This window comes from Pseudomonas sp. BF-R-01 (assembly GCF_019946615.1).
GTDB classification, from domain to species: Bacteria; Pseudomonadota; Gammaproteobacteria; order Pseudomonadales; family Pseudomonadaceae; genus Aquipseudomonas; species Aquipseudomonas migulae.
Window position 1 is genome coordinate 1 of sequence record NZ_JAGYFX010000005.1, and the last position, 57671, is coordinate 57671.

Genomic DNA, 57671 nt, shown 5'->3' on the forward strand with positions numbered 1-57671 from the left:
CCATCTGACAGACCGCGTCGCACGGATCGCCAGCAAGCCGGCTCCTACAGAAGCGGGGTTGTTGGTGGTTGTTCAAATAATCACCAATTGCCTTGCACCTCTTCTGTCCCTTCTCTACAATTGCGCCCCTTGCTGTGACGGCAGGCACGCATGTGTCTATCGCAAGCAAGTCCATAAGTGTCATTCACTCCTTGTCTGACCGCTTTTGAGCGGCAGGCTACAACCCGTAAGGAGCATTCATGCGTCATTACGAAATCATCTTTTTGGTCCACCCGGATCAAAGCGAGCAAGTCGGCGGCATGGTTGAGCGTTACACCAAGCTGATCGAAGAAGACGGCGGCAAAATCCACCGTCTGGAAGATTGGGGCCGTCGTCAACTGGCCTACGCAATCAACAATGTTCACAAGGCTCACTACGTGATGCTGAACGTTGAGTGCACTGGCAAGGCCCTGGCCGAGCTGGAAGACAACTTCCGCTACAACGATGCAGTGATCCGTAACCTGGTCATCCGTCGCGAAGAAGCCGTTACCGGCCAATCCGAGATGCTCAAGGCTGAAGAAAACCGCAGTGAGCGCCGTGAGCGTCGCGACCGTCCTGAGCACTCCGACGCCGAAGGCGTTGATGGTGATGACAGCGACAACAGCGATAACGCTGACGAGTAATCCACGGACCTTTTGAGGAGCCTATTACATGGCACGTTTCTTCCGTCGTCGTAAATTCTGCCGCTTCACCGCTGAAGACGTGAAAGAGATCGATTACAAAGATCTCAACACTCTGAAAGCCTACGTATCCGAGACCGGCAAAATCGTTCCAAGCCGCATCACCGGTACCAAAGCTCGTTATCAGCGTCAGCTGGCCACCGCTATCAAGCGCGCCCGCTTCCTGGCCCTGCTGGCCTACACCGACAGCCACGGCCGCTGAGACCGGGCAGTCGACACGTAGCAAAGGATTGAATGCATGCGTGCCATAGCTGAGTTCATCATGCGCGGCCGTATGCAGGCCACTCTCGTAGTGGCCGGATGCGCAACATTGCCGTTGTTGTATTGGTTGGGTGCTGCCGCCGGATGCCTTGTGCTCCTGCGGCGCGGATTGAAGGACGCCCTTGGCGTACTTGCTCTGGGACTGCTGCCGGCGTTGATCTGGTGGCTTTACTCCGATGACCCACGGGCACTTCTGGTGCTGCTGGGGTCTTCGAGCCTTGCGTTGGTTTTGCGCGCAAGCGAGTCCTGGAACCGCGTGCTGCTGGTCAGCATAGCGATGGGAGTGGTGTTTGCAGTGGTGCTGGGGACAGTTTTTGCTCCCCAAATCGAGATGCTGGCGCAGGCCTTGATAAAGGTCATGCCGTCGCTACTCGGTGATGTCTACCAGAAGTTGTCGGTAGACGAGCAAGCGCATTTTGCGTCCCTGATTGCACCGGTCCTGACTGGCCTGATTGCGGCCTTGTTGCAAATCGTCAGTGTGCTGAGCCTGATTGTCGGGCGCTACTGGCAGGCGTTGTTGTACAACCCGGGTGGTTTTGGTCGCGAATTTCGCGCCATCCGATTCCCGCTGGGGCTGGCGATGTTACTGCTGGCGTTCATGCTTCTGGGGCCGAACATCGGTCCGCAGATGGCCATGTTGACGCCGTTGTGCAGTGTACCGCTGGTGTTCGCCGGGCTGGCCCTGATTCACGGGCTGGTGGCGCAAAAGCGACTGGCCAGATTCTGGCTGGTGGGGTTGTACGTCACGCTGTTGCTGTTCATGCAGCTGATCTATCCGTTGCTGGTGGTCCTGGCCATCGTCGACAGCCTGATTGATTTTCGCGGTCGTTCGACGCCGAAAGACGTCGATAGCGCGAACGGTGAAGGTTAAAAGTTAAGAGGATTTTCACATGCAACTGATCCTTCTGGAAAAAGTCACCAACCTGGGCAACCTGGGTGACAAAGTAAACGTTAAGGCTGGTTACGGTCGTAACTACCTGCTGCCTTACGGCAAAGCTACCGCCGCGACCCCAGCCAACCTGGCTGCGTTCGAAGAGCGTCGCGCTGAGCTGGAAAAAGCCGCAGCAGACCGTAAAACTTCGGCTGAAAGCCGTGCCGCCCAACTGGCTGAGCTGGAAGTGACTATCACTGCCACCGCTGGTGACGAAGGCAAGCTGTTCGGTTCGATCGGTACTCACGACATCGCTGATGCACTGACCGCCTCTGGCGTTGAAGTTGCAAAAAGCGAAGTTCGTCTGCCGAACGGCACCATCCGCAACGTAGGCGAATTCGACGTAGCCGTGCACCTGCACGCCGAAGTTGAAGCCACCGTACGCGTTGTCGTGGTAGCAGCTTAAGCAGCACTTGTCGGCTGGCACCCTCGGGTGCTTGCCGGTAACATCGGGCACGATCCTGTTTACAGGTCGTGCCCTTTGTCTTTCTGCAGTTCCTGATTTTCACAACTATTCAAGTGGCCATGAACGATATCTCCGCTCCCGAGCAATACGATCTGCAAACCGCTTCCCTGAAGGTGCCGCCGCATTCCATCGAGGCCGAACAGGCCGTGCTCGGTGGTTTGATGCTGGACAACAACGCCTGGGAGCGCGTGCTCGATCAAGTCTCCGACGGCGATTTCTATCGACATGACCACCGCCTGATTTTCCGCGCGATCGCCAAACTCGCCGACCAGAACTCCCCGATCGACGTCGTGACCCTTGCCGAGCAATTGGACAAGGAAGGTCAGACCTCGCAGGTCGGCGGCCTCGGTTACCTCGGTGAACTGGCGAAAAACACGCCGTCCGTCGCCAACATCAAGGCGTATGCGCAGATCGTTCGCGCGCGAGCGACGTTGCGGCAGTTGATCGGCATCGCCACCGAGATTGCCGACAGCGCCTTCAACCCGGAAGGTCGCACGGCTGAAGAGATTCTCGACGAAGCCGAGCGGCAGATCTTCCAGATCGCCGAGGCCCGGCCTAAAACCGGCGGCCCGGTGAGCGTCAATGACCTGTTGACCAAGGCCATCGACCGCATCGACACCTTGTTCAACACCGATAACGCCATCACTGGCTTGTCCACCGGTTACACCGACCTCGACGAGAAGACCAGCGGCCTGCAGCCGGCCGACTTGATCATCGTCGCCGGCCGTCCGTCGATGGGTAAAACCACCTTTGCGATGAACCTGGTGGAAAACGCCGTGTTGCGCAGCGACAAGTGCGTGCTGGTTTACTCGCTCGAGATGCCAGGCGAATCGCTGATCATGCGTATGTTGTCGTCCCTCGGCCGTATCGACCAGACCAAGGTCCGTGCCGGTCGCCTGGACGACGACGATTGGCCGCGCCTGACATCGGCGGTCAACCTGCTCAACGACCGCAAGCTGTTCATCGACGATACGGCGGGCATCAGCCCGTCGGAAATGCGCGCGCGGACCCGGCGTCTGGTGCGTGAGCACGGCGATGTCGCCCTGATCATGATCGACTACCTGCAATTGATGCAGATTCCGGGCTCCGGTGGTGACAACCGGACTAACGAGATTTCCGAGATCTCGCGTTCCTTGAAGGCCCTGGCCAAGGAATTCAATTGCCCGGTGGTGGCGCTGTCCCAGCTCAACCGCTCCCTGGAGCAACGACCGAACAAACGGCCGATCAACTCCGACCTCCGGGAATCCGGAGCGATCGAGCAGGATGCCGACGTCATCATGTTCGTTTACCGGGATGAGGTTTATCACCCGGAAACCGAACACAAAGGCATCGCCGAAATCATTATCGGTAAACAGCGGAACGGCCCGATCGGCACGTCGCGACTGGCGTTCATCGGTAAGTACACCCGCTTCGAAAACCTGGCGCCGGGTAGCTACAACTTCGACGACGAGTAAATTATGTAGCGCCTGTCAGGGCCTCATTCGCGGGCAAGCCTCGCTCCTACAGGGGATCACATTCCTCTGTAGGAGCGAGGCTTGCCCGCGAATGAGGTCGCCACCAATTTCCGACCATAACCGTCGGAATTGGTCATTTTTTGTGCTATATTCCGCGCCCGCGATTTTTCATCTCAACACCGGTCATCGTCATGCAAACAGCCAAGCCGTTATTTGACTATCCCAAGTACTGGGCCGAATGCTTCGGTCCAGCGCCATTCCTGCCAATGAGCAGGGAGGAGATGGATCAGCTTGGCTGGGATTCATGCGACATCATCATCGTCACCGGTGATGCCTACGTTGACCATCCGTCGTTCGGCATGGCGATCATCGGCCGGCTGCTGGAGTCCCAGGGCTTCCGCGTCGGGATCATTGCCCAGCCGAACTGGCAGTCCAAAGACGACTTCATGAAGCTCGGCGAGCCGAACCTGTTCTTCGGTGTCGCGGCCGGCAACATGGACTCGATGATCAACCGCTATACCGCCGACAAGAAGATCCGCTCCGACGACGCCTACACCCCCGGTGGCCTGGCGGGCAAACGTCCGGATCGCGCGAGCCTGGTTTACAGCCAGCGCTGCAAGGAAGCCTACAAGAACGTGCCGATCGTACTTGGTGGCATCGAAGCCTCCCTGCGCCGCATCGCCCACTACGACTACTGGCAGGACCGGGTGCGCAACTCGATCCTGATCGACGCCTGTGCCGACATCCTGCTCTACGGCAACGCCGAGCGTGCGATTGTCGAAGTCGCCCAGCGCCTGTCCTACGGTCACAAGATCGAAGACATCACCGATGTGCGCGGCACCGCGTTCATCCGTCGCGATACGCCGAAAGACTGGTACGAAGTCGACTCCACGCGCATCGACCGTCCGGGCAAGATCGACAAGATCATCAACCCGTACGTGAACACCCAGGACACCCAGGCCTGCGCCATCGAGCAGGAAAAGGGGCCGGTTGAAGACCCGAGCGAAGCCAAAGTCGTGCAGATTCTGGCCAGCCCGAAAATGACCCGCGACAAGACGGTGATCCGTCTGCCGTCGGTCGAGAAGGTCCGTGGCGATGCAGTGCTTTACGCTCACGCCAACCGCGTGCTTCACCTCGAAACCAACCCGGGCAACGCCCGCGCGCTGGTACAGAAGCACGGCGAAGTCGACGTCTGGTTCAACCCGCCGCCGATTCCGATGACCACCGAAGAAATGGACTACGTGTTCGGCATGCCTTACGCACGTATTCCACACCCAGCGTACGGCAAGGAAAAAATCCCTGCCTACGACATGATCCGCTTCTCGGTGAACATCATGCGTGGCTGCTTCGGCGGCTGCACCTTCTGCTCGATCACCGAGCACGAAGGCCGGATCATCCAGAACCGTTCCGAAGAGTCGATCATTCGCGAAATCGAAGAGATCCGCGACAAGGTGCCAGGTTTCACCGGCGTCATTTCCGACCTCGGCGGCCCGACCGCGAACATGTACCGCATCGCGTGCAAGAGCCCGGAAATCGAATCCGCGTGCCGCAAGCCATCGTGCGTGTTCCCTGGCATCTGCCCGAACCTGAACACCGACCACTCGTCGTTGATCCAGCTGTATCGCAGCGCCCGTGCGTTGCCGGGTGTGAAGAAGATTTTGATCGCTTCCGGTCTGCGCTATGACCTTGCGGTCGAGTCGCCGGAATACGTCAAGGAGCTGGTGACCCACCACGTCGGTGGTTACCTGAAGATCGCCCCGGAACACACCGAGGAAGGTCCGCTCAATCAGATGATGAAACCGGGCATCGGCAGCTATGACAAGTTCAAGCGCATGTTCGAGAAGTACTCCAAGGAAGCCGGGAAAGAGCAGTACCTGATTCCGTACTTCATCGCCGCTCACCCGGGCACCACCGACGAAGACATGATGAACCTGGCCCTGTGGCTCAAGGGCAACGGCTTCCGTGCCGACCAGGTGCAGGCGTTCTACCCGTCGCCGATGGCCACCGCCACCGCGATGTACCACTCGGGCAAGAACCCGCTGCGCAAGGTCACTTACAAGAGCGACGCCGTGACCATCGTCAAGAGCGAAGAGCAGCGTCGCCTGCACAAGGCGTTCTTGCGTTATCACGACCCGAAAGGCTGGCCGATGCTGCGTGAAGCGCTGACCCGCATGGGCCGCGCCGACCTGATCGGGCCGGGCAAGAACCAGTTGATCCCGCTGCATCAGCCAGCGACCGACAGCTACCAGAGTGCCCGTCGCAAGAACTCGACGCCGGCCGGCAGTCACAAGGTCGCGGGTGAGAAGACCACCAAGATCCTGACCCAGCACACCGGTCTGCCACCACGTGCCAGCGATGGCGGTAACCCGTGGGACAAGCGTGAACAGGCCAAGGCAGCGGCATTTGCCCGCAACCAGCAGGCGGCCAAGGAGCGCAAGGATGCCGCCAAAGGCAAAGGGCCGAAGCCTGCGCGCAAGCCGGTTGTGCCGCGCTAAGCCTCACTTGAGCTGAACAGAACGCCAACCTTCGGGTTGGCGTTTTTGTGTGCGGCAACCAAGCGGGCGTTTTCAGAGTCAGATAATGGGTTGTAGCTATTGGCCTCATCGCGAGCAGGCTCGCTCCCACAGGTTCTTCTTTGGATGCAGAATTTGTGAACGACAGAGATCATTGTGGGAGCGAGCCTGCTCGCGATGAGGCCACTACAGCCGCAGCCAATTCCAGCTGACAGCCCACTGGTCGCCACATTTGCGTGCAACGCCCCCAAACCAATTTCCTGCATCGCCCGATTTTGGTGCTGTACTGCCTCAAGCAACCGGAGAAAGCGCCAGCGCCACTGGATGGCATAAGTCTTGCGCGCTTTCGATAACGCTTAAGGCTCGCAGGAGGCACGCCGTGTCGATTCATGTCGCATTGCACCACGTCACGCATTACCGCTACGACCGCGCTGTCGAGCTCGGTCCGCAGATTGTTCGCCTGCGCCCGGCCGCCCACAGCCGTACGCGGATACTGTCGTATGCGCTGAAAGTCTCGCCCGAGCAGCACTTCATTAACTGGCAGCAAGACCCCCAAGGTAATTACCTGGCACGTCTTGTGTTCCCGGAGAAAACCGAGGAACTGCGGATCGAGGTCGATCTGCTGGCGGAAATGGCGGTGTTCAATCCGTTCGACTTCTTCCTCGAACCCTACGCGGAAAAAATCCCGTTTGCCTACGCCGCGGACGAGCGCAAGGAACTGGCGCCGTACCTGGAAACCCTGCCGCTGACGCCGAAATTCAAGGCCTATCTGGACGGTATCGACCGCACGCCGCTGCCCAGCGTGGATTTCCTCGTCGCGCTCAATCAGCGCCTGAGCGAGGACATCGGCTACCTGATCCGCATGGAGCCAGGCGTGCAGACGCCCGAACACACCCTCGAACATGCCTCCGGTTCCTGTCGAGACTCGGCGTGGCTGCTGGTGCAGCTGCTGCGCAACCTGGGCCTGGCGGCGCGTTTTGTCTCCGGTTATCTGATTCAACTGACCGCCGACGTCAAAAGCCTCGACGGTCCGTCGGGCACCGAAGTGGATTTCACCGATTTGCACGCCTGGTGCGAGGTCTATTTACCCGGTGCCGGCTGGATCGGCCTGGACGCGACCTCAGGCCTGTTTGCCGGTGAAGGACACATTCCGTTGGCGTGTAGTCCCGATCCGGGCTCTGCGGCACCGATCAGTGGCCTGGTGGAACCGTGCGAGTGCGAATTCACCCACGAAATGTCCGTTGAGCGGATTTGGGAGGCGCCGCGCGTCACCAAGCCCTACACCGAAGATCAATGGCTGGCGATCCAGGCGCTGGGCCGGCAGATTGATGCCGACCTGCTGGAAGGCGACGTACGCCTGACCATGGGCGGCGAGCCGACCTTCGTCTCCATCGACGATCCGGACGGCGCCGAGTGGAACACCGCCGCGCTGGGGCCAGACAAGCGGCGTTTGTCCGCCGAGCTGTTCCAGCGAATGCGCAAACATTACGCACCCAAAGGTCTGGTGCATTTCGGTCAAGGCAAGTGGTACCCCGGCGAGCAACTGCCGCGCTGGTCGCTGAACTGCTACTGGCGCCGCGATGGCGTGCCGATCTGGCACAACAGCGCGCTGATTGCCGATGAGCAGGAAGACTACGGTGCCGATGGCGAACTGGCCGGGCGTTTTCTGGCGAGTGTCGCCGAACGCCTGAAAATTCCGACACGCTTTGTGTTCCCAGCCTACGAAGACAATTTCTATTACCTCTGGCGCGAAGGCACTTTGCCGCTGAATGTCAGCGCCGAAGATTCGCGTCTGGAAGAACCCTTGGAGCGTGCGCGACTGCGCAAAGTCTTCAGTCAGGGACTGGATAAAGTGATCGGCCAGGTGTTGCCATTGGCGCGCACCGCCAAGGGCGATCAGTGGCAAAGCGGTCGCTGGTACCTGCGCGACGAGCACTGCCGGTTGGTGCCGGGCGATTCGCCACTGGGTTATCGCTTGCCGCTGGGCTCGCAGCCGTGGGTGAAAGCCGCCGAGTATCCGTTCATCTACCCCAACGATCCCAATCAGGAATTCCCGACGCTCCCGGATACTCAGCAGTTGAGCCGCCCCGTCGCCGCGGCCGAAGCGGTCGAGCGTGATCTGGAAATCGACGAATCCGCCGATTGGCTGACGCGCACCGCGTTCTGCGCCGAGGCGCGGGAGGGGCGGTTGTACTTGTTCATGCCGCCGCTGGAGCGGGTCGAGGATTATCTGGAGCTGGTTACTGCAATCGAGGCCACGGCTGAGGAGCTGCATTGTCCGGTGCTGCTGGAAGGCTATGAACCGCCAAGCGATCCGCGTCTGAGCAACTTCCGCATTACCCCGGACCCAGGCGTGATCGAGGTCAACGTGCAGCCGTCCGCCACCTGGGATGAACTGGTCGAGCGCACCGAGTTTCTCTACGAAGAAGCGCGCCAGACGCGGCTGACCACTGAAAAATTCATGATCGACGGCCGACACACCGGCACTGGCGGCGGTAACCATTTCGTACTGGGCGGCGCGACACCGGCCGACTCACCGTTCCTGCGCCGTCCCGATTTGCTGCGCAGCCTGATCAGTTACTGGCATAACCACCCGTCGTTGTCCTACCTGTTTTCCGGATTGTTCATCGGCCCGACGTCCCAGGCGCCGCGCGTCGATGAAGCGCGAAACGATGCGTTGTACGAGCTGGAAATCGCCTTCGCCCAGATGCCTTCACCCGGCGAGGAATGCGCACCGTGGCTGGTCGACCGACTGCTGCGCAACCTGTTGATAGACGTGACGGGTAACACTCATCGCGCCGAATTCTGCATCGACAAGCTTTATTCGCCCGATGGCGCAACGGGGCGCCTTGGCTTGCTGGAGTTGCGCGCTTTTGAAATGCCGCCTCACGCTCGCATGAGCCTGGCTCAGCAGTTGTTGCTGCGCGCACTGGTCGCGCGATTCTGGCGCGAGCCTTATGCGCCGCCGAAACTGGCGCGCTGGGGCACGGAATTGCACGACCGGTTCCTGTTGCCACACTTTATCGAGCAGGATTTCGCTGATGTGATCGTCGACCTCAATGCCGCGGGTTATCCGGTGCGGGCCGAGTGGTTTGCCGCGCATCTGGAGTTTCGCTTTCCCAAGGTCGGCGATTACGCCGTCAGCGGCATCGAACTGGAAGTGCGTCAGGCGCTGGAGCCTTGGCATGTACTGGGCGAGGAGGGCGCGGTCGGCGGCACGGTGCGCTACGTGGATTCATCCCTGGAGCGCTTGCAGGTGAAACTCACCGGCCTGGCACCGCAGCGCTATTTGCTGACCTGCAACGGCGTTCCGGTGCCTTTGCAGCCGACCGGTCGGGTTGGCGAGTTCGTTGCAGGCGTGCGCTTTCGTGCCTGGCAACCGGCCAACTGTCTGCAACCGACGATCCCGGTCCATGCGCCGCTGGTATTCGACCTGCTCGACACCTGGATGCAGCGTTCGCTGGGGGGGTGTCAGTACCACGTCGCCCATCCGGGCGGGCGCAACTATGACAGCTTGCCGGTGAACGCCAATGAAGCCGAGAGTCGGAGGATGGCGCGTTTCTTCCGCATCGGACACAGCCCGGGGAAACTTCCTATACCAATTCTGGAAATAAACGACGAGCTGCCGATGACTCTCGATTTGCGACGTTTCTAAACCGTACGCGACGCTCGGATTTTTCGTATATCCGGGCGTCATGAGCGTGCGTTAGTCTGACCGTTCCTTGCTGTCTGCCGAGCTTTCCATGCCTGACCTGCTTGACCGCTACCCGCTGACGGCGGGCACTTATCACGAACTGCTCGACGACAGTGGCGCCGTACGTCCGCACTGGCGTCGGTTGTTCGACCAGTTGCAACGCAGCACGCCCGCGCAGCTGGTGCAGCGTCAGGCACTGCTGACCCGTCAGATCCAGGAAAACGGCGTGACCTACAACGTCTATGCCGATCCCAAGGGCGCGGATCGACCGTGGGAGCTGGACTTGCTGCCGCACGTGATCGCTGCGGACGAATGGGAGCACTTGTCGGCCGGCATCGCCCAGCGGGCTCGACTGTTGAATGCTGTGCTGGCGGACTTGTACGGCCCGCAACGGTTGATCGCTGAAGGCTTGTTGCCGGCTGAGCTGGTATTCGGTCACAACAACTTCCTCTGGCCCTGTCAGGGCATCTCGCCGCCCGACGGGGCCTTTCTGCATCTGTATGCCGTGGATCTGGCGCGCACGCCCGACGGTCGCTGGTGGGTGACCGCGGATCGGACCCAGGCACCGTCCGGCGCCGGTTACGCCCTGGAAAACCGCACGATCGTGTCCCGGGCCTTCCCCGAGTTGTACCGTGATTTGAAGGTGCAGCATCTGGCCGGGTTCTTCCGCACGCTTCAGGAAACCCTGGCCCGTCAGGCGCCAAGCGACGATGAAGTGCCGTTGGTGGTGCTGCTGACGCCGGGGCGTTTCAACGAAAGCTATTTCGAACACCTGTATCTGGCGCGGCAACTCGGTTATCCGTTGGTGGAGGGCGGCGACCTCACGGTGCGCGATGCCACGGTTTACCTGAAAACCTTGAGCGGCCTGCGTCGGGTCCACGCGATCATGCGCCGGCTCGACGACGACTTCTGTGATCCGCTGGAGCTGCGCACCGACTCGGCGCTCGGTGTGCCGGGCCTGCTTGAAGCCGTGCGACAAGGACGGGTGCTGGTGGCCAACGCGTTGGGCAGCGGCGTGCTGGAATCGCCGGGATTACTGGGCTTCCTGCCGAAGATCAATCAATTCCTGTTCGGCGAAGAGTTGATCCTGCCCTCTATCGCCACGTGGTGGTGCGGCGAAGCGCCGGTGCTGGCCCAGGCGCTGGAAAAACTGCCGGAATTGCTGATCAAACCAGCGTTCCCCTCACAAAGCTTCGCGCCGGTGTTTGGCCGCGATTTGAGTGAAAAACAGCGTCAGGCGCTTTCCGAGCGCATGCAGGCACGACCTTATGCCTATGTGGCGCAAGAACTTGCGCAATTGTCCCAGGCGCCGATCTGGCAGGCCGAGGGCGGTCAGTTGCAACCTCGGGCCATCGGCATGCGCGTGTACGCAGTGGCGAGTCGCGACGGGTATAGGGTTCTGCCTGGCGGTTTGACCCGGGTGGCCGCCGAGGCCGACGCTGAAGTGGTGTCGATGCAACGCGGCGGCGCGAGCAAGGACACCTGGGTGCTGGGGGACCGGCCACCCAGCGGCGAACAATGGAAAGCCCAGCGCAACATTGGCGTGCACGACCTGGTGCGACGCGATCCGTATTTGCCGTCGCGGGTGGTGGAAAACCTGTTCTGGTTCGGCCGTTACTGCGAGCGCTGCGATGACAGTGCGCGGTTGCTGCGGATCATGCTGGCGCGCTACGTCGATGGCGATGACCCGCAAGCGCTGGAGGCCGCGGTCGATCTGGGTGAGCGGTTGATGTTGCTGCCCGAAGAAGGCGAGCTGCCTGAACGGTTGTTGGCGGCGTTGCTTGGTGACGACTGGCCGTTCAGCCTGCGTTCCAACCTGCAGCGCTTGCAGTGGGCGGCGTCGCAAGTGCGCGGCAAGCTCTCGCGGGAAAACTGGCAGGCGCTGGTGGAGTTGCAGCGCGAGGCCGTCGAGCTGGAAACCGAAGAACCGGATTTCGGCGAGTTGCTGGATTTCCTCAACCGTCTGGTGATGTCGCTGGCGGCGCTGTCGGGTTTTGCGCTGGACGACATGACCCGGGATGAAGGCTGGCGCTTCCTGATGATCGGTCGACGGATCGAGCGCCTGCAATTTCTCAGCGGCAGCCTCGCGGCGTTTCTGCGCGGTAGCGGCGCCTTTGATCAGGCCGGGCTGGAGTGGCTGCTGGAACTGGGTAACAGCAGCATCACCTACCGCTCGCGGTATCTGGCGGTGGCGCAATTGATTCCGGTGCTGGACCTGTTGCTGCTCGACGAACAAAACCCGCACGCGGTGCTGTTCCAGTTGAAGCTGGTGACCCGCACCCTCAAACGTTTGAACGATGATTTTGCTGTGCCGCGCGAAGCCGGTCTGCCGTTTCTGGTGGAGCGTCTGGCGCGCTTTGATCTTGGGTGTCTGGAGAATTCGCTGTTCGGTGAAGCCAGCGTACGCGCCGCCATCAATGGCCTGGCCGACCTGCTGCAAGAGATCGCCGATGCGAGCGGGCAGGTGTCGGATCGTTTGGCATTGCGCCATTTCGCCCACGTCGATGATGTCAGCCAACGCACGGTGTCCGTCTGATGAGCGCTCATTACCAGATTTTCCATGACACCCATTATCACTACGACAGCCCGGTGTCCCTCGCTCAGCAGTTGGCGCATCTGTGGCCGCGCTCGTGCGCCTGGCAGCGTTGTACTGCGCAACAATTGCAGATCAGCCCCGACCCGACGGCGCGCCGCGATGAACTGGATGTATTCGGCAATCCACTGACCCGGCTGGCGTTCGAGCGGCCTCACGATGAGTTACTGGTCAACGCCAGTCTTACCGTCGAAGTGCTGGCCCGGCCAACGCTGGATTTCAATCAATCGCCGGCCTGGGAAGAAACCCGCAACGCACTGACCTACAGCAGCCAGCCGCTTTCGTCCGACGTGCTCGAAGCGTGTCGTTACCGGTTCGAATCGCCCTATGTGCATTTGAAGCGCAACTTCGTCGAGTTCTCGGAAAGTTGTTTTCCGGCGGGCCGGCCGCTGTTGCTCGGCGTCCAGGCGTTGATGGAAAAAATCTTCAGCGAATTCACCTTCGACGCCGAGGCCACTCAAGTGGCAACGCCTCTGGTGGAAGTGCTGGAGCGCCGTCGCGGGGTGTGCCAGGACTTCGCTCACCTGATGCTCGCGTGCGTGCGGTCCCGTGGGTTGGCGGCGCGTTACATCAGCGGCTACCTGCTGACTCAGCCTCCACCGGGCCAGCCACGGCTGATCGGTGCCGATGCATCACACGCCTGGGTTTCAGTGTTTTGCCCGGTGTTGGGTTGGGTAGATTTCGATCCGACCAACAATGTGCAACCGGCACTCGAACACATCACCCTGGCCTGGGGCCGGGATTTCTCCGATGTATCGCCGTTGCGTGGGGTGATTCTGGGGGGCGGAAATCACGATCCGGAAGTCCGGGTCACCGTGATGCCACTGGAGTAACAAAGATCCACCCTGTAGGAGCGAGCTTGCTCGCGATGGACGTCAACGATGACGCGTCCTGTCTGGAAAAACGCGCTGTCTTCGATATCTTCGCGAGCAAGCTCGCTCCTACACGGGACACAGATCCGGTGGGCCTGATCAGATCATCGGGCCCTGAGGGTCTCAGGCGTCGGGCGCCTGATCTTTCGGTGCTTCAACATCACTTTCTGCGGTCACTTCACCGTCTGCTTCCGGGTTCAGTGCGGCGGCGTCTTCTTCAGCTGAAGCTTTCTTGCGCTGAAGCTTTTCCTCTTTCTTCTGCTCCTTGGCCAAGTCTCTCTGACGTTTGGCGAAGGAATAATTAGGTTTAGCCATGGGCGATCCTCTGGGGTCGAAGGTGAGGTTGAGCGGCGCATATTCTGCCCTGTATCGGTGCCTAGCCGTTAGCTGGGTTTTTGCTCGGCCCATTTTGGCAGTACCGAGGGCTGCCAGGCGTCCAGTGCATCGAGCAGGGTGTGCGGCGATTCGCTCACTTGCAGCATGTCACGGTGTGCTTCGCGAACGAAGCCTTCGCCGACGATATGATCAAGAAAACCGGTCAACTTGCTGTAGAAACCGTTCACTTCCAGCAGTCCCAGCGGTTTGCCGTGGTAGCCGAGCTGGCCCCAGGTCCAGACTTCGAACAGTTCTTCCAGAGTGCCCAGGCCACCGGGCAGCGCGATAAAGGCGTCGCTGAGCTCGGCCATCCGCGCCTTGCGCGCATGCATGCCGTCGACCACTTCCAGGCGCGTGAGGCCGCTGTGACCGATTTCCTTGTCTTTGAGGCTTTGCGGGATGATCCCGATCACTTCACCGCCGGCCGCCAGTGCGGCGTCGGCGACGATCCCCATCAGCCCGACGGCACCGCCGCCATAGACCAGGGTCAGCTTGCGCTCGGCCAACGCTCGCCCGAGGGCGACAGCCGCTTCACGATAAGCCGGGTTGGTGCCGGTGCTGGCACCGCAAAATACACAAACGGACGCTAAAGACATGCCTTACTCCATGGTCAGGATGGCCACAGAGTAAAGGCAGAGGCGCTATGCTCCAAGGTCTAAACTTCACGCCGGGACGTTTCACAGGTGCCACTGGCGCCACAGGCGTAAGCGGCGAGCAAACTGCACAACAGGCTATTGATGGACATGACAGACGCTCCGTATAAGTGATGACGACCTGATGATAGGGCCGCCCTAGACGTCTGGCTGGTAGATTGTTTCGATAGGTGTCATAGCCCGAAAGTTGTATACAATTTTTGATTCAGGTCATAGGAACTTGCGAAGTTTTCAGGCAGTCTTCTGTCCATTCGCACTTTTGTTAACCCTGCCTTGGAGATTCACCATGTTTGCCAAACTTGTTGCGGTATCCCTGCTGACACTGGCCAGCAGTCAATTGATGGCTGCCGAGTGCAAGACGACCATCGATTCCACCGACCAAATGGCCTTCAACACCAAGGCCATCGAAATCGACAAAAGCTGCAAGACCTTCACCGTTGAACTGACCCACTCCGGCAACCTGCCGAAAAACGTCATGGGCCACAACTGGGTGCTGAGCAAAGAAGCGGACATGCAGCCGATCGCTACCGATGGCCTGTCTGCCGGCATCGACAAGAACTACCTGAAAGAGGGTGATGCGCGCATTATCGCTCACACCAAAATCATCGGCTCCAAGGAAACCGACTCGGTGACCTTCGATGTGTCCAAGCTTGATGCTGCCGAGAAATACGGCTTCTTCTGCTCGTTCCCGGGCCACATTTCGATGATGAAAGGCACGGTTACGCTGAAATAAGCGAATCGCGCGCATAAAAAAAGCGTCCACTTGGGACGCTTTTTTTGTACCTGACGTTTGCCCGCGAAGGCGTCGGATCAGGCACCACCTAAATCAAGGGGCGAAAGGCATCACCCGCTTGTGATGGGTCTTCCTGTACGTATCGCAAATGATCTTGAACGCTTCCTCACGCACCGGCTGCCCATGCAGGAACGCGTCGATCTCGGCATACGTCACGCCATGGGACGCTTCGTCCGGTTTACCTGGCGACAGGTCTTCAAGGTCCGCCGTCGGGACTTTTTCCACCAGCGATTCCGGCGCACCGAAACTGCGGGCAATCGCCCGGACCTGATTTTTCACCAGGCCGCTCAACGGGGCCAGGTCGCAGGCGCCGTCACCGAATTTGGTGAAGAACCCCATCACCGCTTCCGCCGCATGATCGGTGCCGATCACCAGGCCATGGGCCGCGCCGGCGATGGTGTACTGGGCGACCATGCGCATCCGCGCCTTGGTGTTGCCGAGGACGAAATCCACCGAGACCGCGTGCTTGCCTTCGAACGCTGCCACTTCATTGGCCAGGGATTTGACCGCCGGGCCGATGTTCACGGTGTGGCGCTCGTCCGGCTTGATGAAATCCACCGACGCCTGGGCGTCGTGTTCATCGAACTGGGTTTCGTACGGCAGGCGCACGGCGATGAACTTGTAGTTGTCATCACCGGTGCGGGTGCGCAGTTCACACATGGCGCGCTGGGCCAGCAGGCCGGCGGTCAGGGAATCGACGCCGCCGCTGATCCCGAGCACCAATGTCTTGAGCCCGGAATTGACCAGGCAATCCTGGATGAAACTGATGCGCCGCGCGATTTCAGCCTCGAGGGCGGCCTCGTCGGCGAATGGCGGTTGAACCTTGAGCTGCTCAGCAATCTCACGCTGTACGGCTTGCATGAATTCACTCCTTGCTTGGTGTGCTGGAAAGGGCGGCAGGAACTTTGAAAACGTGTCGCAAATAGGCAACGAAATTCGGGTCTTTACAGTGAGTCTTGCCAGGCTCGTCGGAGATCTTTGCCACCGGCTGGCCGTTGCAGGCCGCCATTTTAAGCACGATGCTCATCGGTTCGACACCCGGAATATCGCACGTCAGGTTGGTACCGATGCCGAAGCTGACATTGATCCGACCGCGCAATGCGCGAAATATTTCCAGCGCCTTGGGCAGCGTCAGGCTGTCGGAGAACGTCAGCGTCTTGCTCATCGGGTCGATACCCAGCTTTTGATAGTGGGCGATCGCCTTTTCCGCCCAGATCACCGGATCTCCGGAGTCATGTCGCAGACCGTCAAAGAGCTTGGCGAAGAACAGGTCGAAGTCGTTGAGGAAGGCATCCATGGTGATGCAGTCAGTCAAGGCGATCCCCAGCAGGCCGCGGTACTCGCGGACCCAGCAATCGAGGGCGGCGATCTGGCTGTCGATCAGCCGCGGGCCCAGTTGCTGGTGGGCCATGATCCACTCGTGGGCCATGGTGCCCAGCGGTTTCATGTCCAGCTCTCGCGATAGGTGCACGTTGCTGGTGCCGACGAAGCGCCCGGGGAAATCGTGCTTGAGCACGTTCACCACTTCTTCCTGCACACGGTAAGAGAAGCGACGGCGAGTACCGAAATCGGCTACCTGCAATTCGGACAATTCGTCGCTGCCGGCATTCGCGGTCAGCCAGTCGAACTTGCGATAGAGCTGTTCACGCGCCTGTACCAGCACGATCTCCCGGTAGCGATAGCGGTTGCGCACTTCGCTGACGATGGACAGCAGCGGCACTTCGAACAGGATCACATGCAGCCACGGTCCGCGCAGGCGGATGAAGAGTTCGCCGTTTTCGATGCCGGTGTGGACGTAGCGCAGGTTGAAGCGGAACAACCCGAGAAAACGCAGGAAATCCGGCTTCATGAAGCTGATGCGCTCCATGAAACTCAACTGGTCGGCGCTCAGGCTCAGCTCGGCCAGGCGCTCGATCTGAAAGCGGATTTCCGCCAGGTACGGGCGCAAATCCTCACTGTTACGGCAACGAAACTCCCATTCGACTTCCACGTTCGGGTAGTTGTGCAGCACCGCCTGCATCATCGTCAGTTTGTAGAAGTCGGTGTCGAGCAGGTTCTGCACGATGCGATCGGCAAACACACTCTCGCTCATAACGGGATTCTCCAGGCTGGCCGCGGCCCGTGGCGGCGACGTTGCAGCTGTTTCAATGATGGGGGCTAGTGGCGCATATCAGCGCGGGGTATTGCCAGTGTTTTTTTGTGAGGGTTGTGCCGCTGCCGATGGCCTCTTCGCCGGCAAGCCCGGCTCCTACAGGACCTTTGTCTGGCCCGAAACCTGTAGGAGCACGGCTTGCCAGCGAAGGCGTCCTCAAGGCATTACAGGGCTGTCGATCTGTTCCAGCATCCACTTCACAAAATCCCGCACCTTCGGCACTTCCGCCGAATGCTCCGGGTACGCCAGGTAATAGGCGTCGGAACTGGGCATCGCATGCTGCCAGGGAATGACCAGTTTGCCGTCGGCCAATTCCTCTTCCACCAGAAACCGCGGCAACAACGCCACGCCGCAGCCGACCTGTGCGGCACGGATGCACATATAAAAGGTTTCGAAGCGCGGGCCGTGGTAGCTGTGTTCGGTGTGGTAACCCTGGCTGTCGAACCAGTCGTGCCAGGCCTGCGGCCGGGAGGCGTTTTGCAGCAGGACCAGGTCGGTAAGTTGCGTCGGATCGGTGAACGGCGTGGCCGGCAGGCTGCTCGGTGCACATACCGGAACAAGCTCTTCGCCGAACAGCTTCAGGCATTCGGTGCGGGGCCGTGAGCCCTGGCCGAAATAGAACGCCAGATCGCTGCGACCTTGCAGCAGGTCATCGGCTTCCTGCTCGCTGCACAGGTCCAGATGAATCGACGGATGGCGCAGTCGCCAACCCTTCAAACGGGGGACCAGCCAGCGGGCGCCGAACGTCGGCGGGGTCGAGACGCGCAGGACTTCGGTCTCTCCGCCGTAGGAGCGCAGGTAATGGGTCGACATCTCGACTTGCGTGAGGATTTTTCGTACCTCAACCAGATACAAATCACCGGCCGGGGTCATTTGCAGGCGTCGGCGTACTCGACGAAACAACAGGTGCTGCAACAATTCTTCGAGTTGCGCGACCTGTTTGCTGACGGCGCTCTGGGTCAGGTTCAGCTCTTCGGCGGCCCGCGTGAAGCTCAAATGCCGGGTCACGGCCTCGAAACACTGCAGTGCAGTGATCGACGGCAGGTAGCGTTTATTCAGCATGGGTTGTCCTTTTTTCTTGTTTCTTGCTGACCAGCAATTCGCAGCATGAATAAACGGAATGATATCTCTCTTAAAGGTCGTTTGTTGGGTAACCTCCGGCGAGCTAAAACTACAGGTCTGATCAGCCGTGATATTCCGGCTGCACGTTTTCTGTTTTAGCTCGAGGAGTGACCCATGGTTGCCGCATTGCTTGATCGTCTTGGTGTGAACCCGGCCCTGTACCAGAACGGCAAAGTGCCGGTGCATTCGCCGATCGATGGCAGCAAGATCGCCTCTGTGAACTGGGAAGGCGCCGCTGAAGTCGAGCAGCACATCAGTCGCGCAGATCATGCGTTCGAATTGTGGCGCAAGGTCCCGGCCCCGCGCCGTGGCGAGCTGGTGCGTCAACTGGGCGACATCCTGCGCGAATACAAGGCCGACCTCGGCGAGCTGGTGTCCTGGGAAGCGGGCAAGATCACTCAGGAAGGCCTGGGTGAAGTTCAGGAGATGATCGACATCTGCGACTTCGCCGTCGGTCTGTCCCGTCAACTGTACGGCTTGACCATCGCTTCCGAGCGTCCTGGCCACCACATGCGCGAAACCTGGCACCCGCTGGGCGTCGTGGGCGTGATCAGTGCGTTCAACTTCCCGGTCGCGGTCTGGGCCTGGAACACCACGCTGGCGCTGGTCTGCGGCAACCCGGTGATCTGGAAACCGTCGGAGAAAACCCCGTTGACCGCACTGGCCTGCCAGGCGCTGTTCGACCGCGTACTGAAAAACTTCAGCGACGCACCTGCGCACCTGAGCCAGGTGATCATTGGCGGTCGCGATGCCGGCGAAGCACTGGTCGATGACCCGCGTGTCGCGCTGATCAGCGCCACCGGCAGCACCCGCATGGGCCGCGAAGTGGCACCGAAAATCGCCGCACGTTTCGCGCGCAGCATTCTCGAACTGGGCGGCAACAACGCCATGATCCTCGGCCCAAGCGCAGACCTGGACATGGCCGTTCGCGCCATCCTGTTCAGCGCCGTCGGCACTGCCGGTCAGCGCTGCACCACCTTGCGTCGCCTGATCGCTCACGAATCGGTGAAAGAAGAAATCGTCACCCGCCTGAAAGCCGCGTACTCGAAAGTGCGTATCGGCAACCCGCTGGAAGGCAACCTGATCGGTCCGCTGATCGACAAACACAGCTTCGACAACATGCAGGATGCGCTGGAGCAGGCCCTGAGCGAGGGCGGCCGGGTCTTCGGCGGCAAACGTCAGCTGGAAGACAAGTATCCGAATGCTTACTACGTCTCGCCGGCCATTGTTGAAATGCCGGAGCAGAGCGACGTGGTCTGCCACGAAACCTTCGCGCCGATTCTTTATGTGATCGGCTACAAAGACTTCGACGAAGCCCTGCGTTTGAACAACGCCGTGCCACAAGGCCTGTCCTCGTGCATCTTCACCACTGACGTGCGTGAAGCCGAGCAATTCATGTCCGCAGTGGGCAGCGACTGCGGCATCGCCAACGTCAACATCGGCCCGAGCGGCGCGGAAATCGGCGGCGCATTTGGTGGCGAGAAAGAAACCGGCGGTGGTCGTGAGTCGGGCTCCGATGCCTGGCGCGGCTACATGCGCCGCCAGACCAACACCGTGAACTACTCGCTGGAGTTGCCGTTGGCGCAGGGGATTACGTTCGACTGATGGGCCCCTTCGCGGGCAAGCCTCGCTCCTACACAGGATCACTCAACACCTGTAGGAGCGAGGCTTGCCCGCGAAGCTTTTGCTTTGTTGTTTGTTAGGTTTCTGTTGGAGTCTGGCAATGCCGTTACGCGAAGAGTGTCTGTGGGAAAAACTGACGCCGCAAAGGCCCGACAATGCTGCGCTCAAGGGCGAAGTAACGGTCGATGTCTGCGTCATCGGTGCCGGGTTCACCGGTCTGTCGGCGGCGGTGCATCTGCTGGAACAAGGCAAGACGGTGTGTGTGCTGGAAGCTCATCGTGCCGGTCATGGCGGTTCTGGACGCAACGTCGGGCTGGTCAACGCCGGCATGTGGATTCCACCGGACGAGATCGAAGCCGGGTTCGGCGAAGCGGTGGGCAGTCAGCTCAATCGCATGCTGGGTGCCGCGCCGTCCCTGGTATTCAGCCTGGTCGACAAATACAACATCGATTGCCAGTTACGCCGCGAAGGCACGTTGCACATGGCGCACAACGCCCGTGGCGAAGCGGATTTGCGCAGTCGTGAAGAACAATGGAAACGTCGCGGCGCCCCGGTGGAACTGCTGACCGGTCAAGCCTGCGAACAAGCAACCGGCACCAAAAAAATCGCCGCCGCGTTGCTCGACAAGCGTGCCGGCACGATCAACCCGATGGCTTACACCACGGGGCTGGCCAAAGCAGCTATCGGCCTTGGTGGTCGGCTGTTCGATCATTCTCCCGTGACCAGGCTCGAACGTCAGGGCCAGCGCTGGTCGGTGCAAACGGCGCAGGGTTCGGTGCTTGCCGAGCAAGTCGTGATTGCATCCAACGCTTACACCGAAGGTGACTGGACGGAATTGCGGCGCAATTTCTTCCCCGGTTATTACTATCAAGTGGCCTCGGTGCCGCTGACTGACGACGCCGCGCAGCAAATCCTCCCGGGTGGTCAGGGTTCATGGGACACCCGGCAGGTGCTCAGCAGTATTCGTCGCGACAAAGACGGTCGCCTGTTGCTCGGCAGTCTGGGTAATGGCAATCAGAAGCCGACCTGGTTCCTCAAGGCCTGGGCCGACCGGGTTCAGCAGCACTATTTTCCGTACCTCAAACAGGTGGAATGGGAGTGCACCTGGACCGGTTGCATCGCATTTACTCCCGATCATTTGATGCGCCTGTTCGAACCGGCGCCCGGTTTAGTGGCAGTCACCGGTTACAACGGTCGGGGCGTGACTACGGGGACGGTGGTCGGCAAAGCCTTTGCCGATTATTTGTGTAACGGAAATCCTCAGGCGCTGCCGATTCCCTTCGCACCCATGCAGCCACTGGCGGGGGTGGGGCTGCGTAGCTGTCTATATGAGGCGGGGTTTTCGCTGTATCACGCGGGCCAGTGCCTGCGGATCGTGATTTGATTGTTGAAATTTGTTGCTGGAAGCGGCGCTTTTCGGCGCAGCGGCTAGCCTGTAAAAGGTGCGGGTTGTAGCAGTACCGCACCAGCAGTGTGCACTTCGGTGACGCACGTTGTTACAGGCTGGTTGCACGTCGTTTGGCGCCGCGGTTGCAATGATGGCGCGTGTGGGTTGCGCCTTAAAAAATAAATGGTTTCACCTTCCGCGGTTTAGACGGTTGCACGCCCAATGAAAATGGGCTCGAAACAGTCGAAATAACAATAAAGCAGCGACTTTTTTCAGAATAAAAAACCGATGGCACGGCCCTTGCTCTGAGCATTCAGTGAAGTCGCAGTGCCAACTAAAAAAAAACCTTGGAGCACCACCTCATGTCCCAGACGTTTTACAAGAAAGGCTTTCTGGCCCTCGCAGTGGCAGCTGCGCTGGGTGTTTCTGCGTTTGCACAGGCTGACGTAAAAATCGGTGTTGCGGGTCCTATGACAGGCGCCAACGCAGCATTTGGCGAGCAGTACATGAAGGGTGCACAGGCAGCAGCCGACGCAATCAACGCGTCGGGCGGCGTCAACGGGGAAAAAATCGTACTGGTCAAGGGCGATGACGCCTGCGAACCGAAACAGGCTGTGACGGTCGCCAAGGACCTGACCAACCAGAAAGTGGCAGGCGTGGTTGGTCACTTCTGCTCCTCGTCGACCATCCCGGCCTCCGAGATCTACGACGAAGCAGGCATCATCGCAATCACTCCGGGCTCCACCAACCCACAGGTGACCGAGCGTGGTCTGAGCGCCATGTTCCGTATGTGCGGTCGTGACGACCAGCAGGGCATCGTTGCCGGCGACTACATCGTCGACGTGCTCAAGGGCAAGAAAGTCGTGGTTCTGCACGACAAAGACACCTACGGCCAAGGTCTGGCCGACGCCACCAAGGCTCAACTGGCCAAGCGCGGCGTAACGCCGGTTCTGTACGAAGGCCTGACCCGCGGCGAGAAAGACTTCAGCGCCGTGGTAACCAAGATCCGTGCCGCCGGTGCCGATGTCGTCTATTTTGGCGGCCTGCACCCGGAAGCTGGTCCACTGGTTCGCCAACTGCGTGAACAAGGCCTCAAGGACGTCAAATTCATGTCCGATGACGGCATCGTTACTGACGAACTCGTGACCACCGCCGGTGGCCCGCAGAACGTTGATGGCGTGTACATGACCTTCGGTGCCGACCCACGCCTGCTGCCAGACAGCAAAACCGTGGTAGACACCTTCCGCAAAGCCGGCACCGAGCCAGAAGGCTACACCCTGTACGCCTACGCTTCGGTTCAGACCCTGGCGGCTGCTTTCAACGGCGCCAAGTCCAACAGCGGCGAAAAAGCGGCTGAGTGGCTGAAGAAAAACCCGGTTAAAACCGTGATGGGCGAGAAGACCTGGGACGCCAAGGGCGACCTGAAAGTCTCCGACTACGTGGTTTATCAGTGGGACAAGGATGGCAAATACCACCAACTGGAAAAACAGAAGTGATATGAGCTGTTGATCTGCCCGGCGCCTTGAGCGCCGGGCAATCGAAGAACATGTCCGTGCAGTACCTGTCTTTTCTCGTAGAGCTGCACACAACCGTGTTGCGCGGGTGGCTGAACCCCGGTCCGTCGCACCTCGCTTCTGTGCAGTCTCTCAAATGCGTGAGATTGCGTTATGGATGGTATTTTCCTGCAGCAACTGGTCAACGGCCTGACCCTCGGGTCGGTCTATGGCCTGATCGCCATCGGCTACACAATGGTCTATGGCATCATCGGCATGATCAACTTCGCCCACGGCGAGGTTTACATGATTTCCGCTTACCTCGCGGCAATCAGTCTGGCTCTGCTGGCATACTTCGGTATTGAATCCTTCCCTCTGCTGATGCTTGGCACACTGGTCTTCACCATCATCGTCACAGCGGTCTATGGCTGGGTCATCGAGCGTGTCGCCTACAAACCCCTGCGTAACTCCACCCGACTGGCACCGCTGATCAGCGCCATCGGTATTTCGCTGATCCTGCAAAACTATGCACAGATCGCACAGGGCGCCCGTCAACAAGGCGTACCGACCCTGCTGACCGGTGCATGGCGAGTGGAAGTCGGAAGCGGCTTCGTTCAGCTCACCTACACCAAGATCTTCATCCTGGTTGCCGCATTCGCCGGCATGGCCCTGCTGACCTACGTCATCAAGTACACCAAGCTCGGCCGCATGTGCCGCGCCACCCAGCAAGACCGCAAGATGGCCTCCATCCTTGGGATCAACACCGACCGCGTCATTTCCTACGTGTTCATCATCGGTGCGGCAATGGCGGCCCTGGCCGGCGTGCTGATCACCATGAACTACGGCACGTTCGACTTCTACGCAGGCTTCGTCATCGGCATCAAGGCGTTCACCGCAGCGGTACTCGGCGGGATCGGCTCGCTGCCTGGCGCGATGCTCGGCGGGATCATCCTCGGGATTTCCGAGTCGCTGTTCTCAGGTCTGGTCAACTCGGACTACAAAGACGTTTTCAGCTTCTCGCTGCTCGTTCTCGTTCTGGTCTTTCGGCCCCAAGGCCTGCTCGGCCGTCCTCTTGTGTCGAAGGTGTAAGCGATGTCTTCAACCACTAAAAAAACCATTGATCTCAAAAGAAGCCTGGTTGACGCGATTCTTGCCGGTCTTGTTGCCCTCATCGTGTTCGGCCCGATTGTCGGCATAGTCCTCGACGGCTATGGCTTCAATCTGGAAACGACCCGAGTGGCGTGGATTGTCGCCATTGTCATGGCCGGCCGCTTTGCCTTGAGCCTGTTCCTGCAAACGCCGAAAGGCCTGAGAATTCTCGAAGGCTTTGAAACCACCGGTTCGGGGGTTCATGTACTGGCACCCGATTACAAATCCCGGCTGCGCTGGATCATCCCGCTGATGATCGTCATCGCCGTGGTGTTCCCGTTTTTCTCCAACTCCTACCTGCTGGGCGTGGTCATCCTCGGGTTGATCTACGTGCTGCTCGGGCTTGGTCTGAACATCGTGGTTGGCCTGGCCGGTCTGCTCGACCTCGGTTATGTGGCGTTCTACGCCATCGGCGCCTATGGGTTGGCACTCGGTTATCAATACCTGGGGCTGGGTTTCTGGACGGTGCTGCCACTGGCGGCGATCACGGCGGGGCTGGCCGGTTGCATCCTCGGTTTTCCGGTGTTGCGCCTGCACGGTGACTACCTGGCGATCGTGACCCTGGGCTTCGGTGAAATCATTCGCTTGATCCTCAATAACTGGCTGACCCTGACTGGTGGCCCGAACGGTATGCCGGCGCCCCTGCCAACCTTCTTCGGCCTCGAGTTCGGCAAAAGGGCGAAGGACGGTGGCGTTCCGTTCCACGAGTTTTTCGGCATCGCCTATAACCCTGACGTGAAGTACTACTTCATCTACGCGGTATTGTTCCTGGTCGTGCTGGCCGTGCTGTACATCAAGCACCGTTTGACTCGCATGCCGGTCGGTCGCGCCTGGGAAGCCTTGCGTGAAGATGAAATCGCCTGCCGTTCCATGGGTTTGAACCACGTGCTGGTCAAGCTTTCGGCGTTCACCATCGGTGCGTCGACAGCCGGCCTCGCTGGCGTGTTCTTCGCCACCTACCAGGGCTTCGTCAACCCGACCTCGTTCACCTTCTTTGAATCGGCCCTGATCCTCGCCATCGTGGTACTCGGCGGCATGGGTTCGACCATCGGCGTGGTTATCGCAGCCTTCGTGCTGACGGTGGCCCCGGAACTGCTGCGTGGCTTCGCGGAATACCGCGTGCTGCTGTTCGGCATCCTGATGGTGTTGATGATGATCTGGCGACCGCGCGGCCTGATTCGGATCAGCCGTACCGGTGTGACCCCGCGTAAAGGAGTAGCGCCATGAGCGAAGTCGTACTCTCGGTCGAGAAGCTGATGATGCACTTCGGCGGCATCAAGGCGTTGAACGATGTCAGCCTGAAGGTTAAGCGCAACTCGATCTTCGCCCTGATCGGCCCCAACGGCGCCGGCAAGACCACCGTGTTCAACTGCCTGACCGGGTTCTACAAGGCCTCGGGCGGCAAGATCGAACTCAACGTGCGCGGCGAGCGCACCGATGTCATCAAAATGCTCGGTGAACCGTTCAAGGCGACTGATTTTGTATCGCCGAAAAGCTTCATCAGCCGGCTCCATTACAAGATGTTCGGCGGCACTCACCTGGTGAACCGTGCCGGCCTGGCGCGGACCTTCCAGAACATTCGCCTGTTCAAGGAAATGTCGGTGCTGGAAAACCTGCTGGTGGCCCAACACATGTGGGTCAACCGCAGCATGCTCGCGGGCATCCTCAACACCAAGGGCTATCGCAAGGCTGAAAGCGATGCGCTGGACCACGCCTTCTACTGGCTGGAAGTGGTTGACCTGGTGGATTGCGCCAACCGTCTGGCCGGTGAGTTGTCCTACGGCCAGCAGCGTCGTCTGGAGATTGCGCGGGCCATGTGCACCCGGCCGCAGATCATCTGCCTCGACGAACCGGCCGCCGGCCTCAACCCTCAGGAAACCGAAGCGCTGAGCGCGATGATCCGGCTGCTGCGCGACGAGCACGATCTGACCGTGGTGCTGATCGAACACGACATGGGCATGGTTATGAGCATTTCCGACCACATCGTGGTGCTGGACCACGGCGTCGTCATCGCAGAGGGCGGCCCCGAGGCGATTCGCAACGATCCGAAAGTGATTGCAGCCTATCTGGGCGCCGATGAAGAGGAGGTGGTGCTATGAGCAAACCGATCCTCGAACTCAAAGACCTGGACGTGTTTTACGGCCCGATCCAGGCCCTGAAAAAAGTCTCGATGCACATCAACGAAGGGGAGACCGTCAGCCTCATCGGTTCCAACGGTGCGGGCAAGTCGACCCTGCTGATGTCGATCTTCGGCCAGCCGCGCGCGGCAGACGGGCAGATCATCTATCAGGGCGTGGACATCACCCATAAGTCGTCGCACTACATTGCGTCCAACGGCATTGCGCAATCACCGGAAGGCCGGCGCGTGTTCCCCGACATGACCGTCGAGGAAAACCTGCAGATGGGCACCATCCCGATTGGTGACAAGTACGCCAAGGAAGACATGCAACGCATGTTCGAGCTGTTTCCGCGTCTCGAAGAGCGGCGGACCCAGCGGGCCATGACCATGTCCGGCGGCGAGCAGCAAATGCTCGCCATCGCCCGTGCGTTGATGAGCCGGCCGAAACTGCTGTTGCTCGATGAGCCGAGCCTTGGGCTCGCACCGATTGTGGTGAAACAGATCTTTGCCACCCTGCGGGAACTGGCCAAGACCGGCATGACTATCTTTCTGGTCGAGCAGAACGCCAACCACGCCCTGCGGTTGTCGGATCGGGCATACGTGATGGTCAACGGCGAGATCCGCCTCAGTGGCACCGGCAAGGAGCTGCTGGTGAACGAAGAGGTGCGTAACGCTTATCTCGGCGGGCATTGAGTCCTGTTGAAATACCTAAAGCCCCGACGAGCAATCGTCGGGGCTTTTTTCATCCTGAATTCACCACAATCCCTTGTAGGAGCGAGCTTGCTCGCGAAGGTTTTCCGGGTGACACGTTTATCCAGAATGTTCGCGTTATCGTTGACGTCCATCGCGAGCAAGCTCGCTCCTACAGGTGTTTTCCAGAATTGTGGAAAACAAATTTGCCAAGCTCTCAAAGCGCGACATAAAGCCGCTGCAAATAGTTGTTTTGTCACGGTTTTGACTTGTCCCCGTTTGCTGTGGAACTGGCTGTGAATAACGTGGGAGTAGCTGGCTGAGAGCCTTTTAAATCGTGGCCTGTAGCGATGTGGTTGTTTTTTGATCAGGCGTTTTTGCCGGGCTTGAGGTCAGCGTTGTCAACCTTTTTATTGATTGCGAAAGAGGCCTGAAACACACGATGGCAGCCTGTGGATAAGTCTGTGGTTAAACTCTGGAAAGACTCGGCTAAGGGCCGTAGTTACTGGCTTGGCGCCATCGTTGGCAAACCCGGTCAATCGTGCAAAACGCCTTGGGCTACACAGCCCGCACTTCAGGGTCAAGCGAAAAACTTTCTGATCTGTCCGCAAAGCCTTGTGCACAGCGGCTTCCAGCTTTTTCACTTGCCCCCGGAAACTGTGGACCGGCCTGTGGATAACGTGCGCGTACATAGCTACAGGCCACGGTGTATATGGCGTTGCTCGCGTTGGTTGTTTTTCGTACAGATTTTCTGATAGTTGCCGCTGTCGGCAAGGCCGGGCATGCTGCCAGCTGATTTTCTAATCCAATGGCGGCCCGTCGGCCGAAGCAAGGAGAACACGATGTCCAACACCCTGTTTATTACCGGCGCGACTTCCGGTTTTGGCGAAGCCTGTGCCCGTCGTTTTGCCGAGGCTGGCTGGAAACTGGTGCTGACAGGTCGTCGTGAAGAGCGCCTCAATGCCTTGTGCGCCGAGTTGTCGAAGCAGACCGAGGTCCATGCCCTGGTGCTCGACGTGCGTGATCGCAAGGCCATGGAGGAGGCGATCGCCAACCTGCCACCGTCCTTCGCCAAGCTGCGCGGGTTGATCAACAACGCTGGCCTGGCGCTCGGCGTGGACCCGGCGCCGAAGTGCGATCTTGATGATTGGGACACCATGGTCGACACCAACATCAAGGGCCTGATGTACAGCACTCGCCTGCTGTTGCCGCGTCTGATCGCCCATGGTCGTGGCGCCGGCATCATCAACCTCGGTTCCATTGCCGGCAACTACCCGTATCCGGGCAGCCACGTGTATGGCGCGAGCAAGGCGTTCGTCAAACAGTTCTCCCTGAACCTGCGCTGCGACCTGCAAGGCACGGGCGTTCGCGTCAGCAACATCGAGCCGGGCCTGTGTGAGAGTGAGTTCTCGCTGGTGCGCTTTGCCGGTGACCAGGAGCGTTACAACGCGACCTACGCCGGTGCCGAGGCGATCCAGCCGCAAGACATCGCCGAGACCATTTTCTGGGTGCTCAATGCGCCAGCGCACATCAACATCAACAGCCTCGAGTTGATGCCGGTGAGCCAGACGTGGGCCGGGTTTGCGATTGAGCGTAACAAGGGGTAAGACTGCGTAACGTCCATTCGCGGGCAAGCCTCGCTCCTACAGGTCTATGCAAAACCTGTAGGAGCGAGGCTTGCCCGCGAATACGATCTATTTTTCAACGAAGATAGTCGACCAACCCGCGATAGCAGGTCGCCAAGTGATAAGGCGTGGTAGACGGCATATCCTGCCGGCTCACTTCACCATTCTCGTCACGACACTCATACCAGCCGCGCGCATGCAGAGAACGCTGTTGCAGCGCCTGCAATTGGTGCAGTACCGATGCCCCGCTGTCCGGGCGCAGCGTCAACGCACGCAAGTATTCAGCCTGAGCCCAGATGCGTTGGGTGGCATCTTTCGAATGCCCGTCGAGCGTGAGCATCGCGCGCACGGCGCCACTCGATTGATCGACGCCCAGTTGCTCGGTGAACGCAAAGGCGCGCTCCACAGAGGCGTGCAGTTTTGAACCGCGCAACAACGGCGAAGATTCCAGCAGGAAATACCATTCGAACTGGTGTCCCGGTTCAAACCAGTTATCCACAGACCCCAGCGGCTTTTCCATCAACACACTGTGTTGCGGATCGATAAAGCGTTGTTGCATGGCTGTGCATAACTCGACGAGCGCACGCTGCACGGCGAGGTCTTCACGCACTGAAAGCGTGGCAAGAAACGCTTCGGCGAGGTGCATCAGCGGGTTTTGCAGCGGCCCGGTGTTCAGCAACGACCAATCACGCTCAAGGCAGGCTTCATACAAGCCGTCGCCCGAACTGAAGCGCTGATCAAGCACTTCCAGCACCGCGTTGAGCACCGACTCCACCAGCGGTTCGCGAACCTTGTCCCAGTAATGGGCGCAGGCGAAGAGGATGAAGGCGTGGGTGTAGAGATCTTTGCGCTGATCCAGCGGCGCGCCCTGCGGGTCGATGCTGTAGAACCAGCCACCGTGTTCGGCATCGTGGAAATGTTGCTGCAACGAGCGGAACAACGCAGCCGCACGCTCTTTCGCGCCCGGCACCTGGCCGATCAGGCTGGAAAACAGATACAACTGCCGCGCGCAGGCCATGGCCCGGTAGCGTTGCGGTGGCAAGGGATGATGCTCGGCATCCAGTGCTTCGTAGGGCAGCGCCAGTTCGGCATTCCAGCCGGGGCCTTGCCAGAGGGGCACGATCACGTCCTGGAAATGCTGTTGCACCGCGGCAAACAGAGCGGTCAATTCAGGCTGGGAAGCGGAGCGGGGAGCATGAGGCATTGGCTGGCGTCGTCACGGCAGGGTCGAATGCGCGACATGTTATCAGGCCTGAGAGATGTGGTGTCTGTCAGGCCGCCTTCGCGGGCAAGCCTCGCTCCTACAGGAAGAGGCTATTACCGGCAAAACCAAATCAACCCGCCAACAACCACACCCCGGTCGCCGCCGACGCCGCACCCGCCAGACGAACCAGCGGCGCCGCTGCTTGCGGCAACACGCGAACCAGCGCATAACCCGCCGCATGCAACGCCGCCGTTGCCGCCACAAACCCTGCGGCGTAGGTCCAAGGGCTCGACATGTCCGGCAATTCCAGCCCATGCGCCACGCCATGGAACAACGCAAACAACGCCGTCGCACCCACTGCCATGCTCAGTGGCGGACGTACCGCCAGCGCCACCGCCAGCCCCAGCGCCAGTACCGACGCCGCAATCCCGCTTTCCAGCGCTGGCAGGTTCAGCCCTTCAAAACCGAGCAGGCCGCCGATCAGCATGGTGCCAACGAACGTGCACGGCAGCGCCCAGCGTGCAGCGCCTTTCTGCTGTGCCGCCCACAGCCCGACGGCAACCATCGCCAGCAAGTGATCGAGGCCGCCGATCGGGTGGCTGATGCCGGCGATCAAGCCATTGTCGCCGTGACCGGGGTGGGCGAAGGCGATGGCCGGAGTCAGCAGCAGGGACATGGCGCCCAGGATGCGTTTAAGTGTCATGGATAAGCTTCCTTGTTGATAAGTTTGATCGTAATCAGGCTGCGGTCAGCAGGCCCTGGCGCTCGATGAAGGCGATGATTTCTTCCAGGCCCAGCCCGGTTTTCTGGTTGCTGAAGACAAACGGTTTGCCGTTGCGCATGCGCTTCGTGTCGCTGTCCATCATCGAAAGCGACGCGCCTACCAGCGGTGCGAGGTCGACTTTGTTGATCACCAGCAGGTCGGATTTGCAGATCCCCGGCCCACCCTTGCGCGGCAGCTTGTCGCCCGCCGAGACGTCGATTACGTAAATCGTCAGGTCGGACAATTCCGGGCTGAACGTGGCCGAAAGGTTGTCGCCTCCGGACTCCACCAGAATCAGATCCAGCCCCGGGAAGCGTCGGTTCAGTTGATCCACGGCTTCGAGGTTGATCGAGGCATCTTCGCGGATTGCCGTGTGCGGGCAGCCGCCGGTTTCCACGCCGATGATCCGTTCCGGCGCCAAAGCCTGGTTGCGCACCAGAAAATCGGCGTCTTCGCGGGTGTAGATGTCGTTGGTCACGACCGCCAGGTTGTAGCGCTCGCGCAACGCCAGGCACAGGGCCAGCGTCAGGGCGGTTTTGCCGGAACCGACCGGGCCGCCGATGCCGACGCGCAGAGGTTGTGTGTTCATGTGATTCTCCAAAATAACAGGCCCTAGGAACGGAACAGACGGCTGTACTGGCGCTCATGGGCCATGCACGCCAGGGACAGGCCGAAAGTGGCGCTGCCATAGTGGTCGGGGTTGATTCGGGTGGCGTCCTGCTGGGCTTGTTGCAGCAGTGGCAGCAGTTCGCTGGTCAGTCGTTGCGCGGCTTGCTGGCCCAGCGGCAGGGTTTTCATCAGCACCGCCAACTGGTTTTCCAGCCAGCTCCAGAGCCATGCGGCCAGCGCGTCTTGCGGGCTGATGTGCCAGGCGCGTGCGGCCAGCGCCCAGCCGAGGGCCAGGTGCGGTTCGGGGCGTTGTTCGAGAAAGGCGCGGGCCGGTGCATCGAGTTCCGGCAAACCGTTGAGCAGTTGCTGCAGGGAGTAGCCCATCTGTCGGCTCTCCTGATGCAACTCGCGGGTTTCCCGGCTGGCGCGGTGTTCTTCGCAGCGTTGCAGCAGTTCGGCCCAGTTTTCTGTGGCGGCGGCCACGCAATGGGCGAGCAGCAGCGGCGCCTCGAAGCGTGCCAGGTTCAGTAGCAATTGATCGCTGATCCAGCGACGGGCGCTGTCTGAATCACTTACCCGGCCGTTATCCACCGCCATTTCCAGACCTTGGGAATAGCTGTAGCCGCCAATCGGCAATTGCGGACTGGCCAGGCGCAACAGCGCCCAGGCCGGGTTCATTGGCGCACGCCGAACTGATGCAGTTTCGGCGGGTAGTTGAAGTCTTCGTCGCCATGCCGCGAGTGGTGATGGCCACCACCATAGGCGCCGTGCTCCGGCTGGAACGGCGCTTCGATGTTTTCGACCTTGGCTTCAAGTTGTTCGAGCATGGCCTTGAGCACGTAGTCGTCGAGCAGGCGCAACCAGCCATCACCGACTTGCAGGGCGACGTGGCGATTGCCCAGGTGATAGGCCGCGCGGGTCAGTTCGAATGCATTGGCGCAGGTGACGTGCAGCAGTTGTTCGGGGCGGGCGCAGACGCGGACGATGCGACCGTCTTCAGCCTGTAGGCATTCGCCATCAGTCAGGGGCGACTGACCGCGCTCCAAAAACAACCCGACGTCTTCACCCTCGGCACTGAAACAGCGCAAACGGCTTTTGCTCCGGGCTTCGAAGGTCAGGTGCAACTCGGCGGCCCAGACGGGTTGAGGGTCGATTCTGCGATGAATCACCAGCATCGGAAAGCTTCCAGCTATGGACAATAGTCAGGCTAGAGCAAGGGGCTTGCCAATCGGCGCAAGTGTAGGAAATGCCTGTCGGCGCATGGAGGGTGTTTCAGTTTGTTGCGGCAATTTGGTGCGGGGCTGGGAGAGGCGCACCAAATGACGGCGCAGGGTGTGTTCCAGATTGTGCGCGATCCCGCATTCACCACCCAACCTTGTAGGAGCCGGCTTGCCGGCGATAGCGGTCGACCAGACGACATCTTTATTGGCTGAAGGGCGCCATCGCTGGCAAGCCAGCTCCTACAAGGGAGGTGGTGGTTCAGACGCACCGTGTTGCCTGAATCGCCAGCAAGCCGGCTCCTACAGGAGATCGGCGTGCAGGAGGGTTATTCCGTGCTGCCCAGGCCTTGCCAGTGCTTGAGGCCGATGAAGATAAAGCGCAGCTGCTGTGTGATTTTCGCCTGTGGTGTCAGATGCGCGGGCAACGCCTCGGCCGGCGGATCAATGATTTCCGGCAGGGTCGCAAACACGCTTTTGACGATGAGATCGGCCATGACACTTAGGCCGGCGATGTCCAGGTGTTGCAGCTTTGGCATCAGCGACAAATCGGCCGCAAGGTCCGAGCTGATGTCTTCGCGCAAGCGACCGATGGCCAGGCGCACCGGTAGCGAACCGCCGTACTGCTCGCGGGCCAGAAACAGGAATTGCGAACGATTGGCCGACACCACGTCGAGAAAAATCCGCACAGAGGCATCGATGATGCCGCCCATGACGAACTCGTTGTGACGCACCAGGCGGATGGTTTCGCGGAAGGTTTGTCCGACTTCGCTCACCAGCACCAGGCCCAGTTCATCCATGTCGGCGAAATGCCGGTAGAAACCGGTGGGGACGATGCCGGCGGTTTTCGCCACTTCGCGCAGGCTCAGGCTGCCGAATCCTCGGCCGCACTCCATCAAATGGCGGGCAGCGTCCATCAAGGCATTGCGGGTTTGTTGTTTCTGTTCGGCGCGGGGCAGCATCGCAAGGGTGTTTTCTGGACAAGACAGCGGCGCACTCTAGCAAATCGGCTTTGCCGGCGTCGAACGACTATCGGGAGTGATGCGAGGGAATGCGTGGCTTCTATAAAGTCAAAAGCCCAATCCGTGGATTGGGCTTTTTTTCAAGGCCGCCATGGGCTTAGCTCACAGCGCTGTTGCGTTCGATTACGCGGTCACCACCACCTTCAGCCAGGGTTTGGCCTTGTGGGGTGCGGTCGGAACCGTCGGCAGCCAGGGTTTGGCCTTGTGGGGTGCGATCGGAACCGTCAGCGGCCAGGGTTTGACCTTGTGGAGTGCGGTCCGAACCATCTTGAGTGATCAGGCCTTTTTCTTTCAGGCGATCATTACCACCTTCGGCAACGGTTTGACTGAACACCGAGTGGCTGTCTTTCACTTGTGGGGTGGCCTGGTCAGCGGCTGGCAGGGCGAAAGCGGTGCTGGCCAGCATGGAGAGGGTAAGGCTAAACAGTAGTTGGCGTTTCATGATCATGTGCTCCGTGGGAGGGCGGCAAAGTGGGTACGAGGCCAATGCTACTCTCGATAAGTCGATATAAAAGTTCATAAACGCAATGGTAATAATCAACAGAATTGATTGTTCCGTGCGAAGGCTCTAGACCGGGCCTTTCCGGCGGATGTTTTCGCACTGATGTGGGTATTTTCTACTCACGTGCGTCGCACAAAAGTGCGGGGTCGGTAACGCCGGATTTCGAGTGCAGGGTGTCCCCGACCGATTATTTGAACGTTAAGCCGCATTTCGATTAAACCTGCGCGCCGTTTCCCAGTCCTAGGCTTCATGCCAGGCCGGTTCTGGCCTGAGGTTTCACACGCGCGTCGCGGTCAGGGCGCTCAGTCGTATTCAGGAGCCCTGTGCAATGACGCGCACCCCGAAAATTCTTGCCTGGACCTTTGCCAGCCTGGTTGTGTTACTGGCGATACTGGTTCTGATCATCGCGTTCTTCGATTGGAACCGGATCAAACCGACCCTCAACGCCAAAGTCTCCGAAGAGCTGCATCGACCGTTTGCCATCAATGGCAACCTCGCGGTGGTCTGGCGGCGTGAGCTTGACGAAGGTGGGTGGCGCGCCTGGGTGCCGTGGCCGCATGTGGTGGCGCAGGACCTGAGCCTCGGCAACCCGGACTGGTCGAAGCAACCGCAAATGGCCACGCTCAAACGCGTCGAGCTGCGCATTTCGCCGCTGGCTCTGTTGGCGCAACGGGTGACGATCCCGCGCATTGACTTGACCGAACCGAACGCAGACCTCCAGCGCCTGGCCGATGGCCGCGCCAACTGGACCTTCAAGCTCGACCCGAAAGACCCGAACGCCAAACCTTCCAGTTGGGTGGTCGACATCGGTGCGATCGGCTTCGACAAAGGCCACGTCACCCTCGACGACCAGAGCCTGAAAACCCAGCTCGACCTGATCATCGATCCGCTGGGCAAGCCGATCCCATTCAGCGACATCGTCGGCGAAAAAGCCGCGAAAACTGCGCAGGAGAAGGGCGCGGCTCCCCAGGATTACGCGTTTGCACTGAAGGTCAAAGGCCAATACCACGGCCAGAAACTGACGGGCGAAGGCAAGATCGGCGGCCTGCTGGCCTTGCAGGATTCGGCCCGGCCGTTCCCGCTCCAGGCCCAGGTCAAGATTGCCGACACCAGCGTCGAGCTCGCCGGTACGCTGACCGACCCACTCAACCTTGGTGCGCTGGACCTGCGGCTGAAACTGGCCGGCAGCAGCCTGGGCAATCTCTATCCGCTGACCGGCGTGACCCTGCCGGATACACCGCCCTACGCCACCGACGGCCACTTGATCGCCAAGCTGCATGAGCCGGGCGGCGCGGTGTTCCATTACGAAGCGTTCAACGGCAAGATCGGCGAGAGCGACATCCATGGCAGCCTGGCCTATGTCGCCAGTCAGCCTCGGCCGAAACTCAGCGGTTCGCTGCTCTCCAATCAACTCTTGTTTACCGACCTTGCGCCCTTGATCGGCGCCGACTCCAACGCCAAGCAAAAGGCCCGCGGCGGCGAAAGCAAGCAGCCGGCGGACAAGGTGTTACCGGTCGAAGAGTTCAAGACCGAGCGCTGGCGCGACATGGACGCCGACGTCGAATTCACCGGCAAGCGCATCGTCCACAGTGAAAAACTGCCGTTCAATGACCTCTACACGCACCTGGTGCTGACCGACGGCGTGCTCAGTCTCGAACCCCTGCGTTTCGGCGTGGCCGGCGGCAAACTGGATGCGCAGATTCGCCTGAACGGTCGCACCGAGCCGCTGGAAGGCAACGCCAAGCTGACCGGGCGCGGTTTCAAGCTCAAGCAGCTGTTCCCGACCTTTGAACCGATGAAGACCAGTTTCGGCGAGCTCAATGGCGATGCCGACATCAGTGGTCACGGCAACTCGGTGGCCAAGTTGCTGGGCACGGCCAATGGCAATCTGAAGATGCTGATCAACGACGGTGCCATCAGCCGCGAGTTGATGGAGCTGGCCGGGCTGAATGTTGGCAACTACGTGGTCGGTAAAATCTTTGGCGACAAAGAAGTGAAGATCAATTGCGCGGCGGCCGACTTCGACATCAAGACCGGCCTGGCCACCACTCGGTTGTTTGTCTTCGATACCGAGAACGCGATCATCTACATCGATGGCACGGCGAACATGGCGACTGAGCAACTGGACCTGACCATCACCCCGGAATCCAAGGGCTGGCGCCTGATTTCCCTGCGTTCGCCGCTGTACGTGCGAGGCAAGTTCATCAAGCCGGATGCGGGCGTGAAGGCGGTGCCGCTGATATTGCGCGGGGCGGGGATGGTGGCCTTGGGCGTGATTGCGGCGCCGGCGGCGGGGTTGCTGGCGCTGGTGGCGCCGAGTGGGGGTGAGCCGAATCAGTGTGCGCCGTTGCTGGAGCAGATGAAGGCAGGCAAGGCCCCCGTCACCGTTAAGCCCACCAAATAAACCGATGACGGTCTGACAGGCGCTACAAATCTTTCAGGATGTCGGCCACAGGGAAGTGATCGCTACTCCGGTGTGAGTGACAAGCGCGGCGAAAAGTTTGATGTGATTGGCGACCTTGGCAGCAAGCCAGACAATCGGGCTTCCTCCTGCAACCACGCAAAAAATGCCCGCACCGGCGGATGGCGTTCACGACCCGGTACGCACAGCGCGCTGTAACCGGCGCCACTCACCTGGATTTCACTCCGGTAAGCCACCAACAAACCACTGGCCACGCTCTCGGACACCAGAATATTGCTCGCCAGCACCAGGCCTTGTCCGGCGATCGCGGCTTGCAGCGCGTAATGCTCTTCGTCGTATTCGCGGACCGCCGGGTTTGCCGTCAGCCAGGTTTCTGCTGACTGCGAGCACCACGCTTCCCAGCCATGGGCGTACAGCTTCGAGTTGTGCCAACGCACGCTGATCAACGTCGGTGCCCGGATGCTGGCCTGTGCAACCTGTTCCGGCGAGCCATAAACGCCGAACGATTCATCGAACAGGCACAGGCCATAAAGGTTCGGGTAGTCATCGAGGCTATAACGCACCACCAGATCGACGCTGGCGTCCTGATGCAAATCGATGACTTCGCAATGGGTATCCAGCCGCACGCTGATGTTCGGATGCCGGGCGTAAAAACGCCCCAGTCGCGGTACCAGCCACAAGGCGGCAAAAGCGGCGGTGGTGGAGATTGTCAGGCTGGTGCCGCTGCGTTGCGGGCGCAAGGTGTCGACGCTTTGCGCCACTTCCAGAAAAGCGCCGTGCAGGCTGTGAAACAGGCGCTCGCCGCATTCGGTCAGGCGCACTTGCCGTGGCAGTCGCTCGAACAGCGGCACGCCGAGCCAGGTTTCCAGCGAGCGGATCTGGTGGGAAACCGCCGTTGGCGTCACCGACAGTTCTTCGGCGGCGGCCTTGAAACTCAGCAGGCGTGAGGCGGATTCGAAGGCGCGCAGGGCGGTCAGTGGCAGCGAGGCAAACATTGAACACTCCATGGATGAAATGAATTCACCCAAGCTGATTTTTGCTCATTTGAGGCGAGGCGGTCGCGGGCACAAGCTGCATACCACACGCCGTTTGAGTTTAGTCCTCAGGAGATTCAGATGAACACAATTCTTGCCATTCACGCCAGCCCACGGGGCGAACGTTCCCACTCCCGTCGCCTGGCCGAAGTGTTTCTCGGCGCCTGGCAGGCCCGCCATCCGCACGCGCAACTGACTCGCCGCGAAGTCGGACGGGCGTTGATTCCTCCGGTCAACGAAGCGTTTGTGGCCGCCGCGTTTTACCCCGAGCCCGAGGCGCGGCCGCTGACGATGCAGGCCGACCTCGCGTTCAGCGATGAACTGGTCGCCGAGTTGCTGGGCCACGATCTGCTGCTGATTTCCACGCCGATGCACAACTTCAGCGTGCCCAGCGGCCTCAAGGCGTGGATCGATCAAATCGTGCGGCTCGGGCTGACCTTCAATCACACGCTGGACAATGGTGTCGCGCAATACGAGCCGTTGGTGCACGGCAAGAAAGCGCTGATCGTCACCAGCCGTGGCGGGTTCGGTTTCGGTCCCGGTGGTGAACTGGAAGCCTTGAACCATGCCGATACGCTGTTGCGCACGGCGCTGGGGTTTATCGGCATTACCGACGTGACCGTCGTGGCCGCCGAGGGTGAAGAATCCGCCGAGCGCACCTTTGAGATCTCCGTCGCTGAGGCCGAGCAGCGTTTGCTGACGCTGGCCAGGGAGTTCTAGATGGCCTGGGTGTTTTTGCTGATTGCCGCCGGGTTCGAAGTCACCTTCGCCATGGGCATGAAGTATGCCGAAGGCTTCACCCGGCTCTGGCCGTCGCTGATCACGGTCGTGGCGGCGGTGGGCGGGATTTACTTCCTGACCCTGGCGATGCGCGAATTGCCGGTGAGCATCGCTTACCCGATCTGGACCGCCATCGGTTCGCTGGGCACGGTGTTTCTCGGGTTTGCGTTGCTCGGCGAAAGCCTGACGGCGGTCAAACTGGTATCGGTCGGATTGATCGTGGCGGGGGTGGCGGGGCTGAAATAGAGCGGATGTCATAGACTGGTCGTCGAGCTGTCACATTCGATGTCGATGCTGGGCTGATGTCTTGTATTCAGCCTTGCGTCACCTCACCGATCACAAGGACGTTTGCCCATGTCGCAAGGTTCTGCCACGCGTTATCCGTTGGTGCTGGTCCCGGGAATGCTCGGGTTTATCCGTCTGGTGCTTTATCCGTACTGGTACGGGATCGTGGCGGCGTTGCGCCAGGGTGGGGCGACGGTGATTGCGGTTCAAGTGTCGCCGCTGCACTCGACTGAAGTGCGCGGTGAACAATTGCTGGCGCGGATCGATGAAATCCTGCGCGAAACCGGTGCCGAGAAGGTCAACCTGATCGGCCACAGCCAAGGCTCACTGACCGCCCGTTACGCCGCCGCCAAACGCCCGGATCGCGTGGCTTCCGTGACCTCGGTGGCAGGCCCCAATCACGGCTCGGAACTGGCGGACTACTTGCACAAACATTACCCGGCGGACAGCGCGAGGGGGCGGCTGCTGGCGTTTTTTCTTCGGATCATCGGTGCGTTGATGAGTTTGCTGGAGACGGGTTATCGCGGACCGAAGCTGCCGGTGGACATCCACGCGTCCCATGAATCGCTGACGACGGCGGGTGTGGCGTTGTTCAACCAACGTTATCCACAGGGCTTGCCTGAAACATGGGGCGGGCACGGGCCGGAAGAGGTCAACGGCGTGCGCTATTACTCGTGGTCCGGCACGTTGCAGCCAGGCAAGACCGATCGCGGGCGCAATCTGTTCGACGGGACGAACCGCAGTTGTCGGCTGTTTGCCAAAACCTTCGTGCGTGAAGTCGGGCATTGCGACGGGATGGTCGGGCGTTACAGCTCGCATCTGGGCACGGTGATTGGCGATGAGTATCCGCTGGATCACTTTGACATCGTCAACCAATCGTTGGGGTTGGTGGGGAAGGGGGCCGAGCCGATCCGGTTGTTTGTCGAGCATGCGGCGCGGTTGAAGGCGGCGGGGGTTTAGCCGTCAGACCGCATTATCGTTCTTCGCGGGCAAGCCTCGCTCCTACAGGGACAGCGCATGAACTGTAGGAGCGAGGCTTGCCCGCGATGGCGTCAGATCAGGCGACGCTAACCTTACGGCCCAACACCATGGTCCAACGCTCCGAAACAATCACCCCACCCAACGTCAACATCCCGCCCACCAGGTGATACATCGCCAATTGCTCATGCAACACCAGCGCGGCAATCAATGCGGTAATCACCGGCAGCAAATTGAAAAACAGCGTCGTCCGGCTCGGTCCCAGACGCACCACGGCCTGCATCCATGCGAGCGGCGCAACCATCGAAGCCAGCAGGCAGGCATACAGCACCAGCGGAATATTCTGCAGCGTCGGACCGATTTTCGGCGACACGGCGAACAACGGAAACAGCACCACCACCGCCACCCACACCTGCAGATACAACAACACCAGCGGCGGCAAACGCAGCTGCCATTTTTTCAGCAGCGTGCTGTAAATCGCATAGGCCAGCGTGGCGATCAGCATCATTGCATCGCCCAGGTTCACCCCGTGCTCAAGCAATGCACTGAGGCTGCCGGACGACACCACCACCAACACACCGCCAAACGACAACACCGCACCGGCCAGTGCACCGGCGGTCAGGCGCTGGCCCAGACTGACGATGGCCATGGCCAGCGACATCAACGGCATCAGCGACAGGATGATGCCCATGTTAGTGGCGGAGGTCAGCGTCGCCGCGAAGTACGCCAGGCTCTGATAAACCGCCATGCCCAGCACGCCGAGGACGAAAATCTTCCCCAGGTTCGGGCGGATGGCCGACCAATGGGCGATCACCGGTTTGAGCATGAACGGTGTGAACAACAATCCGGCCAGCAGCCAGCGGTAAAAACCGATCTCCGCCGGGAAGATCGCCCCGGCCGACATTTTGGTGATCACGGTGTTGCCAGCCCAAATGAAAATGGCCAGCAGGGGATAAGCGTATTGCATCAGGAACAACCAGAACGTTAATGAGGGAGAATTATCGCCTGTCCGGATGCAAGCCTATACTGCGATCCAGACAACCTGACCCTGATGACAGACAGCATGAACAGCAAACACATCGACCTGCTGGATTTCAGCGAATTGCCCGCGCCGGTGTACTTCCGCTACGCCGACTTCAATAGCCACGAATATGCCTCGGCCCACCGTCACCCCTGGGGCACCCTGGAGTATTCGGCCAACGGTGTGTTGCACATGGAAATCGGCAGCAGCCGTTTCATGTCGCCGCCGCAATATGCCGTGTGGGTGCCGCCGCAGATCGAACACAGTTTCTACAGCAATCAGCCGATCAACTACCGCGCCGTCTGCCTCGCACCGGCGCTGTGCCACGAGCTGCCGAAGCAGGCCTGCACCCTGGCGATCAGCGACATACTCAAGGCAATCCTCAAGGACTTCGCCGCCCGTGACGTGAAGATTCCCGAGCAAGAGACCGACCAACGCCTGGCCCAAGTGCTGGTGGATCAGCTGCAGCAGGCGCCCATTCACCAATGCTACTTGCCCTACGCCAGCAGTCCCGGGCTGCTCGGTATTCTGGAAGCCTTGCAGGTTGAGCCCGGAGATAACCGGCCGTTGTCGGCATGGGCCGAGCAGATTCACGTCAGCGAGCGCACCCTGGCGCGGCAGTTTGTGCGCGAGTTGGGCATGAGTTTCGGCGAGTGGCGGCAGCGCCTGCGTTTTCTGGCGGCGATCGAAGCGCTGGACAGCCATCGCAGCATTCAGGAAATCGCGTTCGACATGGGCTACAGCACCGGGTCGGCGTTTATCGCCATGTTCCAGCGTCAAGCCGGATGTACGCCAGAGCAGTATCGCCGAAGCCATCTGCCGGGCAGGAAGCTGTAACAGGCTTTGTCTACACTCCAGAGCGAGGCCGTGCCCCTCGGTGCGGCAACAAGGAGAAAACTCCATGACGATGTTGCGTGTCCCTTTGTTGATGATCGGTTTGCTGCTCTGCTCCCAGGGCTTCGCCGCCACTGCCCAACAGAACAAGATGACCACCTGCAATGCCGACGCTACCGCGAAAAGCCTCAAGGGCGATGAGCGCAAAGCCTTCATGAGCACCTGCCTTAAAGCCGCGCCAGCCGCCAATGACGCGAAAGCCTTGACCCCTCAGCAAGAGAAGATGAAAACCTGCAATGCCGATGCCGCGACCAAGGCCCTCAAGGGTGATGAGCGCAAGGCGTTCATGAGTGATTGCCTGAAGAAGAAATAAACGGATTTGCGGGGATTGTGAGGGCCCCATCGCGAGCAGGCTCGCTCCCACAATGGATCTGCATACACAGGACAAATGTGGGAGCGAGCCTGCTCGCGATGAGGCCGGCCAGAGCGCTGCAGAAATCGCCTCTGCCCCCGACCAACGTCGCCCCACACAATCCCTAGTGCTGACACCCGAACGCTGGCAGACTGCCAATCCTTTTACGCCGTTCGTTTTGAGGCTGTATGCCAACGTTTTCTCAACGCCAAGTCTTGCTGCTCATCAGTTGGGTCATCATCTTTGGTGGTTTGCTGCTGGTGATTCCGTTGCGCTTGCTGCCAAGCCTGCTGGCCGGTCTGCTGGTGTTCGAACTGGTCAACATGCTCACCCCGCAATTGCAGCGACTGATCGAAGGTCGGCGTGCGCGCTGGCTGGCGGTGGCGTTACTGGGGACGTTGGTGGTCAGTGTGCTGACGCTGATCTTTGCCGGCGCTTTCAGTTTCCTGCTGCATGAGGCGGAAAACCCCGGCGCTTCCCTCGATAAATTCATGCTCGTGGTCGACCGCGCTCGCGGTCAGTTGCCGCCGTTCATCGACGCCTACCTGCCGGCCAGCGCCGCCGAGTTTCGCGTGGCGATTGGCGAGTGGATGAGCAAACACCTCAGCGATCTGCAACTGGTGGGCAAGGACGCGGCGCACATGTTCGTGACGTTGCTGATCGGCATGGTGCTCGGCGCGATCATCGCCCTGCAACGGGTGCCGGACCTGACCAAGCGCAAGCCGCTGGCCGCCGCACTGTTTGATCGCTTGCACCTGCTGGTCCAGGCGTTCCGCAACATCGTGTTCGCACAGATCAAGATTTCCCTGCTCAACACCTTCTTCACCGGGATTTTCCTGGCGGTGGTCCTGCCGATGTTCGGCATCAAACTACCGTTGACCAAAACCCTGATCGTGCTGACCTTCCTGCTCGGCCTGCTGCCGGTGATCGGCAACCTGATGTCGAACACGCTGATCACCATCGTCGGTTTGTCGCTGTCGATCTGGGTCGCGGTGGCCGCGCTGGGTTATCTGATTGTTATCCACAAGCTCGAATACTTCCTCAACGCGCGCATTGTCGGCGGGCAGATCAGTGCCAAGTCGTGGGAGTTGCTGTTGGCGATGCTGGTGTTCGAGGCCGCGTTCGGCCTGCCGGGGGTGGTGGCTGGGCCGATTTATTACGCGTATTTGAAGAGTGAGTTGAAGCAGGTGGGGATGGTTTGATCCGGTCGATATGTATTGCCTGATCTGACGCTTTCGCGGGCAAGCCTCGCTCCTACAGGGTTTGTGTCGTTCACCGATAATGGTTACGACACCAAACCTGTAGGAGCGAGGCTTGCCCGCGAAGGGCGCGACTCGGTTCTGGATCAGTCCATCGGCCCGTAACGCTTGGCCGCTTCAATCGCCAAACCACTGCCGATGCTGCCAAAGATGTTGCCTTCCACATGCCGCGCATTCGGCAACATCGCCGAGACGCTGTTGCGCAATGCCGGAATCCCGCTCGAACCACCGGTGAAGAACACCGTATCCACCTGATCGACCCGCACGTTGGCGTCGTTCAGCATCTGGGTCACGCTGTTGCGCACGCGCTCCAGCAAGTTGTCGATGGCCGACTCGAACAACGCCCGGCTCAACTCCACGCTCAGGCCCGGCTCGATGCGGTCCAGCGGCACATGGCGGCTGTCGGCGTGGGTCAGCTGGATCTTGGTTTCTTCCACTTCCATCGCCAGCCAGTGCCCGGCACGTTGCTCGATCAGCTTGAACAGACGGTCGATGCCGCCGGTGTCTTCGATGTCGTAGCGCATGCTGCCCAAGGCCAGGGTCGATTTCTGCGAGTACACCGAGTTGATGGTGTGCCAGGTCGCCAGGTTCATGTGGTGGCTGGTCGGCATGTAGGCACCACTCTTCATCCGGCTGCCGTAGCCGAACAGTGGCATCAGGCCTTGCAGGCTCAACTGCTTGTCGAAATCGGTCCCGCCGATGTGCACGCCGCCGGTGGCGAGGATGTCCTCGTGACGGTTGTCATGGTTGCGGCGCTCAGGAGACAGGCGCACCAGCGAGAAGTCAGACGTACCACCGCCGATGTCGACGATCAGTACCAACTCTTCCTTTTCGATGGTCGACTCATAGTCGAACGCTGCCGCAATCGGCTCGTACTGGAACGACACATCCTTGAAGCCGATGGCGCGGGCCACGTCCACCAAGGTGTTTTCCGCTTCCTGGTCGGCCATCTCGTCGTCATCGACGAAGAACACCGGACGACCCAGCACCACTTCATCGAACTCGCGACCAGCGGCGGTTTCAGCACGTTTCTTCAACTGACCGATGAACAACCCGAGCAAGTCCTTGAACGGCATCGCCGTGCCGAGCACGCTGGTGTCGTGCTTGATCAGCTTGGAACCCAGCAGGCTCTTGAGCGAGCGCATCAGGCGGCCTTCGTAGCCTTCCAGGTACTCGTGCAGCGCCAGACGGCCGTAGACCGGGCGGCGTTCTTCCATATTGAAGAAGACCACCGAGGGCAGGGTGATCTTGTCGTCCTCCAGCGCGATCAGCGTTTCCATGCCGGGGCGCAGCCAGCCGACGGTGGAGTTGGACGTGCCGAAGTCGATACCACAGGCACGGGCTGGAGATGCGTTTTTCATGTCTATCAGGTTCCGGTTAAAAAACGGCCGCGCAGTGTATGCCAGTGCGGCGCAGATTCGAAGGCCGACTATCCGCTAAATCTCGGTAATTAGCGCCTTGATAAGACGGCCCGATGCCCCAAACTTGTCTGCATTGGCCCTGGCAGCCATTGGGACGGACAAAAGAACCGCCCGCCGCTGCCGATAAACTTCTAATGCGCTGTCCGGTCACAAACTTGAGATCGGTCAAACCTCGTGCGGCAATTAAGAGCATGCTGAGGCTGATGGCGCGATTTTGATAATGGATGGTGATTCCACGATGGACTTCAAAGACTATTACAAGATTCTCGGTGTGGAACCGACCGCGGACGATAAGACGATCAAGGCGGCTTATCGTAAGCTGGCGCGCAAATACCACCCGGACGTCAGCAAGGAAAAGGACGCCGAGTCCAAATTCAAGGACGCTTCGGAAGCCTATGAAGCGCTGAAAAGTGCCGACAAGCGCGCCGAATACGACGACTTGCGCAAATACGGCCAGCACGGCCAACCGTTCCAGGGCCCGCCAGGTTGGCAGGGGCGTGGCGGCGGTGGTTTTGGTGGTGGTCAGGACTCGGGCGATTTTTCGGACTTCTTCAGTTCGATCTTCGGTAACCGTGGTCCTGGGTTTGGTGGTGGAGAGTCGCGCCGCAGTGCCGGACGTCGAGGGCAAGACGTGGAAATGGAACTTGGAATCTTTCTGGAAGAAACCCTCTCGAACGAATCGAAGAAGGTCACGTTCCAGGTGCCGCAGTACAACGCTGCCGGCCAGCACGTCAGCAACACCAGCAAAAGCCTGAACGTTAAAATCCCCGCCGGCGTGACCGACGGCGAGCGCATCCGCCTCAAAGGCCAGGGTGCACCAGGCATCGGTGGTGGTGCCAACGGCGACTTGTTCCTGATCATTCGCTTTGCGCCGCATCCGAAGTTCGACGTCGAAGGCGAGGACCTGATCATTACGCTGCCGCTGGCTCCGTGGGAATTGGCGCTGGGCACCGAAGTGGCCGTGCCTACACTGACAGGCAAGATCAACCTCAAGGTGCCGGCCGGTAGCCAGAACGGCCAGCGTATGCGTGCCAAGGGCCACGGCTTGCTGAACAAGGCCGGTCAACGCGGTTATCTGTTCGTGCAATTGAAGGCGGTCATGCCAAAGACCTCGAGCGACGAGGTCAAGGCGTTGTGGCAGGAACTGGCGAAAAAAGCCGCATTCGACCCGAGAGAAAACTTCTGATCCAAGAGACGGAGTAGCCCATCATGAGCAACCCCCTGATCGTTCAACTGGACATGGCAGAATTCTGTGAGGCGACCGATTTGTCGGACGTCTACGTGATCGAAATCGTCGAGCACGGCATCCTCGAACCTCAGGGCAAGCAGCCCAAGGATTGGCGTTTCACCGATTATGAGCTGGCGCTGGCCAAGCGTGCCGCCAAGCTGCGGCACGACCTGGAGCTGGAGTGGGAAGGCGTCGCCCTGGCGCTCGACCTGCTTGAAGAGGTGCAGCAACTGCGGGCCGAGAACCGGATGCTCAAGCAGCGGTTGGCGCGGTTGGTTGTCGAATAGCTGAAGCGTACTTGAATCCTGTAGGAGCCAGCTTGCTGGCGATGGCGTCCGTAAGATCGCCATCGCCAGCAAGCTGGCTCCTACAGATGGCGGTCTATCTGGGCAACACCACGGTAAACAGCGTCCCATCAACTTCGTTCGAACTGACCTCGATCGTCCCGCCGTGCGCATCGACCACTTCCTTGACGATGAACAACCCCAGGCCAAGGCTGGTGGACGGCTGGCCGAGTTCTTCATCGGCGCTGCGTACCAGCGGATCGAAAATCGTGCCGATTGCGTCCTCGGGTATCGGCGCTCCAAAGTTATGCACCGTTAGACGAACGGTGTCTGGTTCGCCGGTGAGGGTCACCGTCACATCACGTTTGTTCGACCCATGCTGCAACGCATTGCCGATCAGGTTTTGCAGCAGTTGAGCCAGGCGTCCGGCATCCCACACGCCTGTCGTGTCGCCCAGTGCATGAACTGTCGGATCGCATTCGGGATTACCGGCACAGGCTTCGGCAATCGCTGCGTGAGCGGCATCGGCCAGGTCCATCGGCTTCGGTTCAATTGGCAGGCTCTTGCCCAGGCGACTGCGCACCAGTTCCAGCAAATCGCCGACCATCACCGCCATGTGCCGCGCGCCGCGTTTGATATTGATCGCACAAGCCAGGGCATCGCCTTCAAGCGTGGTTTTGCGCATCAGCATTTCGGTGGACAGGCTCACGGCCTGCAAGGGGGCACGCAGGTCATGGCCGAGAATAGCCAGGAAGATATCCCGCGAATGATTGACCTGTTCGGCATAGGCCGCCGTGGATTCGGCAAGGGCTTCATCGATGGCTTCGTTGAAACGGATCATGTCTTGGAAGTAAGCGAGGTCCGGTGATTCCAGGCTGTTGACCCACAACCGGATCACACAGGCACGCAGGTGACGGAATTCGCTGGTCATCTGCATCAGATCGAAGCCCACGGTATGGCGCAGTTCACCATGGCTGGCGCCGGCTTCGTCCAGGCTCGGGGTTTTCTCCGGACCTTCGCCCCTGGCCTTGGCGAGTTGCTCGCTGGCTGTTTGCGCGGTGGTCATGTCCCGCGCTGCTGCCAACAGAATTTCCCTGGCGTGATCACGCAAGGCCACTCGATCCATATTTTCGGCCGCCGGGGTAATCGTTCTGGCGAACTGCTCCCATTCATCGACGATACGGTCTACGTGTTGCCTGATGAATTCGGATAGGCGCATGGTCGGTTTCCTGATGGCAATCCGAGGCATCTTAGCCCCTTTGGCACCCCCTAAAAACTACCACTGCGCCGGCGACCATTCTTTAGTGGCCCCAGGGTGCTAATTAAATATTTTTTAGATCCTGAAATTAAATGCATTGTTGGGCTGGCGCGGTTTTTCAAGTGGTTTTTTAAGCTTTTGTTTTTAATCGCACTCAATAGTCTGGTGGTTCTTTTCATCGCATAAGGATTTGCGAAATGAACGAACTATCGGACGCTCCGGCGTTGCAAGTTATTACCGGGCATGGAAGAAGCAAAGACAATGTTCATCATGATTATTTGCTGGGCAAACTGCCTTCGCCGCTAAAAGACGCACCTGTTTCACGACTGCTTACGATGGCCGATTCGACCGTGGAATTTGCGCAGTGGTATTTGAATGCACGCGCCATCGACCGTCAGTACCTCAAGCAACTGACGGATGAGCGCTGGCGCCTTCAGGTCCCGTTGGACGACGTGTTGGAGAATGTACAGCGGGACATTCTTGCCTTTGCCGAACCGTTGCTCGTTAAAGCATTAAAGGACCAGCTGAATCTGGATCTGGACGTCAATGCGACGCTTATTCGCCTGTATATCCCGGCAAAACTGGGTTTTGGCATCGATACCAATGCCAGTCGGCTCAGGCAATCGACGTTGCTGGAAGCGGCGCTTCACAATTTCGAGGCGCCTGAAACGCAGGCCGGCGCGTTTCGCGACGGCTCCGGCATCTTCACCCGGGACCACGAAAACGAGTTACAGCGGCATGCGCTGACGGTCGAACAATTCGCGGCCCTGTGCCGGACGCTTGATATCGGCGCGCACTATCAGCGTCACCTCAAGGCAGCTCTGATGCCCGAAGATATCGCGGCCAAGGCAATAATCGAGCGGCATTGCATGGCCAGTGAAAAAGCCATCTTCAACGAATCTGCGCTGATCGCGTATTTGAAAAACGACATCAGTTCCTATGGCTACGGGAAACTTCAGCAAATTCGTGACAATGAAAAAGGCATTGCGTGGAATCATCGTCCTTTGCAATGCCATCGACTTTCGTTAATGGGCTTCAGGATGTCCGGCATCCTGTTGTTCAGTGCAATGGCAGACCCCACTGAAGTTAAAAGAATTTACGACAGTCTGGTTCCCCGGCATCAACGCACGCTGATGGAATGGTCCAGGCGTTTGACGCTGCTACCGGGCCAGGAGTTTGAGCAGTTCAAATTACTCGAAGCGTTTTTCGCCAATGGCCCCAGCGGTCTCGTCGAAGCCACTTTGCAAAGGGAAGATGGTTTTCAACAAAGCCGTCTCGACGGGACGTTGATCGCTTATGTCCCGGATGATCCTGACCACCCCTTCAAAGAGTATGCGTCCCTAACGGACTTCATGAAGGAGCTGACGAGCCAGTTGCGCTCGCCGGACTATCAACAGTTTTTCAGCCGATTCGTGGCACAAAAAGACCATGGCAAATTCTTTGCCCGGGTTCGCGAGCGTTTCACCACGTTCACCTGGACGCAACGTGAGCCGCTGGACATGGGGCCGTGGTGGCGAGAGACCGCGGTTGAAAACGCCAACGCAGAGCCCATCACCAACATCATTACTGGCGATATTTGGCCGCAAATCGGTCGCTGGCGCAGGGATAAGGCGATTGCGGATGCGCGGCACATCGCGGTGCCGACCGACGATGAAGACGCGACCACCCGCTGGAATCGGTTGACCAGCTATCTGAGCATCGGCTGGAACGTGTTCAACTTCGGCTCCATGTTGGTTCCCGGGCTGGGCGAAGCGATGCTGGCGGTCATGGTCGGGCAGATGCTGTTCGAAACCATGGAAGGTATCGAGGCGTGGAGCAAGGGCGACAGGGACGAAGCGGCGGCCCATCTGACCAGTGTCATGATCAATTTTGCGCAACTGGCAATCATGGCGGCGGGGCATGTGTTGCCCGCCGGTGCGGCGGCGTCGGTCAAACCGTCGGCCTTCATCGATCAGTTGAAAAAGGTTGAGTTGCCTGACGGCAAGACGCGCCTCTGGAAGCCGGACCTGTCGCCCTACGCCCATGACCTGACGTTGCCGAAAACGGTGACGCCAGGTGAGCAGGGGCTGTTCCGGCACAGCGAAAAAACCATCCTGAAGCATGAAAACAAATACTTCGAAGTCAGAAACGACCCACTCACGGGCCAGCCACGCCTGCAACATCCGGATCGGCCGCAGGCGTATCAACCCACACTCGAACACGACGGTGCCGGTGTGTGGAAGACCGAGCTCGACCGACCCGTCGAGTGGGGCAAAACCACGCTCATGCGGCGCCTGGGGCTCGCGGTCGAGGATTTGTCCGAGGCCACGCTGGAGCAGATTCGTATCGCCAGCGGTGTCGAGGAAGACCTGTTGCGCCGGCTGCATGTCGTCAACGAACCACCGCCCGCGCTGCTGACCGACACGATCGAACGCTTCAAGACCTGGGCATATGTGCAAAAGCTGCCCGGGCAGATAGTGCTCGATGAGGTTCCCGAAGCGTTCATCGAGCAGGTGCCCCGTTTGCTGGTGGAACTGCCGGGCTGGCCTGAGCAAAAAAGCATCGAGCTTTTTGACGGCGCCGGACTGTCGGGGCGCTCGATCAAGTACGGCAATCTAGACGCGTCGCCGGCCGATACGCTGACGATAAGCCGTACCGAGGTCAGTGCCGGGAAACTTCCGGAGCTGGCTGTGAAGTTTGTCAATGAAGCCGACATCCATGCGTTGTTCGGACAGAGCATTTCCACTGACGAGCGTATCCGCATCGACGCCTTGAAAAACAAGCTCGCGGGGCGGGCAGGCAGTCATCCGGGGCCTTTGTTTGATGCGCTCAATCGCCGTTTGCAGCAGACAGACAACCGGCAAGTGCGGGTGCTCCAGGACGCCTTCAGCAACCTCCCGACGGTGATCGCCCGTGAGTTGCTGGCCGACATCGAACCGCAAGACTTACTCGGTATCACCGAGTCTTCGCGCCTTCCCTTGCAGCTCAGAGAACGCACGCGGCTGGCCTTGCGCACGTTACGCGCCGCACGTGCTTACGAAGGTCTTTACCTCGATGCCGCGTACGGTGTCGATAGCGAGCGATTGGCGTTGCATTCGTTGCAAGCGTTGCCCGACTGGCCCGCAAACGTGCGGATCGAAATCCGCGAATACTCATTCGACGGACCACTGCGCGACAGTGTGGGCCCGGCAGATGCCGCCGTTCGCAGAATCCTTGTCAGCGAGGACGGTCAGTACCAGGCCCGCGATGCCGATGATCTGCATCTGCATGGGGCTGATGACCTCTATGCTTCGGTGTTGCATGCCTTGCCTGATGCCGAACGGAACGCGCTGGGGTACCAGATCAATCAAGGCGCGACGCTCAAGCACGCCATTCAAAAAACGCCATTGCCACGGGACAGGTTCAACGCGCTTCTGTCGGATAACCCTGTTCGAAAACCTGAGTACGATCCAGCCACGATGCGTCTGCGTGGCGGCATGCGCGGGATGGCCCAAGGTCTGCGTCGAGTTCAGGGGCAAGTAACGCCGCAAGAGCGGGTCCGCGTCGTTCGCCCAGGATGGACGGAGGCCGAAGCTCAGTCCTATCTGCAAGCGGGGGGCAGCGACGTCAGTCTTGAGCAGAGGGCGAGTGCCCTGGAAGAGGAGTTCAATCGGCTCAATGCCAACTTCCAACGCTGGCTGAAATCACCGACCGAAGCATTCCGCTTCACGCCCGCCGGCATCGCCGAATGGCAGTCCAGAAACGCGGTGTACAAAGCGGTCAGGGAATGTTGGCAGCACACCGGCTTGCGCGATGTGGACTCGTACGGCGAGTTGCGAGGCTTCGTGCTCGACCTTGAGAACCTGCCGCTGGGGGGGCGTCTGCGCACCATGCCCACACTGGAGGGCAACTTCGATCACGTCACCCGCCTCAATCTGACCCTGACCGAATTGACCGACGCGCAGGTTTCCTTGCTCGATCATTTTCCGCGATTGCGCTCGCTCAACATCAACGGCAATTCGCTCACCCGGTTTCCTCGTGCCATCGGCCGCATGCGTGCGCTGACGGAGCTGAACCTGCGAGCAAACCGCATTGTCCTGGATGCACAAGGCGTCGCGGACTTGCGCAACCTGACGCGGCTTCAGATCCTGGACCTGCACAGCAATCCCCTCGGCCAGGTTCCGGATATTGGCAGCATGCGCATGTTGCATACGCTGATCCTGGCCGACACCGGCATTCGGAGCTGGCCGGACGGGTTATTCGCGCAGCCGCGGTTCCGGCATTTTTACCTGGACATGCAGCGCAACGAAATCACCTACGTGCCCATGGTCACGAGAGGCTCCGTTCAGGCGGAATTGCTGGCGCGCACGGTGTTGAGCCGGGAAACGGATTTTTTGCCGGCCTTCAATCTGCAGACGCTCAGGGAGTACATCGCGTCCGTCGGCATGGACCCCGATCGACCCTATCCACCTCGCGGCGTGCGCGACAGTCTGGACTGGGAAACCGGCATGACCCGGCCGGAATGGGTGGCCAAACAGGAGGTGTGGAACAGCGTCGAGGACGAGATCGGTTCGGTCGGTTTTTTCAACGAGATTCGCAAACTCACTGAATCGGGGCATTTCAAGCACGACCTCGGGTTTCGGGTCGACATGACCGCCAAGGTCTGGCGAATGCTCGATGCGATGTCGAAAAATACCGAACTGCGGCAAAAACTCTTCACCCTGACCACCGTGCCCACGGCGTGTGTCGATGCCGGCGCGCAGCTGTTCAACGCCATGGGGATGGAGGTGTTGATTCATGAAGCCTATGAACTGGCAAATCCCGCGCTGGTAGAGGGTGAACTGGTGTCGCTGGCGCAGGGCAAGTCACGTCTGGATGAACTGAGCCGGATCGCGCGCAAAACGATTTCCGAGCGCGAGGCGATGGGTGAGGAATTCAGGCGCGTCAATGCGACGGGCGAGGTCACCGGCACGATTGATGAGGTTGAAGTACACCTGGCATTCATGACGGATCTTGCCGACCGGTTAGACCTGCCCTGGCAGTCGCGAAAAATGCAGTTCAGAAAAATCGCCGGCGTCACGAGCGCGATGATCGAAGATGCTTTCCATCGTGTACTGAACCTTGAGGCGGGTGAATTGCTCGACGATTTGCTGATCGAGCAGCCGTTCTGGTCATCCTATGTCGAGGGTTCCAATCGGGGGGTTATCAAAGGTTTCAGACGCCGGATTGAAGCCACGATTGAGTTCTACTCAGCGCTTGAAAAACGCGCAACCGACACAACGCTTTCCCTTGAGCAAAAGGCTCGGTTGAAGGAAGAGCTCAGGGTGCTCGGTGCTGAGTTGAACAAACCGGAAAGCGCGTTTGCGCCGGGACGGGTCATGACCGAAGCGGAATACGCCGCCGAGCTGGAAGTCATCGACGAAGACAAGAAAGCCTTTATCAAAACATTCACACGCCAGGCAATCGAACGGGCAAAACTGCAACGGGTAGAAATCCCTTTCACCGTACAGCCGAACAGTTGATCGCTTCTGTTTTACACCGGAGCCAGGCACGCCAGGCTCCGGTGATTTGGCCGATTAAAACAGGAAGTAACGCTGGGCCATCGGCAGTACATCCGCTGGCTCGCACCAAAGCAGAACGCCGTCGGCCTTGACCTGATACGTCTGTGGGTCGACATCGATACTCGGCAGGTAGTCGTTGTGGATCAAGTCGGTTTTCTGCACATCGCGGCAACCTTTGACCACAGCGATTTTCTTCTTCAAGCCCAGTGCTTCGGGAAGTCCTGCCTCCTGCGCCGCCTGGCTGATGAACGTCAGGCTGGTGGCGTGCAACGAGCCGCCGTAGCTGGCGAACATCGGGCGGTAGTGCACCGGTTGCGGCGTCGGAATCGAGGCGTTGGCATCACCCATCAGGCTGGCCGCAATGGCACCGCCCTTGAGGATCAACGTCGGTTTGACCCCGAAAAACGCGGGGCGCCACAGCACCAGATCGGCCCACTTACCAACTTCGACCGAGCCCACTTCATGGCTGATGCCGTGGGTGATTGCCGGGTTGATGGTGTACTTGGCGATGTAGCGTTTGGCGCGGAAGTTGTCGTTGCCCTCGCCATCCCCCGGCAGTGGGCCGCGCTGTTTTTTCATCTTGTCGGCGGTCTGCCAGGTGCGCGTAATGACTTCACCGACCCGGCCCATGGCCTGGCTGTCGGAGCTGATCATCGAGAACGCGCCGAGGTCGTGGAGGATGTCTTCGGCGGCAATCGTTTCGCGGCGAATGCGGCTTTCGGCGAAGGCCACGTCTTCGGCAATACTCGGGTCCAGGTGATGGCAGACCATCAGCATGTCGAGGTGTTCGTCGATGGTGTTGCGGGTGAAGGGCCGGGTCGGGTTGGTCGAGCTTGGCAGCACGTTGGTAAAACCGCAGGCCTTGATGATGTCCGGTGCATGACCGCCACCCGCGCCTTCGGTGTGATAGGTGTGGATGGTGCGGCCCTTGAAGGCGGCGAGGGTGGTCTCGACGAAACCGGACTCGTTGAGGGTGTCGGTGTGGATCGCCACCTGCACGTCGTACTGATCGGCCACCGTCAGGCAGTTGTCGATACTCGCCGGGGTGGTGCCCCAGTCTTCGTGCAACTTGAGGCCGATGGCGCCGGCCTTGACCTGCTCGATCAACGGCTCCGGCAGGCTGGCGTTGCCCTTGCCCGTCAGGCCGATGTTCATCGGGAAGGCGTCCGCCGCTTGAAGCATCCGCGCCAGGTGCCATGGGCCGGAGGTGCAGGTAGTAGCGTTGGTCCCGGTGGCCGGGCCGGTGCCGCCGCCGATCATGGTGGTCACGCCGCTCATCAATGCCTCTTCGATCTGCTGCGGGCAGATGAAGTGGATGTGGGTGTCGATGCCGCCGGCGGTGAGGATCATGCCTTCGCCGGCGATCACTTCAGTGCTGGCGCCGATGGCGATGGTGACGTTCGGCTGCACGTCAGGGTTGCCGGCCTTGCCGATGCCTGCCACGCGTCCATCCTTGAGGCCAACGTCGGCTTTGACGATGCCCCAGTGGTCGATGATCAGCGCGTTGGTGATCACCGTGTCGACGACTTCGGCGGCCAGCAGCTGGCTTTGGCCCTGGCCGTCGCGGATGACTTTGCCGCCGCCGAATTTCACTTCTTCGCCGTAGGTGGTGAAGTCTTTTTCCACCTCGATCCACAGCTCGGTGTCGGCCAGGCGGACCTTGTCACCGACGGTGGGGCCGAACATGTCGGCGTAGGCTTGACGGGAAATCTTCATGTGCTTGCCTTAGGAATTAATTGAATGGGAGATCGCATTCGCGGGCAAGCCTCGCTCCTACAGGGTTCGTGCTGCGGACGACACATGACCTGTAGGAGCGAGGCTTGCCCGCGAAGAGGCCGGTACAGGCTGCACATGACTTACAGGTCACCCATGACCCGCCCGGCAAACCCGAACACCCGGCGATGCCCGGCCAGGTCAACCAGCTCGACCTCGCGGCTCTGCCCCGGTTCGAAGCGCACGGCGGTGCCGGCGGGGATGTTCAGGCGCATGCCGCGACTGGCAGCACGGTCGAAAGTCAGGGCGTCGTTGGTTTCGAAAAAATGGTAGTGCGAGCCGACCTGGATCGGCCGGTCGCCGCTGTTGGCCACCTTCAGGCTGACGGTGCGGCGGCCGACGTTGAGTTCGATGTCGCCGGGCTGGATCTGGAATTCACCGGGAATCATCAATGGGCTCCTTGGAGAATCTTGTAGTAGAGGGCGGTCGGCTTGTAACGACCGCTCGGGTCGCAGGCGTAGTCGGGGATTTCTCCCGCACGGGTGTAGCCCAGAGCCTTGTAGAAATCCTCGGCCGGGGAACCGGCTTCGGTGTCGAGGTAAAGCATGCCGCGCTTGTGCTGGAGCGCGGCCTGTTCCAGGGCGTTCATCAATTGTTGGCCCAACCCGCGGCGGCGCGCGTGTTCACGCACCAGCAGCTTCTGCACTTCGGCGCGGTTCAGGCCGTTGGCTTTCTGGCACAAAGTCAGTTGCACACTGGCCTGCACTTGCTCGTCCTTGACCACCACCCACAGCAGCACGTTGCCCTTGTTCAGCTCCTCTTGAACGCCATCGAACCAGGCGCGTGCCTGTGTGGCATCCAGATCGGCCATGAACCCGACACTGGCGCCATAGCTGACCGCGTCGAGCAGCAGATCAATCAAACCCTGACGATAGTGCGCAAAGCTTTCAACATTGACGCGGCGCAGTTGGGCGGCGTTCATCGGGCATTACTCCTTGTTGGCGGGCGGCGGCTCCGCGCCAGGATTGAGGGTCAGTTGCATGAAGGTCAGGTCCAGCCAGCGGCCGAACTTGGTGCCCACCTGCGGCATCTGCCCGGTGGTCACGAAGCCGACGCGTTCATGCAGGCGGATGGAAGCGGCATTGCCGCTTTCGATGGCAGCGACCATCACATGCTTGTCGCAGCCTTTGGCACGCTCGATCAACACGTCCATCAATTGCGGACCCAGTCCATTGCCGCGTTGATCGCTGCGTACGTAGACCGAGTGCTCGACGGTGTGGCGGAAACCATCGAACGGTCGCCAGTCACCGAATGAAGCGTAGCCGAGTACGTTGTTATCGCCGTCGACGATCACCAGGATCGGATAGCCCTGGGCTTGCCGGGCGCTGAACCAGGCCTGGCGGTTGCCGAGGTCCACGGCCTGTTCGTTCCAGATCGCCGTGGTGTTGAGCACGGCGTCGTTGTAGATGTCGCGGATCGCCGGCAGATCGGCGTGCACCGCATCGCGGATGTGGTAAGTCATGGCGCGGCCTCAGGCGATGGGTTGGTGGACGGTGACCAGTTTGGTCCCGTCGGGGAAGGTGGCTTCGACCTGGATCTCCGGGATCATTTCCGGGATGCCTTCCATCACTTGTTCGCGGCTGAGCAGGGTGGTGCCGAAGTGCATCAGCTCGGCCACGGTCTGGCCGTCACGCGCGCCTTCGAGCAGCGCTGCGGAGATGTAGGCCATGGCTTCCGGGTAGTTGAGTTTCACGCCGCGCGCCAAACGCCGCTCGGCCACGAGGCCGGCGGTGAAGATCAGCAGCTTGTCTTTTTCGCGTGGGGTCAGGTCCATCGTTTGGAATCCATAATCGGCAGATTAAAAAAATTCGACTCTGTAAATACATAACCCTGTAGGAGCCGGCTTGCCGGCGATGGCGTCCTTTCAGTCGATAAATATGTCGACTGATCCACCGCTATCGCCGGCAAGCCGGCTCCTACAGGGGGATTGTGTTCAGGTGCTCCATATTCTGGGTGGGACGGCTTCTCGACCGAGCAACGCAGGCCTGAGCAATCGCCACAAATCAATCAACCAGCCTCGCGCCAACAGCGCCTCGCTGGCCAGGCACCGAGCCACCAACAGGCCCGGCAACTGGGTCAAATCCCCGCGTACGTCATTGGGCAGCGAGCGACAGGTTTCCAGCAGTTCACTGTCAATCTCCCCCGTCACCAACAACGTCGCAAACACCGGTTGTCCATCCAGGCCAATCGGCGAATCGAGCAACCCGTCATCCCCGACAATGCGCTGGCGTTCGTGCCAGAGCAACTGGCCGTCGCGGCGGATATCCAGCTGCGCCTGAAAATGCCCGAGGTCAAAGCGCTCGCCACTGGCCGGACGACCCAGCGCCACCACATCCCAGTAAAACAACCGCGCATCACCTTCCAGATCAATGGATGTGTTGAGTTCTGCCTGGGCGGCGCTGAAGATAATCGTCTCTTGTGGTAACCACTCCAGTGTCGCGCCGTTGGCCACTTTCAGATCAAGTGTCTGATAAGCCGGTCCTGCCGCGCGATACCACTTGGCCGCGCCGGGGCTGGTGATTTGTGCCCACGCATCGCGGCCAACGCTGGCGCTGATGTCCAGTCGATCACCGCCGGCAATCCCGCCGGGCGGATGCACGATGATGTGCTGGCAAACCTCGGGCCCTTCGGCGTACAGATGTTTTTGCACCCGCAACGGCCCTTTATGCCGACGCTGAACCGGACGCGTGGTGTCGCCGAATCGGGCATAGCCCAGTTCCAGCTCGGCATGCCAGCTAGGCGTGAACAGCGTTGTGTGGGCAGGTAAATTCATGATGTCTAATTATCGTTAGGACGCTACAGATTAGATCGTAACCAAACCGCGCACACCCTCGGCTTCCATATTTTCGCCGCGGCCCTGCTGCACGATCTCGCCGCGGGACATCACCAGGTATTGATCCGCCAGTTCAGCGGCGAAATCGTAGAACTGCTCCACCAGCAGAATCGCCATGTCGCCGCGTGCCGCAAGCTTCTTGATGACCGCGCCGATCTCCTTGATCACCGACGGCTGGATGCCCTCGGTCGGCTCGTCGAGGATCAGCAGCCGAGGGCGGCTGGCCAGCGCCCGGCCGATTGCCAGTTGCTGCTGTTGGCCACCGGACAGGTCACCGCCGCGTCGTTGCTTCATTTGCAGCAACACCGGGAACAGCTCGTAGATGAACG

General features: G+C 59.9%; 51 protein-coding genes (1 of these 51 running past the window's edge). 28 read left to right on the forward strand and 23 right to left on the reverse strand.

Annotated elements, in window-relative coordinates; genetic code table 11:
- The first annotated feature begins 239 nt into the window (after positions 1–239).
- The 9 genes from rpsF (at position 240) to KGB27_RS03635 (ending at position 13464) form a co-directional block, all read left to right on the forward strand.
- A complete protein-coding gene (gene rpsF, locus KGB27_RS03595) occupies positions 240–662 on the forward strand; it encodes a 30S ribosomal protein S6 (protein WP_008035342.1) in 423 nt (140 codons plus the stop codon).
- A 28-nt stretch (positions 663–690) separates the two neighbouring features.
- The gene (gene rpsR, locus KGB27_RS03600) at positions 691–921 is read left to right on the forward strand and encodes a 30S ribosomal protein S18 (RefSeq protein WP_002551829.1); all 231 of its coding nucleotides are present in this window, start codon (positions 691–693) and stop codon (positions 919–921) included.
- 36 nt (positions 922–957) lie between these two features.
- Positions 958–1851: a hypothetical protein gene (locus KGB27_RS03605; RefSeq protein ID WP_008035345.1), complete on the forward strand. Its 894-nt coding sequence runs from the start codon at positions 958–960 to the stop codon at positions 1849–1851.
- Positions 1852–1870: 19 nt separating this feature from the next.
- Positions 1871–2317, forward strand: coding sequence for a 50S ribosomal protein L9 (gene rplI / locus KGB27_RS03610; RefSeq protein ID WP_008035347.1), 447 nt, complete (start codon positions 1871–1873; stop codon positions 2315–2317).
- Between the two features lie 119 nt (positions 2318–2436).
- Entirely contained in the window at positions 2437–3831 is a 1395-nt protein-coding gene (dnaB, locus tag KGB27_RS03615) for a replicative DNA helicase (protein WP_008035349.1), read from the forward strand.
- A 191-nt stretch (positions 3832–4022) separates the two neighbouring features.
- On the forward strand, positions 4023–6326 hold the full coding sequence (locus tag KGB27_RS03620; RefSeq protein ID WP_008035358.1) for a YgiQ family radical SAM protein: 2304 nt from the start codon (positions 4023–4025) through the stop codon (positions 6324–6326).
- A 397-nt stretch (positions 6327–6723) separates the two neighbouring features.
- Positions 6724–9999: a DUF2126 domain-containing protein gene (locus tag KGB27_RS03625; protein WP_223553234.1), complete on the forward strand. Its 3276-nt coding sequence runs from the start codon at positions 6724–6726 to the stop codon at positions 9997–9999.
- A gap of 88 nt (positions 10000–10087) precedes the next feature.
- Complete coding sequence (locus KGB27_RS03630) at positions 10088–12574, forward strand: circularly permuted type 2 ATP-grasp protein (RefSeq protein WP_223451717.1); 2487 nt, start codon at positions 10088–10090, stop codon at positions 12572–12574.
- Positions 12574–13464 carry a transglutaminase N-terminal domain-containing protein gene (locus KGB27_RS03635; RefSeq protein ID WP_008035361.1) on the forward strand — a complete coding sequence of 297 codons (891 nt, stop codon included), beginning with the start codon at positions 12574–12576 and terminating at the stop codon, positions 13462–13464. The genes KGB27_RS03630 and KGB27_RS03635 overlap by 1 nt, the downstream gene beginning before the upstream one ends.
- A gap of 162 nt (positions 13465–13626) precedes the next feature.
- Here the strand turns inward: KGB27_RS03635 and KGB27_RS03640 are convergent, their stop codons facing one another.
- Both KGB27_RS03640 and KGB27_RS03645 read right to left on the reverse strand, forming a co-directional pair.
- Positions 13627–13818, reverse strand: a complete 192-nt coding sequence (locus KGB27_RS03640; RefSeq protein ID WP_008035362.1) for a hypothetical protein — start codon at positions 13816–13818, stop codon at positions 13627–13629.
- A 68-nt stretch (positions 13819–13886) separates the two neighbouring features.
- Positions 13887–14474 (reverse strand): TIGR00730 family Rossman fold protein, encoded by a 588-nt coding sequence (locus KGB27_RS03645; RefSeq protein WP_008035363.1) that lies wholly within the window; start codon positions 14472–14474, stop codon positions 13887–13889.
- A 343-nt stretch (positions 14475–14817) separates the two neighbouring features.
- Between KGB27_RS03645 and azu the strand changes: the two genes are divergently transcribed.
- On the forward strand, positions 14818–15264 hold the full coding sequence (gene azu / locus KGB27_RS03650) for an azurin (RefSeq protein ID WP_008035372.1): 447 nt from the start codon (positions 14818–14820) through the stop codon (positions 15262–15264).
- A 93-nt stretch (positions 15265–15357) separates the two neighbouring features.
- Here azu and nadE read toward each other — a convergent pair whose 3' ends face one another.
- The 3 genes from nadE to KGB27_RS03665 form a co-directional block, all read right to left on the reverse strand.
- Entirely contained in the window at positions 15358–16185 is an 828-nt protein-coding gene (gene nadE / locus KGB27_RS03655; protein ID WP_008043144.1) for an ammonia-dependent NAD(+) synthetase, read from the reverse strand.
- A 4-nt stretch (positions 16186–16189) separates the two neighbouring features.
- Complete coding sequence (gene pncB / locus KGB27_RS03660; RefSeq protein WP_223435564.1) at positions 16190–17416, reverse strand: nicotinate phosphoribosyltransferase; 1227 nt, start codon at positions 17414–17416, stop codon at positions 16190–16192.
- Positions 17417–17632: 216 nt separating this feature from the next.
- Positions 17633–18538: a LysR family transcriptional regulator gene (locus KGB27_RS03665; RefSeq protein WP_008043152.1), complete on the reverse strand. Its 906-nt coding sequence runs from the start codon at positions 18536–18538 to the stop codon at positions 17633–17635.
- A gap of 174 nt (positions 18539–18712) precedes the next feature.
- On the opposite strand from KGB27_RS03665, the gene KGB27_RS03670 reads away from it, so the two are divergent.
- The 8 genes from KGB27_RS03670 (at position 18713) to KGB27_RS03705 (ending at position 28666) form a co-directional block, all read left to right on the forward strand.
- Positions 18713–20203, forward strand: coding sequence for an aldehyde dehydrogenase family protein (locus KGB27_RS03670; RefSeq protein ID WP_008043154.1), 1491 nt, complete (start codon positions 18713–18715; stop codon positions 20201–20203).
- A gap of 118 nt (positions 20204–20321) precedes the next feature.
- Positions 20322–21605 carry an NAD(P)/FAD-dependent oxidoreductase gene (locus KGB27_RS03675; protein ID WP_008035381.1) on the forward strand — a complete coding sequence of 428 codons (1284 nt, stop codon included), beginning with the start codon at positions 20322–20324 and terminating at the stop codon, positions 21603–21605.
- Between the two features lie 365 nt (positions 21606–21970).
- The gene (locus KGB27_RS03680) at positions 21971–23104 is read left to right on the forward strand and encodes a branched-chain amino acid ABC transporter substrate-binding protein (RefSeq protein WP_008035383.1); all 1134 of its coding nucleotides are present in this window, start codon (positions 21971–21973) and stop codon (positions 23102–23104) included.
- A 171-nt stretch (positions 23105–23275) separates the two neighbouring features.
- Positions 23276–24190 (forward strand): ABC transporter permease subunit, encoded by a 915-nt coding sequence (locus KGB27_RS03685; protein WP_008035385.1) that lies wholly within the window; start codon positions 23276–23278, stop codon positions 24188–24190.
- 3 nt (positions 24191–24193) lie between these two features.
- Positions 24194–25477: a high-affinity branched-chain amino acid ABC transporter permease LivM gene (livM, locus tag KGB27_RS03690; protein WP_008035387.1), complete on the forward strand. Its 1284-nt coding sequence runs from the start codon at positions 24194–24196 to the stop codon at positions 25475–25477.
- Positions 25474–26349: an ABC transporter ATP-binding protein gene (locus KGB27_RS03695; RefSeq protein WP_008035389.1), complete on the forward strand. Its 876-nt coding sequence runs from the start codon at positions 25474–25476 to the stop codon at positions 26347–26349. The genes livM and KGB27_RS03695 overlap by 4 nt, the downstream gene beginning before the upstream one ends.
- The gene (locus KGB27_RS03700; RefSeq protein ID WP_008035391.1) at positions 26346–27062 is read left to right on the forward strand and encodes an ABC transporter ATP-binding protein; all 717 of its coding nucleotides are present in this window, start codon (positions 26346–26348) and stop codon (positions 27060–27062) included. Before KGB27_RS03695 ends, KGB27_RS03700 begins: the two co-directional genes overlap by 4 nt.
- Positions 27063–27901: 839 nt before the next feature.
- Positions 27902–28666, forward strand: coding sequence for an SDR family oxidoreductase (locus KGB27_RS03705; protein ID WP_008035394.1), 765 nt, complete (start codon positions 27902–27904; stop codon positions 28664–28666).
- 94 nt (positions 28667–28760) lie between these two features.
- Here the strand turns inward: KGB27_RS03705 and KGB27_RS03710 are convergent, their stop codons facing one another.
- The 7 genes from KGB27_RS03710 to KGB27_RS03740 all read right to left on the reverse strand — a co-directional run bounded on the left by KGB27_RS03710 (position 28761) and on the right by KGB27_RS03740 (position 33941).
- Positions 28761–29888, reverse strand: a complete 1128-nt coding sequence (locus tag KGB27_RS03710; RefSeq protein ID WP_223553235.1) for an AGE family epimerase/isomerase — start codon at positions 29886–29888, stop codon at positions 28761–28763.
- 130 nt (positions 29889–30018) lie between these two features.
- The gene (locus tag KGB27_RS03715; RefSeq protein WP_223553236.1) at positions 30019–30591 is read right to left on the reverse strand and encodes a HupE/UreJ family protein; all 573 of its coding nucleotides are present in this window, start codon (positions 30589–30591) and stop codon (positions 30019–30021) included.
- Between the two features lie 34 nt (positions 30592–30625).
- Positions 30626–31240, reverse strand: a complete 615-nt coding sequence (gene ureG, locus KGB27_RS03720) for an urease accessory protein UreG (RefSeq protein WP_008035409.1) — start codon at positions 31238–31240, stop codon at positions 30626–30628.
- Between the two features lie 23 nt (positions 31241–31263).
- Complete coding sequence (locus KGB27_RS03725) at positions 31264–31938, reverse strand: urease accessory protein UreF (protein WP_223553237.1); 675 nt, start codon at positions 31936–31938, stop codon at positions 31264–31266.
- On the reverse strand, positions 31935–32435 hold the full coding sequence (ureE, locus tag KGB27_RS03730; protein ID WP_008035414.1) for an urease accessory protein UreE: 501 nt from the start codon (positions 32433–32435) through the stop codon (positions 31935–31937). The genes KGB27_RS03725 and ureE overlap by 4 nt, the downstream gene beginning before the upstream one ends.
- A 371-nt stretch (positions 32436–32806) precedes the next feature.
- Positions 32807–33439, reverse strand: coding sequence for a TetR family transcriptional regulator (locus KGB27_RS03735; RefSeq protein WP_008035416.1), 633 nt, complete (start codon positions 33437–33439; stop codon positions 32807–32809).
- A 157-nt stretch (positions 33440–33596) separates the two neighbouring features.
- On the reverse strand, positions 33597–33941 hold the full coding sequence (locus KGB27_RS03740; protein WP_223553238.1) for a hypothetical protein: 345 nt from the start codon (positions 33939–33941) through the stop codon (positions 33597–33599).
- 388 nt (positions 33942–34329) lie between these two features.
- Here KGB27_RS03740 and KGB27_RS03745 point away from each other — a divergent pair, with 388 nt between their 5' ends.
- Positions 34330–36405, forward strand: coding sequence for an AsmA family protein (locus KGB27_RS03745; RefSeq protein ID WP_223553239.1), 2076 nt, complete (start codon positions 34330–34332; stop codon positions 36403–36405).
- A gap of 62 nt (positions 36406–36467) precedes the next feature.
- Here the strand turns inward: KGB27_RS03745 and KGB27_RS03750 are convergent, their stop codons facing one another.
- Positions 36468–37430, reverse strand: coding sequence for a LysR substrate-binding domain-containing protein (locus tag KGB27_RS03750; protein ID WP_223435592.1), 963 nt, complete (start codon positions 37428–37430; stop codon positions 36468–36470).
- Between the two features lie 108 nt (positions 37431–37538).
- On the opposite strand from KGB27_RS03750, the gene KGB27_RS03755 reads away from it, so the two are divergent.
- The 3 genes from KGB27_RS03755 (at position 37539) to KGB27_RS03765 (ending at position 39482) form a co-directional block, all read left to right on the forward strand.
- Positions 37539–38177: an FMN-dependent NADH-azoreductase gene (locus KGB27_RS03755; RefSeq protein WP_207284743.1), complete on the forward strand. Its 639-nt coding sequence runs from the start codon at positions 37539–37541 to the stop codon at positions 38175–38177.
- Complete coding sequence (locus KGB27_RS03760) at positions 38178–38483, forward strand: DMT family transporter (protein WP_008031171.1); 306 nt, start codon at positions 38178–38180, stop codon at positions 38481–38483.
- Positions 38484–38591: 108 nt separating this feature from the next.
- Positions 38592–39482: an esterase/lipase family protein gene (locus tag KGB27_RS03765; protein ID WP_008045209.1), complete on the forward strand. Its 891-nt coding sequence runs from the start codon at positions 38592–38594 to the stop codon at positions 39480–39482.
- 97 nt (positions 39483–39579) lie between these two features.
- Here KGB27_RS03765 and KGB27_RS03770 read toward each other — a convergent pair whose 3' ends face one another.
- Positions 39580–40467 carry a DMT family transporter gene (locus KGB27_RS03770; RefSeq protein WP_223553241.1) on the reverse strand — a complete coding sequence of 296 codons (888 nt, stop codon included), beginning with the start codon at positions 40465–40467 and terminating at the stop codon, positions 39580–39582.
- Positions 40468–40563: 96 nt separating this feature from the next.
- Between KGB27_RS03770 and KGB27_RS03775 the strand changes: the two genes are divergently transcribed.
- The 3 genes from KGB27_RS03775 to KGB27_RS03785 all read left to right on the forward strand — a co-directional run bounded on the left by KGB27_RS03775 (position 40564) and on the right by KGB27_RS03785 (position 42969).
- Positions 40564–41358 (forward strand): AraC family transcriptional regulator, encoded by a 795-nt coding sequence (locus KGB27_RS03775; RefSeq protein WP_223414908.1) that lies wholly within the window; start codon positions 40564–40566, stop codon positions 41356–41358.
- A gap of 64 nt (positions 41359–41422) precedes the next feature.
- Positions 41423–41728 (forward strand): PsiF family protein, encoded by a 306-nt coding sequence (locus tag KGB27_RS03780; RefSeq protein WP_008031179.1) that lies wholly within the window; start codon positions 41423–41425, stop codon positions 41726–41728.
- Between the two features lie 227 nt (positions 41729–41955).
- Positions 41956–42969 carry an AI-2E family transporter gene (locus KGB27_RS03785; protein ID WP_008038685.1) on the forward strand — a complete coding sequence of 338 codons (1014 nt, stop codon included), beginning with the start codon at positions 41956–41958 and terminating at the stop codon, positions 42967–42969.
- Between the two features lie 143 nt (positions 42970–43112).
- On the opposite strand, the gene KGB27_RS03790 is transcribed toward KGB27_RS03785, so the two are convergent.
- Complete coding sequence (locus tag KGB27_RS03790; RefSeq protein WP_192226948.1) at positions 43113–44387, reverse strand: Hsp70 family protein; 1275 nt, start codon at positions 44385–44387, stop codon at positions 43113–43115.
- 298 nt (positions 44388–44685) lie between these two features.
- On the opposite strand from KGB27_RS03790, the gene KGB27_RS03795 reads away from it, so the two are divergent.
- Positions 44686–45633 (forward strand): DnaJ C-terminal domain-containing protein, encoded by a 948-nt coding sequence (locus KGB27_RS03795; RefSeq protein ID WP_008031184.1) that lies wholly within the window; start codon positions 44686–44688, stop codon positions 45631–45633.
- A gap of 23 nt (positions 45634–45656) precedes the next feature.
- A complete protein-coding gene (locus tag KGB27_RS03800; RefSeq protein ID WP_008038687.1) occupies positions 45657–45962 on the forward strand; it encodes a chaperone modulator CbpM in 306 nt (101 codons plus the stop codon).
- A gap of 94 nt (positions 45963–46056) precedes the next feature.
- Here KGB27_RS03800 and KGB27_RS03805 read toward each other — a convergent pair whose 3' ends face one another.
- Positions 46057–47178 carry a sensor histidine kinase gene (locus KGB27_RS03805; protein ID WP_223553243.1) on the reverse strand — a complete coding sequence of 374 codons (1122 nt, stop codon included), beginning with the start codon at positions 47176–47178 and terminating at the stop codon, positions 46057–46059.
- Positions 47179–47414: 236 nt separating this feature from the next.
- On the opposite strand from KGB27_RS03805, the gene KGB27_RS03810 reads away from it, so the two are divergent.
- Entirely contained in the window at positions 47415–52697 is a 5283-nt protein-coding gene (locus tag KGB27_RS03810; RefSeq protein ID WP_223553246.1) for a dermonecrotic toxin domain-containing protein, read from the forward strand.
- Positions 52698–52751: 54 nt separating this feature from the next.
- On the opposite strand, the gene ureC is transcribed toward KGB27_RS03810, so the two are convergent.
- The 7 genes from ureC to urtE form a co-directional block, all read right to left on the reverse strand.
- The gene (gene ureC, locus KGB27_RS03815) at positions 52752–54452 is read right to left on the reverse strand and encodes an urease subunit alpha (RefSeq protein WP_008038690.1); all 1701 of its coding nucleotides are present in this window, start codon (positions 54450–54452) and stop codon (positions 52752–52754) included.
- A gap of 140 nt (positions 54453–54592) precedes the next feature.
- The gene (locus KGB27_RS03820) at positions 54593–54898 is read right to left on the reverse strand and encodes an urease subunit beta (RefSeq protein ID WP_008038692.1); all 306 of its coding nucleotides are present in this window, start codon (positions 54896–54898) and stop codon (positions 54593–54595) included.
- Entirely contained in the window at positions 54898–55431 is a 534-nt protein-coding gene (locus KGB27_RS03825) for a GNAT family N-acetyltransferase (protein ID WP_008038693.1), read from the reverse strand. The genes KGB27_RS03820 and KGB27_RS03825 overlap by 1 nt, the downstream gene beginning before the upstream one ends.
- Before the next feature lie 6 nt (positions 55432–55437).
- Positions 55438–55971: a GNAT family N-acetyltransferase gene (locus KGB27_RS03830; protein WP_223553248.1), complete on the reverse strand. Its 534-nt coding sequence runs from the start codon at positions 55969–55971 to the stop codon at positions 55438–55440.
- A 9-nt stretch (positions 55972–55980) separates the two neighbouring features.
- Positions 55981–56283, reverse strand: coding sequence for an urease subunit gamma (gene ureA / locus KGB27_RS03835; RefSeq protein WP_007907366.1), 303 nt, complete (start codon positions 56281–56283; stop codon positions 55981–55983).
- 159 nt (positions 56284–56442) lie between these two features.
- Positions 56443–57282, reverse strand: a complete 840-nt coding sequence (locus KGB27_RS03840; protein ID WP_008038695.1) for an urease accessory protein UreD — start codon at positions 57280–57282, stop codon at positions 56443–56445.
- A 30-nt stretch (positions 57283–57312) separates the two neighbouring features.
- Positions 57313–57671, reverse strand: the 3' portion of a protein-coding gene (gene urtE / locus KGB27_RS03845; RefSeq protein ID WP_008031204.1) for an urea ABC transporter ATP-binding subunit UrtE. It continues 340 nt past the right edge of the window; 359 of the gene's 699 nt are visible here — the last part of the coding sequence; its start codon lies beyond the right edge, outside the window; its stop codon occupies positions 57313–57315.

Bases quoted from the DNA above. Each gene is read 5' to 3' on its own strand.
- rpsF (WP_008035342.1), top strand. From the start codon at position 240: ATGCGTCATTACGAAATCATCTTTTTGGTCCACCCGGATCAAAGCGAG.
- rpsR (WP_002551829.1), top strand. From the start codon at position 691: ATGGCACGTTTCTTCCGTCGTCGTAAATTCTGCCGCTTCACCGCTGAA.
- KGB27_RS03605 (WP_008035345.1), top strand. From the start codon at position 958: ATGCGTGCCATAGCTGAGTTCATCATGCGCGGCCGTATGCAGGCCACT.
- rplI (WP_008035347.1), top strand. From the start codon at position 1,871: ATGCAACTGATCCTTCTGGAAAAAGTCACCAACCTGGGCAACCTGGGT.
- dnaB (WP_008035349.1), top strand. From the start codon at position 2,437: ATGAACGATATCTCCGCTCCCGAGCAATACGATCTGCAAACCGCTTCC.
- KGB27_RS03620 (WP_008035358.1), top strand. From the start codon at position 4,023: ATGCAAACAGCCAAGCCGTTATTTGACTATCCCAAGTACTGGGCCGAA.
- KGB27_RS03630 (WP_223451717.1), top strand. From the start codon at position 10,088: ATGCCTGACCTGCTTGACCGCTACCCGCTGACGGCGGGCACTTATCAC.
- KGB27_RS03635 (WP_008035361.1), top strand. From the start codon at position 12,574: ATGAGCGCTCATTACCAGATTTTCCATGACACCCATTATCACTACGAC.
- KGB27_RS03640 (WP_008035362.1), bottom strand. From the start codon at position 13,818: ATGGCTAAACCTAATTATTCCTTCGCCAAACGTCAGAGAGACTTGGCC.
- KGB27_RS03645 (WP_008035363.1), bottom strand. From the start codon at position 14,474: ATGTCTTTAGCGTCCGTTTGTGTATTTTGCGGTGCCAGCACCGGCACC.
- azu (WP_008035372.1), top strand. From the start codon at position 14,818: ATGTTTGCCAAACTTGTTGCGGTATCCCTGCTGACACTGGCCAGCAGT.
- nadE (WP_008043144.1), bottom strand. From the start codon at position 16,185: ATGCAAGCCGTACAGCGTGAGATTGCTGAGCAGCTCAAGGTTCAACCG.
- pncB (WP_223435564.1), bottom strand. From the start codon at position 17,416: ATGAGCGAGAGTGTGTTTGCCGATCGCATCGTGCAGAACCTGCTCGAC.
- KGB27_RS03665 (WP_008043152.1), bottom strand. From the start codon at position 18,538: ATGCTGAATAAACGCTACCTGCCGTCGATCACTGCACTGCAGTGTTTC.
- KGB27_RS03670 (WP_008043154.1), top strand. From the start codon at position 18,713: ATGGTTGCCGCATTGCTTGATCGTCTTGGTGTGAACCCGGCCCTGTAC.
- KGB27_RS03675 (WP_008035381.1), top strand. From the start codon at position 20,322: ATGCCGTTACGCGAAGAGTGTCTGTGGGAAAAACTGACGCCGCAAAGG.
- KGB27_RS03680 (WP_008035383.1), top strand. From the start codon at position 21,971: ATGTCCCAGACGTTTTACAAGAAAGGCTTTCTGGCCCTCGCAGTGGCA.
- KGB27_RS03685 (WP_008035385.1), top strand. From the start codon at position 23,276: ATGGATGGTATTTTCCTGCAGCAACTGGTCAACGGCCTGACCCTCGGG.
- livM (WP_008035387.1), top strand. From the start codon at position 24,194: ATGTCTTCAACCACTAAAAAAACCATTGATCTCAAAAGAAGCCTGGTT.
- KGB27_RS03695 (WP_008035389.1), top strand. From the start codon at position 25,474: ATGAGCGAAGTCGTACTCTCGGTCGAGAAGCTGATGATGCACTTCGGC.
- KGB27_RS03700 (WP_008035391.1), top strand. From the start codon at position 26,346: ATGAGCAAACCGATCCTCGAACTCAAAGACCTGGACGTGTTTTACGGC.
- KGB27_RS03705 (WP_008035394.1), top strand. From the start codon at position 27,902: ATGTCCAACACCCTGTTTATTACCGGCGCGACTTCCGGTTTTGGCGAA.
- KGB27_RS03710 (WP_223553235.1), bottom strand. From the start codon at position 29,888: ATGCCTCATGCTCCCCGCTCCGCTTCCCAGCCTGAATTGACCGCTCTG.
- KGB27_RS03715 (WP_223553236.1), bottom strand. From the start codon at position 30,591: ATGACACTTAAACGCATCCTGGGCGCCATGTCCCTGCTGCTGACTCCG.
- ureG (WP_008035409.1), bottom strand. From the start codon at position 31,240: ATGAACACACAACCTCTGCGCGTCGGCATCGGCGGCCCGGTCGGTTCC.
- KGB27_RS03725 (WP_223553237.1), bottom strand. From the start codon at position 31,938: ATGAACCCGGCCTGGGCGCTGTTGCGCCTGGCCAGTCCGCAATTGCCG.
- ureE (WP_008035414.1), bottom strand. From the start codon at position 32,435: ATGCTGGTGATTCATCGCAGAATCGACCCTCAACCCGTCTGGGCCGCC.
- KGB27_RS03735 (WP_008035416.1), bottom strand. From the start codon at position 33,439: ATGCTGCCCCGCGCCGAACAGAAACAACAAACCCGCAATGCCTTGATG.
- KGB27_RS03740 (WP_223553238.1), bottom strand. From the start codon at position 33,941: ATGAAACGCCAACTACTGTTTAGCCTTACCCTCTCCATGCTGGCCAGC.
- KGB27_RS03745 (WP_223553239.1), top strand. From the start codon at position 34,330: ATGACGCGCACCCCGAAAATTCTTGCCTGGACCTTTGCCAGCCTGGTT.
- KGB27_RS03750 (WP_223435592.1), bottom strand. From the start codon at position 37,430: ATGGAGTGTTCAATGTTTGCCTCGCTGCCACTGACCGCCCTGCGCGCC.
- KGB27_RS03755 (WP_207284743.1), top strand. From the start codon at position 37,539: ATGAACACAATTCTTGCCATTCACGCCAGCCCACGGGGCGAACGTTCC.
- KGB27_RS03760 (WP_008031171.1), top strand. From the start codon at position 38,178: ATGGCCTGGGTGTTTTTGCTGATTGCCGCCGGGTTCGAAGTCACCTTC.
- KGB27_RS03765 (WP_008045209.1), top strand. From the start codon at position 38,592: ATGTCGCAAGGTTCTGCCACGCGTTATCCGTTGGTGCTGGTCCCGGGA.
- KGB27_RS03770 (WP_223553241.1), bottom strand. From the start codon at position 40,467: ATGCAATACGCTTATCCCCTGCTGGCCATTTTCATTTGGGCTGGCAAC.
- KGB27_RS03775 (WP_223414908.1), top strand. From the start codon at position 40,564: ATGAACAGCAAACACATCGACCTGCTGGATTTCAGCGAATTGCCCGCG.
- KGB27_RS03780 (WP_008031179.1), top strand. From the start codon at position 41,423: ATGACGATGTTGCGTGTCCCTTTGTTGATGATCGGTTTGCTGCTCTGC.
- KGB27_RS03785 (WP_008038685.1), top strand. From the start codon at position 41,956: ATGCCAACGTTTTCTCAACGCCAAGTCTTGCTGCTCATCAGTTGGGTC.
- KGB27_RS03790 (WP_192226948.1), bottom strand. From the start codon at position 44,387: ATGAAAAACGCATCTCCAGCCCGTGCCTGTGGTATCGACTTCGGCACG.
- KGB27_RS03795 (WP_008031184.1), top strand. From the start codon at position 44,686: ATGGACTTCAAAGACTATTACAAGATTCTCGGTGTGGAACCGACCGCG.
- KGB27_RS03800 (WP_008038687.1), top strand. From the start codon at position 45,657: ATGAGCAACCCCCTGATCGTTCAACTGGACATGGCAGAATTCTGTGAG.
- KGB27_RS03805 (WP_223553243.1), bottom strand. From the start codon at position 47,178: ATGCGCCTATCCGAATTCATCAGGCAACACGTAGACCGTATCGTCGAT.
- KGB27_RS03810 (WP_223553246.1), top strand. From the start codon at position 47,415: ATGAACGAACTATCGGACGCTCCGGCGTTGCAAGTTATTACCGGGCAT.
- ureC (WP_008038690.1), bottom strand. From the start codon at position 54,452: ATGAAGATTTCCCGTCAAGCCTACGCCGACATGTTCGGCCCCACCGTC.
- KGB27_RS03820 (WP_008038692.1), bottom strand. From the start codon at position 54,898: ATGATTCCCGGTGAATTCCAGATCCAGCCCGGCGACATCGAACTCAAC.
- KGB27_RS03825 (WP_008038693.1), bottom strand. From the start codon at position 55,431: ATGAACGCCGCCCAACTGCGCCGCGTCAATGTTGAAAGCTTTGCGCAC.
- KGB27_RS03830 (WP_223553248.1), bottom strand. From the start codon at position 55,971: ATGACTTACCACATCCGCGATGCGGTGCACGCCGATCTGCCGGCGATC.
- ureA (WP_007907366.1), bottom strand. From the start codon at position 56,283: ATGGACCTGACCCCACGCGAAAAAGACAAGCTGCTGATCTTCACCGCC.
- KGB27_RS03840 (WP_008038695.1), bottom strand. From the start codon at position 57,282: ATGAATTTACCTGCCCACACAACGCTGTTCACGCCTAGCTGGCATGCC.